The sequence below is a fragment of the Alphaproteobacteria bacterium genome, from assembly GCA_041396705.1.
Lineage (GTDB): Bacteria > Pseudomonadota > Alphaproteobacteria > CALKHQ01 > CALKHQ01 > CALKHQ01.
On the sequence record JAWKYB010000003.1, the window covers coordinates 397,767 to 454,058 of the forward strand.

At 70.4% G+C, this 56,292-nt stretch carries 53 protein-coding genes, 1 tRNA gene and 1 pseudogene (2 of these 55 running past the window's edge); 31 read left to right on the plus strand and 24 right to left on the minus strand.

Annotated features, from left to right (window positions below):
* The 3 genes from R3F55_05310 to R3F55_05320 all read right to left on the minus strand — a co-directional run.
* Positions 1-1,386, minus strand: partial view of a gamma-glutamyltransferase gene (locus R3F55_05310; protein ID MEZ5666843.1) — the 5' portion only. The gene continues 159 nt to the left of window position 1, outside the view; only the first 1,386 of its 1,545 coding nucleotides appear in the window; the start codon lies at positions 1,384-1,386; the stop codon falls past the left edge of the window.
* Positions 1,387-1,513: 127 nt separating this feature from the next.
* Positions 1,514-2,803: a nicotinate phosphoribosyltransferase gene (locus R3F55_05315; GenBank protein MEZ5666844.1), complete on the minus strand. Its 1,290-nt coding sequence runs from the start codon at positions 2,801-2,803 to the stop codon at positions 1,514-1,516.
* A gap of 226 nt (positions 2,804-3,029) precedes the next feature.
* Positions 3,030-4,055 carry a C-terminal binding protein gene (locus R3F55_05320; protein MEZ5666845.1) on the minus strand — a complete coding sequence of 342 codons (1,026 nt, stop codon included), beginning with the start codon at positions 4,053-4,055 and terminating at the stop codon, positions 3,030-3,032.
* A gap of 125 nt (positions 4,056-4,180) precedes the next feature.
* Between R3F55_05320 and R3F55_05325 the strand changes: the two genes are divergently transcribed.
* Together R3F55_05325 and R3F55_05330 are read left to right on the plus strand one after the other, a co-directional pair.
* Positions 4,181-5,203, plus strand: a complete 1,023-nt coding sequence (locus R3F55_05325; GenBank protein ID MEZ5666846.1) for an aldo/keto reductase — start codon at positions 4,181-4,183, stop codon at positions 5,201-5,203.
* 20 nt (positions 5,204-5,223) lie between these two features.
* Entirely contained in the window at positions 5,224-6,126 is a 903-nt protein-coding gene (locus tag R3F55_05330) for an amidohydrolase family protein (GenBank protein MEZ5666847.1), read from the plus strand.
* 809 nt (positions 6,127-6,935) lie between these two features.
* On the opposite strand, the gene R3F55_05335 is transcribed toward R3F55_05330, so the two are convergent.
* Positions 6,936-7,355: a hypothetical protein gene (locus R3F55_05335; GenBank protein ID MEZ5666848.1), complete on the minus strand. Its 420-nt coding sequence runs from the start codon at positions 7,353-7,355 to the stop codon at positions 6,936-6,938.
* Positions 7,356-7,467: 112 nt separating this feature from the next.
* Complete coding sequence (locus tag R3F55_05340) at positions 7,468-8,562, minus strand: amidohydrolase family protein (GenBank protein MEZ5666849.1); 1,095 nt, start codon at positions 8,560-8,562, stop codon at positions 7,468-7,470.
* 126 nt (positions 8,563-8,688) lie between these two features.
* Here R3F55_05340 and R3F55_05345 point away from each other — a divergent pair, with 126 nt between their 5' ends.
* From R3F55_05345 to R3F55_05380, 8 genes are all read left to right on the plus strand, one after another.
* Complete coding sequence (locus R3F55_05345; protein ID MEZ5666850.1) at positions 8,689-9,660, plus strand: aldo/keto reductase; 972 nt, start codon at positions 8,689-8,691, stop codon at positions 9,658-9,660.
* Positions 9,661-9,835: 175 nt separating this feature from the next.
* Positions 9,836-11,431, plus strand: a complete 1,596-nt coding sequence (locus R3F55_05350; protein MEZ5666851.1) for a peptide ABC transporter substrate-binding protein — start codon at positions 9,836-9,838, stop codon at positions 11,429-11,431.
* Between the two features lie 99 nt (positions 11,432-11,530).
* Positions 11,531-12,457 carry an ABC transporter permease subunit gene (locus R3F55_05355; protein ID MEZ5666852.1) on the plus strand — a complete coding sequence of 309 codons (927 nt, stop codon included), beginning with the start codon at positions 11,531-11,533 and terminating at the stop codon, positions 12,455-12,457.
* Between the two features lie 12 nt (positions 12,458-12,469).
* Complete coding sequence (locus tag R3F55_05360; GenBank protein ID MEZ5666853.1) at positions 12,470-13,606, plus strand: ABC transporter permease subunit; 1,137 nt, start codon at positions 12,470-12,472, stop codon at positions 13,604-13,606.
* Complete coding sequence (locus R3F55_05365; protein ID MEZ5666854.1) at positions 13,603-15,468, plus strand: ABC transporter ATP-binding protein; 1,866 nt, start codon at positions 13,603-13,605, stop codon at positions 15,466-15,468. The genes R3F55_05360 and R3F55_05365 overlap by 4 nt, the downstream gene beginning before the upstream one ends.
* A gap of 46 nt (positions 15,469-15,514) precedes the next feature.
* Positions 15,515-17,425 (plus strand): ABC transporter substrate-binding protein, encoded by a 1,911-nt coding sequence (locus R3F55_05370; protein MEZ5666855.1) that lies wholly within the window; start codon positions 15,515-15,517, stop codon positions 17,423-17,425.
* Between the two features lie 68 nt (positions 17,426-17,493).
* Complete coding sequence (locus R3F55_05375) at positions 17,494-18,489, plus strand: ABC transporter permease (protein MEZ5666856.1); 996 nt, start codon at positions 17,494-17,496, stop codon at positions 18,487-18,489.
* Between the two features lie 89 nt (positions 18,490-18,578).
* Entirely contained in the window at positions 18,579-19,676 is a 1,098-nt protein-coding gene (locus R3F55_05380; protein MEZ5666857.1) for an ABC transporter permease, read from the plus strand.
* A 21-nt stretch (positions 19,677-19,697) separates the two neighbouring features.
* On the opposite strand, the gene pspF is transcribed toward R3F55_05380, so the two are convergent.
* Positions 19,698-20,711, minus strand: coding sequence for a phage shock protein operon transcriptional activator (pspF, locus tag R3F55_05385; GenBank protein MEZ5666858.1), 1,014 nt, complete (start codon positions 20,709-20,711; stop codon positions 19,698-19,700).
* Between the two features lie 192 nt (positions 20,712-20,903).
* On the opposite strand from pspF, the gene pspA reads away from it, so the two are divergent.
* From pspA to R3F55_05400, 3 genes are all read left to right on the plus strand, one after another.
* Positions 20,904-21,623, plus strand: coding sequence for a phage shock protein PspA (pspA, locus tag R3F55_05390; GenBank protein ID MEZ5666859.1), 720 nt, complete (start codon positions 20,904-20,906; stop codon positions 21,621-21,623).
* Between the two features lie 199 nt (positions 21,624-21,822).
* Positions 21,823-22,170: a PspC domain-containing protein gene (locus R3F55_05395; protein ID MEZ5666860.1), complete on the plus strand. Its 348-nt coding sequence runs from the start codon at positions 21,823-21,825 to the stop codon at positions 22,168-22,170.
* Positions 22,171-22,326: 156 nt separating this feature from the next.
* Entirely contained in the window at positions 22,327-22,836 is a 510-nt protein-coding gene (locus R3F55_05400) for a PAS domain-containing protein (protein MEZ5666861.1), read from the plus strand.
* A gap of 12 nt (positions 22,837-22,848) precedes the next feature.
* Here R3F55_05400 and R3F55_05405 read toward each other — a convergent pair whose 3' ends face one another.
* Positions 22,849-23,574, minus strand: a complete 726-nt coding sequence (locus R3F55_05405; protein ID MEZ5666862.1) for an SAM-dependent chlorinase/fluorinase — start codon at positions 23,572-23,574, stop codon at positions 22,849-22,851.
* Positions 23,575-23,679: 105 nt separating this feature from the next.
* Positions 23,680-24,579, minus strand: a complete 900-nt coding sequence (locus tag R3F55_05410; protein MEZ5666863.1) for an MBL fold metallo-hydrolase — start codon at positions 24,577-24,579, stop codon at positions 23,680-23,682.
* 227 nt (positions 24,580-24,806) lie between these two features.
* Here R3F55_05410 and R3F55_05415 point away from each other — a divergent pair, with 227 nt between their 5' ends.
* The 8 genes and pseudogenes from R3F55_05415 to R3F55_05450 all read left to right on the plus strand — a co-directional run bounded on the left by R3F55_05415 (position 24,807) and on the right by R3F55_05450 (position 32,562).
* Positions 24,807-25,619, plus strand: coding sequence for a creatininase family protein (locus tag R3F55_05415; GenBank protein MEZ5666864.1), 813 nt, complete (start codon positions 24,807-24,809; stop codon positions 25,617-25,619).
* Positions 25,620-25,744: 125 nt separating this feature from the next.
* Positions 25,745-26,533: an ABC transporter substrate-binding protein gene (locus R3F55_05420; GenBank protein MEZ5666865.1), complete on the plus strand. Its 789-nt coding sequence runs from the start codon at positions 25,745-25,747 to the stop codon at positions 26,531-26,533.
* 124 nt (positions 26,534-26,657) lie between these two features.
* Positions 26,658-26,987 (plus strand): annotated as a pseudogene (locus tag R3F55_05425) (ABC transporter substrate-binding protein).
* 109 nt (positions 26,988-27,096) lie between these two features.
* Positions 27,097-27,690 carry an ABC transporter substrate-binding protein gene (locus tag R3F55_05430; protein ID MEZ5666866.1) on the plus strand — a complete coding sequence of 198 codons (594 nt, stop codon included), beginning with the start codon at positions 27,097-27,099 and terminating at the stop codon, positions 27,688-27,690.
* 101 nt (positions 27,691-27,791) lie between these two features.
* On the plus strand, positions 27,792-28,601 hold the full coding sequence (locus R3F55_05435) for an ABC transporter ATP-binding protein (protein MEZ5666867.1): 810 nt from the start codon (positions 27,792-27,794) through the stop codon (positions 28,599-28,601).
* Positions 28,601-29,476 carry an ABC transporter permease gene (locus R3F55_05440; GenBank protein ID MEZ5666868.1) on the plus strand — a complete coding sequence of 292 codons (876 nt, stop codon included), beginning with the start codon at positions 28,601-28,603 and terminating at the stop codon, positions 29,474-29,476. The genes R3F55_05435 and R3F55_05440 overlap by 1 nt, the downstream gene beginning before the upstream one ends.
* A gap of 178 nt (positions 29,477-29,654) precedes the next feature.
* On the plus strand, positions 29,655-31,007 hold the full coding sequence (locus R3F55_05445) for a cytosine deaminase (protein ID MEZ5666869.1): 1,353 nt from the start codon (positions 29,655-29,657) through the stop codon (positions 31,005-31,007).
* Positions 31,008-31,146: 139 nt separating this feature from the next.
* Positions 31,147-32,562 (plus strand): FAD-binding oxidoreductase, encoded by a 1,416-nt coding sequence (locus R3F55_05450; GenBank protein MEZ5666870.1) that lies wholly within the window; start codon positions 31,147-31,149, stop codon positions 32,560-32,562.
* A 51-nt stretch (positions 32,563-32,613) separates the two neighbouring features.
* On the opposite strand, the gene R3F55_05455 is transcribed toward R3F55_05450, so the two are convergent.
* Both R3F55_05455 and R3F55_05460 read right to left on the minus strand, forming a co-directional pair.
* Positions 32,614-33,261, minus strand: coding sequence for an NAD(P)H-dependent oxidoreductase (locus tag R3F55_05455; protein MEZ5666871.1), 648 nt, complete (start codon positions 33,259-33,261; stop codon positions 32,614-32,616).
* Between the two features lie 35 nt (positions 33,262-33,296).
* Entirely contained in the window at positions 33,297-33,881 is a 585-nt protein-coding gene (locus R3F55_05460) for an NAD(P)H-dependent oxidoreductase (GenBank protein MEZ5666872.1), read from the minus strand.
* A gap of 212 nt (positions 33,882-34,093) precedes the next feature.
* On the opposite strand from R3F55_05460, the gene R3F55_05465 reads away from it, so the two are divergent.
* Complete coding sequence (locus R3F55_05465) at positions 34,094-36,055, plus strand: hypothetical protein (GenBank protein MEZ5666873.1); 1,962 nt, start codon at positions 34,094-34,096, stop codon at positions 36,053-36,055.
* A gap of 74 nt (positions 36,056-36,129) precedes the next feature.
* On the opposite strand, the gene R3F55_05470 is transcribed toward R3F55_05465, so the two are convergent.
* The 4 genes from R3F55_05470 to R3F55_05485 all read right to left on the minus strand — a co-directional run bounded on the left by R3F55_05470 (position 36,130) and on the right by R3F55_05485 (position 39,458).
* The gene (locus R3F55_05470) at positions 36,130-36,645 is read right to left on the minus strand and encodes an adenine phosphoribosyltransferase (GenBank protein ID MEZ5666874.1); all 516 of its coding nucleotides are present in this window, start codon (positions 36,643-36,645) and stop codon (positions 36,130-36,132) included.
* A gap of 100 nt (positions 36,646-36,745) precedes the next feature.
* Positions 36,746-37,621 (minus strand): lytic transglycosylase domain-containing protein, encoded by an 876-nt coding sequence (locus tag R3F55_05475; protein MEZ5666875.1) that lies wholly within the window; start codon positions 37,619-37,621, stop codon positions 36,746-36,748.
* A gap of 344 nt (positions 37,622-37,965) precedes the next feature.
* Positions 37,966-38,547 (minus strand): N-acetyltransferase family protein, encoded by a 582-nt coding sequence (locus R3F55_05480; GenBank protein ID MEZ5666876.1) that lies wholly within the window; start codon positions 38,545-38,547, stop codon positions 37,966-37,968.
* 11 nt (positions 38,548-38,558) lie between these two features.
* A complete protein-coding gene (locus tag R3F55_05485; protein ID MEZ5666877.1) occupies positions 38,559-39,458 on the minus strand; it encodes an N-formylglutamate amidohydrolase in 900 nt (299 codons plus the stop codon).
* Between the two features lie 183 nt (positions 39,459-39,641).
* Between R3F55_05485 and R3F55_05490 the strand changes: the two genes are divergently transcribed.
* The 3 genes from R3F55_05490 (at position 39,642) to R3F55_05500 (ending at position 41,278) form a co-directional block, all read left to right on the plus strand.
* Complete coding sequence (locus R3F55_05490; protein MEZ5666878.1) at positions 39,642-40,001, plus strand: response regulator; 360 nt, start codon at positions 39,642-39,644, stop codon at positions 39,999-40,001.
* A gap of 88 nt (positions 40,002-40,089) precedes the next feature.
* A tRNA-Val gene (locus tag R3F55_05495) sits at positions 40,090-40,164 on the plus strand.
* 139 nt (positions 40,165-40,303) lie between these two features.
* A complete protein-coding gene (locus R3F55_05500; GenBank protein MEZ5666879.1) occupies positions 40,304-41,278 on the plus strand; it encodes a methyltransferase domain-containing protein in 975 nt (324 codons plus the stop codon).
* A gap of 24 nt (positions 41,279-41,302) precedes the next feature.
* On the opposite strand, the gene R3F55_05505 is transcribed toward R3F55_05500, so the two are convergent.
* Positions 41,303-42,436 (minus strand): Gfo/Idh/MocA family oxidoreductase, encoded by a 1,134-nt coding sequence (locus R3F55_05505; GenBank protein ID MEZ5666880.1) that lies wholly within the window; start codon positions 42,434-42,436, stop codon positions 41,303-41,305.
* An 11-nt stretch (positions 42,437-42,447) separates the two neighbouring features.
* On the minus strand, positions 42,448-43,656 hold the full coding sequence (locus tag R3F55_05510) for a Gfo/Idh/MocA family oxidoreductase (GenBank protein MEZ5666881.1): 1,209 nt from the start codon (positions 43,654-43,656) through the stop codon (positions 42,448-42,450).
* A 167-nt stretch (positions 43,657-43,823) separates the two neighbouring features.
* Between R3F55_05510 and R3F55_05515 the strand changes: the two genes are divergently transcribed.
* Both R3F55_05515 and R3F55_05520 read left to right on the plus strand, forming a co-directional pair.
* Positions 43,824-44,867, plus strand: coding sequence for a questin oxidase family protein (locus R3F55_05515; protein MEZ5666882.1), 1,044 nt, complete (start codon positions 43,824-43,826; stop codon positions 44,865-44,867).
* A gap of 8 nt (positions 44,868-44,875) precedes the next feature.
* Positions 44,876-46,069, plus strand: coding sequence for an amidohydrolase (locus R3F55_05520; GenBank protein MEZ5666883.1), 1,194 nt, complete (start codon positions 44,876-44,878; stop codon positions 46,067-46,069).
* Here the strand turns inward: R3F55_05520 and R3F55_05525 are convergent.
* From R3F55_05525 to R3F55_05545, 5 genes are all read right to left on the minus strand, one after another.
* Positions 46,066-46,584, minus strand: coding sequence for a GNAT family N-acetyltransferase (locus tag R3F55_05525; GenBank protein MEZ5666884.1), 519 nt, complete (start codon positions 46,582-46,584; stop codon positions 46,066-46,068). The genes R3F55_05520 and R3F55_05525 overlap by 4 nt on opposite strands.
* A 47-nt stretch (positions 46,585-46,631) precedes the next feature.
* Positions 46,632-47,456: a carbohydrate ABC transporter permease gene (locus tag R3F55_05530; protein ID MEZ5666885.1), complete on the minus strand. Its 825-nt coding sequence runs from the start codon at positions 47,454-47,456 to the stop codon at positions 46,632-46,634.
* Complete coding sequence (locus R3F55_05535; protein MEZ5666886.1) at positions 47,456-48,403, minus strand: sugar ABC transporter permease; 948 nt, start codon at positions 48,401-48,403, stop codon at positions 47,456-47,458. The genes R3F55_05530 and R3F55_05535 overlap by 1 nt, the downstream gene beginning before the upstream one ends.
* A gap of 22 nt (positions 48,404-48,425) precedes the next feature.
* A complete protein-coding gene (locus R3F55_05540) occupies positions 48,426-49,703 on the minus strand; it encodes a sugar ABC transporter substrate-binding protein (GenBank protein ID MEZ5666887.1) in 1,278 nt (425 codons plus the stop codon).
* Between the two features lie 132 nt (positions 49,704-49,835).
* Positions 49,836-50,021 (minus strand): hypothetical protein, encoded by a 186-nt coding sequence (locus R3F55_05545; protein ID MEZ5666888.1) that lies wholly within the window; start codon positions 50,019-50,021, stop codon positions 49,836-49,838.
* A gap of 163 nt (positions 50,022-50,184) precedes the next feature.
* Here R3F55_05545 and R3F55_05550 point away from each other — a divergent pair, with 163 nt between their 5' ends.
* Positions 50,185-51,171 (plus strand): NAD(P)-dependent oxidoreductase, encoded by a 987-nt coding sequence (locus R3F55_05550; protein ID MEZ5666889.1) that lies wholly within the window; start codon positions 50,185-50,187, stop codon positions 51,169-51,171.
* 182 nt (positions 51,172-51,353) lie between these two features.
* Entirely contained in the window at positions 51,354-52,505 is a 1,152-nt protein-coding gene (locus tag R3F55_05555; protein ID MEZ5666890.1) for an ATP-binding protein, read from the plus strand.
* A gap of 40 nt (positions 52,506-52,545) precedes the next feature.
* On the opposite strand, the gene R3F55_05560 is transcribed toward R3F55_05555, so the two are convergent.
* From R3F55_05560 to R3F55_05570, 3 genes are all read right to left on the minus strand, one after another.
* A complete protein-coding gene (locus tag R3F55_05560) occupies positions 52,546-52,722 on the minus strand; it encodes a YegP family protein (protein MEZ5666891.1) in 177 nt (58 codons plus the stop codon).
* A 207-nt stretch (positions 52,723-52,929) separates the two neighbouring features.
* Positions 52,930-53,874 (minus strand): RNA polymerase sigma factor RpoH, encoded by a 945-nt coding sequence (rpoH, locus tag R3F55_05565; protein MEZ5666892.1) that lies wholly within the window; start codon positions 53,872-53,874, stop codon positions 52,930-52,932.
* Positions 53,875-53,985: 111 nt separating this feature from the next.
* Positions 53,986-54,957, minus strand: coding sequence for an RluA family pseudouridine synthase (locus R3F55_05570; GenBank protein MEZ5666893.1), 972 nt, complete (start codon positions 54,955-54,957; stop codon positions 53,986-53,988).
* 156 nt (positions 54,958-55,113) lie between these two features.
* Between R3F55_05570 and R3F55_05575 the strand changes: the two genes are divergently transcribed.
* Together R3F55_05575 and R3F55_05580 are read left to right on the plus strand one after the other, a co-directional pair.
* On the plus strand, positions 55,114-55,473 hold the full coding sequence (locus R3F55_05575; protein ID MEZ5666894.1) for a DUF6476 family protein: 360 nt from the start codon (positions 55,114-55,116) through the stop codon (positions 55,471-55,473).
* Positions 55,470-56,292, plus strand: the 5' portion of a protein-coding gene (locus tag R3F55_05580; protein MEZ5666895.1) for a beta-eliminating lyase-related protein. Its footprint extends 218 nt past the window's final position; 823 of the gene's 1,041 nt are visible here — the first part of the coding sequence; its start codon is at positions 55,470-55,472; its stop codon lies off the right edge, out of view. The genes R3F55_05575 and R3F55_05580 overlap by 4 nt, the downstream gene beginning before the upstream one ends.

Genomic DNA, 56,292 nt, shown 5'->3' on the forward strand with positions numbered 1-56,292 from the left:
CGCCGCGCGCACCGCCTCCGGCATCGTCTTCTCGACGATCGGTCTGCCTTCCAGGTCGACCGACCAGCGCGGCGCGGCAAAGGCGGCGGACGGCTCCTGGCCGCAGGCCAGCAGGCGCGCCAGCAGCTGCGCCAGCACGCAGGTCTGGCCGGCCGTGCCCGGCGTGCCGATCGCCCATTCCGGCCGGCCGTCCCGCAGCACCAGCGCCGGCGTCAGCGTGTGCGCCGGCCGCCGCCCCGGCGCCAGCCGGTTGGCGCTGGCCGGGTCGAGCGCGAAGCCGCGCAGCCGGTTGTTCATCAGGATGCCGGTGCGCGGCGAGACCACGCAGGCGCCGAACGGCGCCGACACGCTCATCACCAGCGACACCGCGTTGCCGGCGGCATCGAGCACGACGACGTTGGTGGTGCCGCCCTCGGCCTCGGCCGGTTCGGGGCCGTCGGCCAGCCGCCCGGCGACGGCATCGGCCAGCACCGACCGCGCCAGCGCCTCGGCCTCGGCCGGATCGGCGACCGCGGCCGCCGCCGCGCGATCGGCGGCGCGGCGGGCGGCGAGCCCGCGCAGCGCGAAGGCCGGCCCGTCCGGGTCGACCGCCGCGATGTTGTCGCGGGAGAGCAACAGCAGCTGCAGCAGCAGGGTCAGGCCGTAGGAGTTCGGCGGCATCGTCAGCACGCTGCGGCCGTGGAACGGGGCGGCGAGCGGCGCCTGCCAGAGCGTGCGGTGGCCGGCGAGGTCGCCGGCCGACAGCGGCGCGCCGACCGCGGCCAGGTCGCCGGCCAGCGCCGCGCCGAGGTCGCCGCCATACAGCGCCGCGGCGCCGTCGCCGGCGATGCGCTCCAGGCTGGCGGCCAGGGCCGGCTGCGCCAGCCGGTCGCCTTCGGCGAGCGGGCTGCCGCCGGGCAGGAACAGGGCCGCCGCGGCCGGGTCGCCGGCCAACAGCTCGGCGCAGCGGGCGACGTTGGCGGCCAGATAGGCGCCGACGGCGAAGCCCTGGCGGGCATGGCCGATCGCCGGCGCCAGCAACCGCCCGAACGGCAGCCGGCCGAAGCGCCGGTGCGCCGCCTCCAGCCCGGCCACTAGCCCCGGAACCGTCGACACCAGCGGACCCGAACGCGGAATGCCGTCGGGAAACAACGCCGGCGCGATCGCCGCCGGCGCGGTGCCGGTGCCGTTGACGCCCGCGGTCTCGCCGCTGGCCGCGTCGTGGATCAGCAGGAAAACGTCGCCGCCCAGTGTCGCCGCGTGCGGACAGGCCACCGCCAGCACGAACGCCGCGGCGATGGCCGCATCCACCGTGCCGCCGCCTGCCGCCATCGCCTCGACCGCCGCCGCGCAGGCCAACGGATGGCCGGCCGCCACCACGGCGTGCGCGCCCCGCACCTCGACCACTTCGACCAACAGCCGCCCCTCCCCCGGGCGGCGGCATCCTGGGCCGGCCCGCGCCGGCCGGTCAACGCCCTTTCGCCCGTTCCGCGACCCAGCGGTCGACGCTGTCGGCCAGCGCGACCAGGCGATCCTACACGACGACGGGATAGCCGGCGCCGGGATCGAGCCGGCGCAGCGGCTCGGGCAGCGCGGCCAGGGTCTGCGCGGCCAGCGCGCGGCTCTCGGCCAGCGTCGGCTGCGGGCCGACGCGGCGGCCGTTGCGCATCGCCGGCCGCAGCAGCGGGCTGCCGGGGTGGGGCTCGTCGGCCAGGCCGAGCACGTCGCCGGCCATGCGTCCGTCGGCGTCGTGGCGGCGCCAGACCTGCTTGCGCCCCGGCCAGGTCGCCTTGCCGGCGGAGCGGTTGCGTCGGGGAATGCCGGCGTATTCCTGCAGCTTGTAGGCGCAGTCGAGCGCCGGGACGTCGCCGGAGGTGGTCAGGCTGGTGCCGATGCCGAAGCCGTCGATCGGCGCGCCCTTGGCGGCGAAGGCGGCGAGCGCGTCCTCGTCCAGGCCGCCGCTGGCGAAGATGGACACGTCGGGAAGGCTGCCCGCGTCGAGGATGCGGCGCACCGATACCGCCAGCGCCGCCATGTCGCCGCTGTCCAGGCGCACCCCGGCAAGGGCTGCGCCCATCGCGCGCAGCTTCGGCGCCAGTGCCACCACCGTGTGCGCCGCCGCCTCGGTGTCGTAGGTGTCGATCAGCAGGATCAGGCGGTCGGGCCGGGAGCGGGCGAAGGCCTCGAACGCCGCCGCCTCGCTGTCGTGCACCTGCACGAAGGCGTGCGCCATGGTGCCGAATGCCGGCACCCCGAAGGCGCGCTCGGCCTGCAGCGTGGCGCTGCCGGCGAAGCCGGCGAGCCAGCTTGCGCGCGCCGCCAGCAGCCCGGCTTCCGCGCCGTGCGCCCGGCGCAGGCCGAAATCGACCAGCAGCTTGCCCGGCGCGGCCAGCACCATCCGCGCCGCCTTCGAGGCGATCAGGGTCTGAAAATGCAGGAGGTTGATCAGCCGGGTCTCGACCAGCTGCGCCTGCGGCAACGGGGCGGTGACCCGCAGGATCGGCTCGTCGGCGAATATGGCCGTGCCCTCCGGCACGGCATCGACGTCGCCGGTGAAGCGCATGTCGGCCAGCCAGTCGAGCAGGTCGGGACGGAACCGGCCGCCGCCGCGCAGCCAGGCGATGCTGTCGGCATCGAAGCGCAGCGTCTCCAGATAGGCGAGCGCCTGCTCCAGGCCGGCGGCGATCAGGAAGCCGCGCCGCGCCGGCAGCCTGCGCACGAAGAACTCGAACACGGCGGTCTCGGTGCGGCCGTGGTCGAGATAGGCCTGCAGCATGTTGAGCTGGTAGAGGTCGGTCAGCAGCGGACTGCCGGACGGTTCCATCGGCTGCGATCCCGCGCGGTGGTTGCCCCGCCGCCAGACTCGCCCGGCGGACGTGCGCGGCCCTTGACGCCGGTCAAGCCGGTTGTCGGCCTCCACGCCTTGACGCGCGCCATCGAGGCTGAGAGTTCTGCCGGGCCGGACCACCTTCCATGAGCAAGATGAAGCAGAATGCGGCGGTCACAACCACACCGGCATCTCCAGGAAGAAGACGTGCATCATGCGGGCGTCAGCTCCGCAGCCACTGGGCGTTGACGCAGTTCCGCAGGATGCCCTGGCGCAGGTAAAGCATCGCGGTCTCCACCGCCAGCCGGCGGGCGTCGTGCGCGCTTTCGGGGCTGCCCCAGGCGGCGTGCGGGGTCAGGATCAGCCGATGGGCCAGGTCGGTGCCCTGGAACGCGCGCATCGCCTCGCCGATCGCCTCCTCGCGCGCCGGCGGCTCCACCGGCAGCACGTCGATGCCGGCCGCGGCGATGGTGCCGTCGCGCAGCGCGGCGATCAGCGCCGGGATGTCGACGATGGCGCCGCGCGCGGTGTTGACCAGGATCGCGTCGCGCTTCATCCGGCCGAGTGCCGCGGCATCGATCATGTTGCGGGTCTCCGCCGTCAGCGGGCAGTGGATGCTGACCACGTCGCTCTGCTGCAGCAGCGCCTCCAGGCTTTCGGTGCGCTCGACGCCGAGCGCGATCTCGGTGCCGCGCGAGACGTAGGGGTCGTAGGCGACGATGCGCATGCCCATGCCGCGGGCGCGCAGCGCGGCGGCGGTACCGATGCGGCCGAGCCCGATCACGCCGAAGGTGCGGCCGCGGATGCGCCGGACCAGCGGCGCCACGGTGCAGTCGAAGCCGGCGTGCACGTCATGGACCAGCGCGTTGTGATAGCTGACGATGCCGCGGGTGAAGGCCAGCATCAGCGCGATGGCGTGGTCGGCCACCTCCGACGTGCCGTAGTCCGGCGTGTTGGCGACCGGGATGCCCGCCCTGCCCGCTTCCTCCAGGTCGATGTGGTCGAAGCCGACCCCGGCGCGCACGATGATGCGGCAGGCCTTCAGCCGGCGGATGAAGTCGTGGTCGATCGGCATCTCGTGCCAGACCACGACCGCGTCGGCGGTGGCGATGGCGTCCTGGTCCAGCCGCTCCGGCCGGCGCTCGCGCTGGATGGTCCAGCGCACGCCCGGGCCGGCGGTCTCGCGCTCGACCACGGCATCGTCGGCGTACTGGGCGTCCGGCGTCAGCAGGTGCAGGGTCTGCGGCATTTGTCCTCCCGGCGGTTGCGCGGGCGCGTTAGCTGTTGAATCGTTTCGCGCGCCGGCCTTTGCTCTAGCCCGCGGCGCCAGCACAGACAATGCCGCAACGGCAAACGGATGGGGAGGCATGCCGCATGGACCCGATGGAGACCCGCCAGCTCGGCAAGACGTCCGCGCGCCTGCCGGTGTTCGGCTTCGGCGGGGCGCCGCTGGGCGAGCTGTTCACCAAGGTCAGCGACGAGGACGGCCAGGCCACGCTGGCCGCGGCCTGGGACGCCGGCGTCCGCTATTTCGACACCGCGCCGTGGTATGGCCGCGGCCAGAGCGAACATCGCATGGGCCGCTTCCTCTACCGGAAGCCGCGCACCGAGTTCGTGCTGTCGACCAAGGTCGGCCGCGTGCTGACCGCGCCGCGCGACCCGGCGGCGTTCGACACCGGCTTCTGGGCCGGCGGGCTGCACTTCGACATCCGCTTCGACTACGGCTACGACGGCATCATGCGGTCGTTCGAGGACAGCCTGCAGCGGCTGGGCATGAACCGCATCGACCTGCTGCTGATCCACGACCTCGACTGGTGGCACCACCGCACCGACGCGGCGGTGGACGCCCACCTCGCCCGGCTGGCGACCAGCGGCTGGCGCGCGCTCGACGAACTGAAGTCGGCCGGCCTGATCAAGGGCATCGGCGCCGGCATCAACGAGAACGGCATGATGAGCCGCTTCCTCGACATCGTCGACATCGACTTCTTCCTGGTCGCGCTGCGCTACACGCTGATGGAGCAGGACACGCTGGAGCGCGAGCTGCCGGCCTGCGAGGAGCGCAATGTCGGCATCGTCGTCGGCGGTGTGTTCTCGTCCGGCATCCTCGCCACCGGCGCGGTGCCCGGCGCCAAGTACAACTACGCCGACGCCGACGCGGCCGCGCTGGACAAGGTGCGGCGGATCGAGGCGATCTGCGCCCGCCACGGCGTGCCGCTGATCGCCGCCGCGCTGCAGTTCCCGCTGCACCACCCGGCGGTAGCCAGCGTGATTCCCGGCGCCGTCGCGCCCGGCCAGGTGCTGTCGAACCTGAAGCTGATGCGCCAAGACATCCCGCCCGACCTGTGGGCGGAGCTGAAGCACGAGAAGCTGCTGCGCGTCGACGCGCCGACCCCGTGAGGCCCGCCATGCCGCTCGACCTGCCGATCATCGACGCCCACCACCATCTATGGGACCTGGAGACCAACCGCTATCCCTGGCTGCAGCAGCCGGCGCCGGCGCCGGATGACGTGTTCACCGGCGACATCCGGCCGATCCGCAACAGCTATCTGCTCGCGGACTTCAAGGCGGACATCGGCGACCTGCCGGTGGTCAAGTCGGTGCACCTGCAGGCCGACCACGACGACGCCGACCCGGTCAACGAGACGCGGTGGCTGCAGGCGGTGGCCGACGCGCCCGGCTCCGGCGGCTTCCCGCACGCCATCGTCGCCTATGCCGACCTGGCCGACCCGCAGGTCGACGCGGTGCTGGCCGCCCATGCCGGCTTCGCCAACACCCGCGGCATCCGCCAGATCCTCAACACCCACCCGCAGGCCAAGTACAGCCATGCCGCCCGCGAATACATGGACGACCCGCAGTGGGAACGCGGCTATGCGCGGCTGGCCGCCCACGGCCTGTCGTTCGACCTGCAGCTCTACCCGCACCAGATGGCGCGGGCGGCGGCGATCCTGGTGCGCCATCCCGACGTGCCTGCGATCGTCAACCACACCGGCACGCCGATCGAGCGCAGCGAGGCCGGCCGCGCCGCCTGGCGGCAGGAACTCGGCCGGCTGGCCGCGCTGCCGCACGTCGCGATCAAGATCTCCGGGCTCGGCATGCACGACCATCGCTGGACCGAGGCGTCGATCCGCCCGTTCGTGCTGGAGACCATCGAGATGTTCGGCGTCGCCCGCTGCCTGTTCGCCAGCAACTTCCCGGTCGACAAGCTCTACAGCGGCTATGCGGCGATCTGGCAGGCCTTCGACGCGATCACCGCCGGCTTCTCCGCCGACGAGCGCCGCGCCCTGTTCCACGACAACGCCGCCCGGCTGTATCGGATCTGACACTCATAGCCCGGATGAAGCGAAGCGAAATCCGGGATCAGGCCGTGCCGCCACGCCGTTCCCGGATTGCGCTGCGCTCCATCCGGGCTACGAAGTCACAGCACATGTGTAGCCCGGATGAAGCGGGCGCAGTCCGGGTCGAGCACCCCCGGCAACGGCGTTTTCCGGTTGGCCCTCTGCACCGTTCCGCCTACCGGTCCGGCTTCGGTTCGCCGAATGCGAGGCCGCCGTCGTCCGGGTCGCCGCCCCAATCCCCGGCAACACGCCCTCGCGCACGCGATGAAAGGACGAGTGCGCCAATCCGCGACGCGAGCGACCAAGCCAGCTTCACCGGATTGAAATGCACATAGTCGACGTGTCGTTCGTAGTCGGCTTCGTCGCGTATCGTGTGCTCCCAGGATCGCGGTTGCCACGGCGACGCGGAACGCCCCTCGCCGCTCGCGAGACCGTGCGTGAATAGCGCTGATCTTGCGCCACCGGCCGGAATAGTCGGCGTCGCCAGGCGGCAGCGTCAGGACCGCGTGCAGATGATCCGGAAGGACCGCTATGGCCTCGGTAGCGAACGGCCTTTCCCACGCGCAGCGCTCAAGCGCGTCGCAGAGTACGGCCACATTGTCGACCAAGGCGGTCGACTGCCGGTCGCGCTGGGTCAGCGTGAAGAAATAGGTCCGCCGGAACCCGATTGCGGCGGTAGCGCACCATGGTTGTAACGAGCCATGACCAAAACCCGCATCGATTGTAGCCCGGATGGAGCGGAGCGCAATCCGGGATAGGGCCGCGCGGACGGAAATGCTGTCCCCCGGATTTCGCTACGCCCCATGCGGGCTACGAGGCTGCTTGTCGCGCATCGCCCGCGCGGCCATGCCGGTCAGGGTGGCGGCCATGTCGCGCTTGAACGCCTGCAGGCGCATGAGCGCCAGCGTCGTCAGCGTCAGCAGCGGCAACAGGATCAGGAACCTGGTCCCGATCGAGAAGTCGAACACGAACATCGACAGGAACACGGCGATCGCGAACGGCAGCGCCACCCAGTTCAGTCGGTCGTAGCCGGGCCTGAACGCCGCATAGCCGGTGCGAAACGCGTTGCCGATCTCCGCCTCGGACAAATGGCGCCGGCTGGCGTCGGGAACCTTGCTCATGATTCTGGCCAGCAGACGCCGCTCGCCGGCGGAGAGGTCCACCGGCCGCAGCCTCGGGGAAGACGCCGCATCAATCGTCATCGAGACCTCCACGAAAGCACACGGCGCATAGGTCGCCGGCGCGCGTCGGCCGGTTCAAGCCGGTGGCGAGAGCACGCCGCCGGCGGCAATGTCGTTCCCCGGATTGCGCCGCGCTCCATCCGGACTACGCGGGAATCGCTTTGCCGGCGACGATCACTTCGGTCACCTCAAGGGCGGCGTCGAGGGCGACGATGTCGGCGTGGGTGCCGGGGGCGAGGCGGCCGCGGTCGGGCTCGCCGAGCCAGGCGGCCGGGATCGCGGCGAGGCGCGCCGCCGCCTCGGCCAGCGGCAGGCCGATCGCCACCAGGTTGGCGAGCGCGCGGTCCATGGTCAGGGTCGAGCCGGCCAGCGTGCCGTCCGCCAGCCGCATCGCGCCGTTCTTCTTGATCACGGTGTGGCGGCCGAGCCGGTATTCGCCGTCGGCCATGCCGGCGCCGGCGGTGGAATCGGTCACGCCGTAGAGGTTGGGAATGGCCCGGCGCGCGGCCAGGATCGCGCCCTCGTCGACGTGGATCAGGTCGGGGATGATCTCGGCATAGTCGGCATGCGCCAACGCGGCGCCGACCGGCCCGCAGCCGCGGTGCGAGAAGGCGCCGGTGGCGTTGTAGAGGTGGGTGAAGCCCCAGCCGTCCTGCAGGCGGGCGCGGGCGCAGGCATAGTCGCACAGGCTGTGGCCGATCTGCAGGCGGGCGCCGGCGGCGCGCACCGCCTCCGCCAGCCGGCCGTCGGGGTCGCACTCCGGCGCGACGGTGACGACGCGGACCGGCGCCGCCGCCGCAAGCCGGGCGAACACCGCCGCATCGGCCGGCAGCGCGAAAGGCGGCTGCGCGCCGAGACGCCCCGGGTTGATGAACGGGCCCTCCAGGTGCAGGCCGAGGACGCGGGCCTCGCCCGGCATCGGCGCGTCCATCACCGCCGCGGCCGCACGGGTGGCGGCGACGGTCTCGTCGAGCGGCGCGGTGATTGTGGTGACCAGCAGCGCGGTGGTGCCGTGGCGGGCGTGCAGCCGCGCCGCACGGCGGATGGCATCCTCGCCGTCCATCATGTCGGCGCCGCCGCCGCCGTGGACGTGCAGATCGATGAAGCCGGGAACCAGATAGGGCGGCGTCGGTCGCTCGGTGCGCGTTCCCTCGACCGCGGTCACCCGCTCGGCGAAGGCGATGCGCCCGGCGACCCAGCCGTCTGGGGTGAGGATGCTGCCGCTGCGGGTCGTGGTCACGATGGCCTTTGCGTGCTATTGCGCCCCGGAAGCCGCAACAAGGGCTCGTCCGCGTCGCCGTCGGTCCGACGGCAGCGTCCCGTTTAGCACCCGGCGAGTCCCGAGGGAAAGGGAGGCGACAGCACGATGGATTACAAATGGCTCGGGCGCAGCGGGGTTCAGGTCTCCAGCCTGTGCTTCGGCACCATGTCGTTCGGCGGCGATGCCGACGAGGCGGAATCGGCCAGGATGTACAAGGCCTGCCGCGACATGGGCATCAACTTCTTCGACACCGCCGACCAGTATGGCGGCGGCCGCTCGGAGGAGATACTCGGCCGGCTGATGCAACACGAGCGCGACCAGCTGGTGGTCACCTCGAAATGCTTCAACCCGACCGGAAAGGACGTCAACGATCGCGGCTCCAGCCGGCGCCACATCGTGCGCGCGGTCGAGGCCAGCCTGAAGCGGCTGGGCACAGACCGGCTCGACGTGCTGTTCATGCACCGCTGGGACAAGGCGACCCCGCTGGAGGAGACGCTGCGCGCGCTGGAGGACCTGGCCCGCGCCGGCAAGGTGCTGTACCTCGGCGCCTCCAACTTCGCCGCCTGGCAGGTCGCCAAGGGCCTCGGCATCTCCGAGCGCCGCGGCTGGGCGCGGTTCGAGGTGATCCAGCCGATGTACAACCTGGTCAAGCGCCAGGTGGAGAGCGAGATCCTGCCGATGGCGCGGTCGGAGGGGCTGGGCGTCATCACCTACAGCCCGGTCGGCGGCGGCCTGCTCAGCGGCAAGTACGGCAAGGACAAGCGGCCGGACAGCGCGCGGATCGTCACCAACAAGGAATATGCCGTCCGCTATGGCGAGGACTGGGTCTACGACGTGGCGGAGGCGTTCACCGAGTTCGCCAAGGCCGGCGGCTGGCACCCGGTCAGCCTGTCGGTGGCCTGGGTGGCGGCGCACCCGGACGTGACCTGCCCGATCATCGGTGCGCGCAGCCTGGAGCAGCTGCAGCCGTCGCTGGATTCGCTGAAGATCGCGATGGACGCCGACCTGCGCGACCGCATCTCGGCGCTGTCGCGCGAGCCGGCGCTGGCCACCGACCGCCGCGGCGAGGCGCAGTAGCGCGCCTCACGCATTCGTGGCCGGGTCCTTCCCCCCGCAGCGGGCGGACCCGGCCGGATTTCGCTTGGCGGTCTTCCCGGGCGGTGCCTAACATCGGGCCAGCCGGCGCCCCGCCGGCGGGGCGCCCCCGCAACCGAATGACGCCGAACGGCGCATAGATGGGAGACCCGCCATGATGACCAGCCGTTCCCGCTGGGCCGCTGCCGCATTCGCCACCCTGCTCGCGTCCACCTCGCTCAGCTTCGCCCAGGCCGAGATGGTCTACCATCGCGGCAACACCGGCGAGCCGGAGACGCTGGACCAGCACCTGACGTCGACGGTGTACGAGGCGCACATCCTGCGCGACCTCTACGAGGGGCTGATGGCGCATTCGGCCAAGGCCGAGGTCATTCCGGGCGCGGCCGAAAGCTATGAGCTGAGCGCCGACGGGCTGGTCTACACCTTCCACCTGCGGCCCGACGGCAAGTGGTCGAACGGCGACCCGCTGGTCGCCGACGACTTCGTCTTCTCCTACCGGCGCATCCTGAACCCGGAGACCGGCGCCGAGTACGCCAACATCCTCTATCCGATCAAGAACGCCGAGGCGATCAACACCGGCGCGATCACCGACTTCGAGCAGCTCGGCGTGCGCGCGGTCGACCCGCTGACGGTGGAGATCACGCTGGAGGCGCCGACCCCCTATTTCCTCGAGCTGCTGACCCACCAGACCAGCCTGCCGGTGCACCCGGCCTCGGTCGCGCAGTACGGCGCCGAGTTCGTGCGGCCCGGCAACATGGTCAGCAACGGCGCCTACATGCTGGAGGAAGCCGCGGTCAACGACCACATCAAGCTGGTCCGCAACCCCAACTTCCACGATGCCGCCAACGTGGCGATCGACACGGTCTACTACTACCCGACCGAGGACCGGTCGTCGGCGCTGCGCCGATTCCAGGCCGGCGAGCTCGATTCAAACAACGACGTGCCGTTCGAGCAGATCCCCTGGATGCAGGAGAACATGCCGGACGAGTTCCATTCGGCACCCTATCTCGGCACCTACTACTACGCCGTCGACATGCGCCAGCCGCCGTTCGACGACATCCGCGTGCGGCGCGCGCTGTCGCTGGCCGTCGACCGCGAGTTCCTCGGCGCCGAGATCATGGGCGGCACCTTCCTGCCGGCCTACAGCTTCGTCCCGCCGGGCATCAACAACTACACCGAGCCGGCGACCGCCGACTTCATCGACATGTCGATGCTGGACCGCGAGGACGAGGCGGTGGCGCTGCTGGCCGAGGTCGGCTACGGCCCCGACCACCCGCTCGACCTCGAGATCCGCTACAACACGTCGGAGAACCACCAGAAGATCGCGGTGGCCATCGCGGACATGTGGAAACCGCTGGGCGTCAACGTCAGCCTGTTCAACTCCGACGTCGCCACGCACTACGCCTATATCCGCGACGGCGGCGCGTTCAACGTGGCCCGCGCGGCCTGGATCGCCGACTACAGCGACCCGCAGAACTTCCTGTTCATGGTCGAGAGCGACAACGACGGCTTCAACTACGCCCACTACGACAACCCCGACTACGACGCGCTGATGGACCAGGCCGCGGCGACGACGGACCTGAAGGCGCGCGCCGACATCCTCCACCAGGCGGAGGCGATCTTCATGCGCGACCTGCCGTTCATCCCGTTGATGCACTACGCCTCGTCCAACCTGGTCTCGACCCGGCTGCACGGCTGGGAGGACAACGTGCAGGACGTGCACCCGACCCGCTTCCTGAGCCTCGACCAGTAGGCCCGGCCGCGGTGCGCCGGCCCATCCGGGCCGGCGCACCGGCCTCGCCATGACGGGAAGGCCGATGCCAGGGCCGCGCGACGGCCGGTGCGGGGCACGATGTTCGCCTATCTGATCCGCCGCCTGCTGACCGCGATCCCGACGGTGTTCGTGATCGTCACGGTCGCCTTCTTCCTGATCCGGGTCGCCCCCGGCGGGCCGTTCGACCTGGAGCGCCCGCTGCAGGCGCAGGTGATGGCCAACCTGGAGCGGATGTTCCACCTGAACGAGCCGCTGCTGGCCCAATACTGGTACTACCTGCAGAACGTCGCCGTCGGCGACTTCGGCCCCAGCTTCATCTACCGCGACTTCTCCGTCGCCGAACTGATCCTCGACGGGCTGCCGGTGTCGGTCCAGCTCGGCGGCTTCGCGCCGCTGCTGGCGCTGGCCGTCGGCATCCCCGCCGGCACGGTGGCGGCGCTGAACTGCGTGAACCGGGCCACCGACTATGCGGTGATGGGCGTGGCCATGCTGGGCGTGACCATTCCGAACTTCGTGCTGGCGCCGGTGCTGTCGCTGGTGATCGGCGTCTATCTCGGCTGGCTGCCGGCCGGCGGCTGGGGCGACGGCGCCATCGCCAACAAGGTGCTGCCGATCGTGACGCTGGCGATGCTGCAGATCGCGATCATCGCCCGGCTGACCCGCGGCAGCATGCTGGAGGCGTTGCGCTCCAACCACGTCCGCACCGCGCGCGCCTACGGGCTGCGCCGGACGACCGTCGTCGTCGTGCATGCGCTGCGCGGCGCGCTGCTGCCGGTCGTCTCCTATCTCGGCCCGGCCGCCGCGGCGCTGCTGACCGGCTCGGTGGTGATCGAGGTGATCTTCGAGGTCCCCGGCGTCGGCCGCTATTTCGTGCAGGGCGCGCTGAACCGCGACTACACGCTGGTGATGGGCACGGTGGTGCTGATCGCCATCTTCATCATCGTGTTCAACCTGCTGGTCGACCTGGCCTACAGCCTGATCGACCCGCGCGTGCGCTATGACTGAGGCGGGGCGGCGATGACCACGCTGGACGCCGAGCCCGGCGTGGCACTGGCGGAGGCGCCGGCCGGGCGCAGCCTGTGGGCCGATGCCTGGGGCCGGCTGCGCGCCAACCGCGCGGCGATGACCAGCTTCGTCGTGCTCGGCCTGATCGCGCTGGCCTGCATCTTCGGGCCGATGCTGTCGCCGCACGCCTATGACCAAGTCTACCAGGAATACGTCAAGATCCCGCCCAGCCTCACCCCCTATCCGCGCGAGCAGGACCTGCTGGAGGAGTTGGACCGCACCCTGCGCCGCACCGGCGTCAGCGTGGCGGAGAGCCGGATCGAGGACCGGACCCTGGTGGTCGAACTGACCAGCGAAGCGCCGATCGACCCGCGCATCAGCCGCTATCTGGAGCGCTCGGACTCCTTTGCCAGCGCCGTCATCGACATCCCGGCCGAGGGCGCCACCACCGCCACCGCCACCGTGCAGATCAACCGCCAGCTGTTCCTGTTCGGCACCGAGAGCAACGGCCGCGACCTGATGACCCGCGTCTTCGTCGGCGGACGCATCTCGCTGATGATCGGCCTGCTCGCCACCGGCGTCAGCCTGCTGATCGGCGTCGCCTACGGCGCCATCGCCGGCTATCTGGGCGGGGCGGTCGACAACGCGATGATGCGGCTGGTCGACATCCTCTATTCGCTGCCGTTCATGTTCTTCGTCATCCTGCTGATGGTGTTCTTCGGCCGCAACGTCGTGCTGGTGTTCATCGCCATCGGCGCGATCGAGTGGCTGGACATGGCCCGGATCGTCCGCGGCCAGACCCTGAGCCTGAAGCGGCAGGAATATGTGCAGGCCGCCCACGCCATGGGAGTCGGCGCGCGCGGCATCCTGCGTCGCCACGTCATTCCCAACGCGCTGGGGCCGGTGGTGATCTACATGACGCTGATGGTGCCGAAGGTGATCCTGCTGGAAAGCTTCCTCAGCTTCCCCGGCCTCGGCGTGCAGGAGCCGCTGACCAGCTGGGGCACGCTGATCGCCGACGGCGCCAAGAACCTGCAGCAGGCGCTGTGGATGCTGGTGTTCCCGGCCGTGTTCCTGGTCGCCACCCTGATGTGCCTGAACTTCATCGGCGACGGCCTGCGCGACGCGCTGGACCCGAAGGACCGATGAGCGGCCCGCTGCTCGACATCCGCGGGCTGGACGTGCGCTTCGCCATGCCGCAGGGCGAGGTGCACGCGGTGCGCGGCGTCGACATGGCGGTCGGAGCGGGCGAGACCGTGGCGGTGGTCGGCGAATCCGGCTCCGGCAAGAGCCAGACCATGATGGCGGTGATGGGCCTGCTGGCGCAGAACGGCCGCGCCCGCGGTTCCGCCCTGTTCAAGGGCCGCGACCTGCTGGCGCTGCGCGGCGCGCAGCTCAACCGCATCCGCGGCGACCGCATCACCATGATCTTCCAGGAGCCGATGACCTCGCTGTCGCCGCTGCATACCGTCGGCAACCAGATCGGCGAGGCGGTGACCCTGCACTGCGGCGTCAATGGCCGCGCGGCGGAGGCGATGGTGATGGAGATGCTGGCCAAGGTCGGCTTCCCCGATCCGCGGCGCGCCCTGAAGACCTATCCGTTCGAGTTGTCCGGCGGGCTGCGCCAGCGCGCGATGATCGCGATGGCACTGGTCTGCCGGCCGGCCCTGCTGATCGCCGACGAGCCGACCACCGCGCTCGACGTCACCATCCAAGCCCAGATCCTCAAGCTGGTGAAGGATCTGCAGGCCGAGCTGGGCATGGCAGTGCTGATGATCACCCACGACCTCGGCGTCGTCGCCAACGTCGCCGACGAGGTGGCGGTGATGTACCGTGGCAAGATCGTCGAATCCGGCCCGCTGCAGCCGATCTTCAACGACCCGCAGCACCCCTATCTGAAGGCGCTGATGCACGCGGTGCCGCGGTTCGACATGCAGCCGGGCGAGCGGCTGACCCCGCTGCGCGAGATCAAGCCCAGCACCGGCCATCTGCTGGCGCCGACGGGCGAAGGTGCGCGGGCCGCGGCCGAGGCCGGCGCGCCGCTGCTCGAGGTCGCACACCTGTCGAAGACCTTCACCATCCGCAAGGCCGGTTTCGCATCCGCCGACAAGGTCTCGGTCAAGGCGGTCGACGACGTCAGCTTCGTGCTGCGCGCGCGCGAATGCCTGGGCCTGGTCGGCGAGAGCGGCTGCGGCAAGACCACCCTCAGCAAGATGATCATGCGGGCGCTGCATGCCGATTCCGGCAGCGTCACCTTCCACGATGGCGCCGGCGAGACCGCCCGCCCGGTCGACGTGCTGGCGCTGGGCGGCGACGCGCTGACCGATTTCCGCCGGCGCATCCAGTTCGTGTTCCAGGACCCGTTCAGCGCGCTGAACCCACGCATGACCGTGCTCGACATCGTCACCGAGCCGCTGGCCATCCACCGCATCGGCGATACGGCGTTCCGGCACGAGATGGCGCGCGAACTGATGGAGCTGGTCGGGCTCGATCCGCGCTGGCTCGGCCGCTATCCGCACAGCTTCTCCGGCGGCCAGCGCCAGCGCATCGGCATCGCCCGGGCCCTGGCGCTGAAACCGGACATCCTGATCTGCGACGAGCCGGTCTCGGCGCTCGACGTGTCGATCCAGGCCCAGATCCTCAACCTGCTGAAGGACCTGCAGGAGCGGCTGGGGCTGACCTACCTGTTCGTGTCGCACAACCTGGCCGTCGTCGACTATGTCGCCGACCGGATCGCGGTGATGTGCGCCGGCCGGCTGGTCGAGCTGGCGCCGGCGCGCGCATTGTTCCGCAGCCCGGTGCATCCCTACACCAAGGCGCTGCTGGCCGCGGTGCCGGAGCCGGACCCGGACAGCCGGCTCGATCTGGGCGCGCTGATGGACGGGCGGGCGTCGAATCCGGCCGACTGGCCTGAGCCGTTTCGGTTGACCGCCGGGACCAAGGCTGCCCTGATACCGGTGGGCGACGGACATTTCGTAAGGGCGGATGCGCAGGCGCGGCTGGCGGCCTGAGCGGCTGGTTGCGAGCCGAAGGCAAAAAGAAAACGTGGAGGCGGGAATGCGGGGGAACACTGGCGGACTGATCGGATGGAGTGCGGCCCTGCTCGCCGCCCTGGCATTGTCCGCGACCGCCCGCGCGCAGGAAGAACCGCCGCTGCTGGCCCCGCTGGTCGAGCAGGGCAGCCTGCCGCCGATGGCCGAGCGCCTGCCGGCGAACCCGCTGGTCTCCGACTTCGCGGCGCTGGGCAAGGAGATCGGCCAGTATGGCGGCGAGATGCGGCTGCTGTTCGGTCGGGCCCGCGATTCCCGCCTGATCTCGGTCTACGGCTACGCCCGGCTGGTCGGCTTCACGCCGGACCTGGAGCTGCGGCCCGACATCCTGGCCGACTTCACGGTCGAGGAGGGGCGCATCTTCACCTTCACGCTGCGCGAGGGCCATCGCTGGTCGGACGGCGCGCCGTTCACCAGCGAAGACTTCCGCTACTGGTGGGAGGAGGTGGCGCTGAACGAGGAGCTGTCGCCGGTCGGTCCGCCGATCGAGATGGTGGTCGACGGCGAGCTGCCGACGGTCGAGTTCCCGGACGCCACCACCGTGCGCTATACCTGGACCCACCCGAACCCCGGCTTCCTGCCGGCGCTGGCCGGCCCGACTCCGCTCTACATCTACATGCCCGCGCATTATGTGCAGCAGTTCCACCAGGACCATGGCGACACCGACCGGATCGCCGAACTGGTGGCGGCCGGCGAGCACCGCAACTGGGCGGCGCTGCACAACGCGATGGACAACATGGGCCGCGAGGACAACCCCGGCCTGCCGACGCTGGAGCCCTGGCACCTGGTCACCGAGGGCGCGTCCGACCGGCTGGTGTGGGAACGCAATCCCTATTTCCACCGGGTCGACCCGGACGGCCGCCAGCTGCCCTATGTCGACCGCATCGTGGTCAACATCGCCGCCAGCGACCTGATCGCGGCCAAGACCGCGACCGGCGACACCGACCTGCAGGCGCGCAACCTGTCGCTGGCCGACGCGCCTCTGTTGAAGCAGAACGAGGCCGCCCACGACTACACCATGGTGCTGTGGGGCACTGGCCAGGGTTCGCGCCACGCGCTGTTTCCCAACCTGAACGTGGCCGATCCGGTGTGGCGCGCGGTGATGCGCGACGTCCGCTTCCGGCGCGCGCTGTCGCTGGGTATCGACCGCGACGACATCAACCAGGCCTTGTATTTCGGGCTCGCCGTGCCGGGCGCCAACACCATCCTGCCGCAGAGCCCGCTGTACCAGGACGGCCTGACCACGATGTGGGCGACGCTGGACTACGACCAGGCCAATGCGCTGCTCGACGAGATGGGGCTCGACCAGCGCAACGGTTCCGGCATCCGCCTGCTGCCCGACGGCCGCCCGCTGGAGATCCTGGTCGAGACCACCGGCGAGGACAGCGAGGTCGCCGACGTGCTGCAGCTGATCGAGGAAAGCTGGAAGAATATCGGCGTGGCCATGTTCATCCGCCCGCAGCAGCGCGAGGCCCTGTACGAGCGCGTGTTCGCCGGCGAGACGGTGATGGCGGTGTTCAACGGCATCGACAATGGCATCCCGGTCGCCGACATGTCGCCCTGGGAGTTCGCCCCGACTGCGCAGGACCAGCTGCAGTGGCCGAAATGGGGACAGTACTACGAGACCAAGGGCGGCTCGGGCGAGCCGATCGACATCGCCGAGGCCGAGCGCCTGATGCAGCTGTACCACGACTGGCGCGGCACCCGGGTGACCGAGGAGCGACGGGCGATCTGGCAGGAGATTGTCCAGATCTACACCGACAGCGTCTTCACCATCGGTACCGTCGCCCAGGTGCCGCAGCCCGTGGTGTTCTCCAACCGCCTGCACAACGTCCCGACCGAGGCGGTGTACAACTGGGATCCAGGTGCGCAGTTCGGCATCTACCGGCCCGACACCTTCTGGTTCGCGGCGCAGTGACGGCGGCGACGGGCGGGGCGCGGGTCTGAGCCGCTGGATGCGAGGGTCGCCGGCATGACGAGGCGCCGATGATCCGCTATGTGGCGCATCGCCTGCTGGTGATGGTGCCGACGCTGCTGGTGATCAGCTTCCTGGTCTTCGTCATCATCCAGCTGCCGCCCGGCGACATCTTCTCCAACATCGTCAACGAGCTGCGCTCGCAGGGCGAGCGCGGCCAGGCCCAGCTCGAGTATCTGCGCCAGACCTACGGCTTCGACAAGCCGTTCGTGGAACAGTATTTCAACTGGCTGTGGAACCTGCTCAACGGCAACCTCGGCTACTCCTTCGACCTCGAGCAGCCGGTCAGCCAGGTCGTCGGCGAACGCTTCCTGTTCACCTTCATCCTGAACTTCTTCACCATCCTGTTCATCTGGGCGGTGGCGTTCCCGATCGGGGTTTATTCGGCGGTCTACCAGTACAGCGTCGGCGACTATCTGGCGACGTTCATCGGCTATCTCGGCTTGGCCGTGCCGAACTTCCTGCTTGCCATCGTCATGCTCTACCTGGCCAACGAATGGTTCGGCACCAGCATCGGCGGGCTGATGGACGACCAGTATCGCGACCAGCCCTGGAGCCTGGCCAAGGTCGGCTCGGTGCTTGAGCACCTGTGGGTGCCGGTGGTGATCATCGGCACGTCGGGCACGGCCGGCATGATCCGCCGGCTGCGCGCCAACGTGCTCGACGAGCTGCAGAAGCAATACGTGGTCACCGCGCGCGCCAAGGGGGTGCCGCGCGGCCGGCTGCTGATCAAGTACCCGCTGCGGATGGCGCTGAACCCGTTCATCGCCGACATCGGCAACCTGCTGCCGCAGGTGATCAGCGGCGCGGCGATCGTCTCGGTCGTGCTCGGCCTCGACACCTCCGGCGAGATGCTGGTGCGCGCCCTGCAGGTGCAGGACATGTATCTGGCCGGCGCCTTCCTGATGTTCCTGGCGGTGCTGACCGTGATCGGCACGCTGGTGTCCGATCTGCTGCTGGCGTGGCTCGACCCGCGCATCCGGCTCGGCGGGGGGACGGGCCGGTGAACGAGGGCACGCACCAGGACCGGCTCGCCGCCGAAACGTTGCCGCACACCGTCTCCGACGCGCCGTTCGCGCCGGAAACCGACACCGCGATGTCGCCGGAAATGCAGCGCTACTACATGGCGTCGCAGTGGACGATGATGTGGTGGAAGCTGCGCCGTCACAAGCTGGCGGTGATATCCGGCCTGTTCCTCGGCCTGCTCTACCTGTCGTGCCTGTTCAGCGAGATGCTGGCGCCCTATGCGCTGGAAAGCCGCGACAACGCCTATATCTATGCGCCGCCGATGGAGGTGCATTGGAGCCACGACGGCGAATTCGTCGGGCCGTTCGTCTACCCGGTCGAGAAGCGGATGGTGATCGACGCCACCACCTTCGAGGAACGCTGGGTCGAAGACACCTCCAGGCCGATGCCGCTGCGCTGGTTCTGCAGCGGCGACAGCTATGCCTGGCTCGGCCTGATCGAGATGGACTTCCACATCGTCTGCCCGCCGGAGGGCGGCGCCTTCCACTGGCTCGGCGCCGATTCGCTGGGCAAGGACATCTGGTCGCGCATGATCTACGGCGCGCGCATCTCGCTGACCGTCGGTCTGGTCGGCGTCGCGCTCAGCTTCATGCTCGGTATCGTCATCGGCGGGCTGGCCGGCTATTACGGCGGCTGGATCGACGCCGCGGTCCAGCGCGTGATCGAGATCCTGCGCTCGTTCCCCGAGCTGCCGCTGTGGATGGCGCTGTCGGCCGCCCTGCCGGCGACCTGGGACATGGTCTGGATCTATTTCGGCCTGACCCTGATCCTCGCGCTGCTCGACTGGCCGTCGCTGGCGCGCGCGGTGCGTTCGAAGCTGTTGGCCCTGCGCGAGGAGGATTTCGCCACCGCGGCCTATCTGATGGGCGCCAAGCCGAAGCGCATCATCGGCCGGCACCTGCTGCCCAGCTTCGCCAGCCACCTGATCGCCTCGGCCAGCCTGTCGGTCCCGGGCATGATCCTGGCGGAGACGGCGCTCAGCTATCTCGGCCTCGGCCTCGATTCGCCGGCGGTCAGCTGGGGCGTGCTGATGAAGGAGGCGACCGACTTCACCGAGGTGGTGCTGCACCCGTGGCTGATCTATCCGATGGTGCCGGTGGTGCTGGTGGTGCTGGCCTTCAACTTCCTCGGCGACGGCCTGCGCGACGCGGCCGACCCCTACAAGTAGCGCCGGCCGCCGGCGCGGCGGTCACAGCCCGAACTTGCGCATGCGGTTGCGCAGCTGGTCGTAGCTGAGGCCGAGGAAGCGGGCGGTCGCCCTGGCGTTGTGGCGGTTGGCGGCAAGCGCGTTGGCGATCAGCGCCGCCTCGAAGCGGTCGACCGTCTCGATCAACGCCAGCGGCGCGGAGCCGTCCGGCCAGGTCTGGCCGGCGGTCCGCTCCGGCGCCGCGGCGGTGGCCGGCCGGGTCGGCGGCGCCGGCCGCCACGGCGATTCGAACGGGTCGATCACCGCGACCGGGATCGGCCTGTCCAGCGCGGTAGCATGGAACACCGCCCGCTCGGCCACGTTCTTCAACTCGCGCACGTTGCCGGGCCAGTCGTGCGCCTGCAGCCGCGCGATGCCCTCGGCGCTGAAGCCGGGAAAGCGGCCGCGCTCCAGCTCCGCCGCCATCGCGCCGGCGAAATGCTCGGCCAACTCGACGATGTCCTCGGACCGGGCGCGCAGCGGCGGTACCGTCACCACGTCGAAGGCAAGCCGGTCGAGCAGGTCGGCGCGAAAGCGCCCGGCGCCGACCGCGGCCGGCAGGTCGATGTTGGTGGCCGCGACGATGCGCACGTCCACCTCCAGCGTCTCGTTGCCGCCGACCCGTTCGAGGGTGCCGTACTCGATCACCCGCAGCAGCTTCTCCTGTACCGCGCCGGACGCGTTGGCGACCTCGTCCAGGAACAGGGTGCCGCCGTCGGCTAGCTCGAAGCGGCCCGGCCGCCGGCGTGCCGCGCCGGTGAACGCGCCGGCCTCGTGGCCGAACAGCTCGCTCTCCAGCAGCGTCTCGCTGAGCGCGGCGCAGTTGACGCGCACCAGCGGGCGGTCCCAGCGCGGCGACAGGAAGTGCAGCCGCGCGGCGATGACCTCCTTGCCGGAGCCGCGCTCGCCGATCACCAGCACCGGCCGGTCCAGGGCGGCCAGCCGCGAGACCTGCGCCAGCATGTCGAGGAAGGCGGGCGCGCTGCCGATCGGGGTCTGGAGCGTATCGTGGTCCATTTTGCCAATATATGGGAAAAAATGACGAATAGCGGGAGAAGTTTCGCTGATCCAACCTGGGTCGATGCCGGCCATCTCGGATAAATCCTTTGCATTCAATAAATTATCTTCTCGCTCCCGGTTGGCACGGCATGTGCGAAGCAGGGTGCCGAGGACAGAGGCCAGGCCATCCAGGCGCAAGGGAACGGACCGATGGGCATATTTTCCAGGTTGGGCGACATCGTGAACGCCAACATCAACGCGATGCTCGACAGGGCGGAGGACCCCTACAAGGTGATCAGAATGATCGTGCAGGAAATGGAGGACACGCTGGTCGAGGTGCGCGCCACCGCGGCCAAGGCGATCGCCGAGCGCAAGGACCTGCAGCGCCGGATCGAGCGCTGCGTGGCCGAGGCGGAGGACTGGCGCGCCAAGGCCGAGTTCGCGCTGGAGCGCGACCGCGAGGACCTGGCACGGGGCGCGCTGGTCGCGCGGGCCCGCCTGAACGAGCGTACCGATCTGCTGAAGGAACAGATGCTGGTGCTGGAGCAGACGCTGAGCCAGACCAACGACGACATCGGCCAGCTCGAATCGAAGCTGACCGACGCCAAGAAGCGCGAGCGGGCGCTGGCGAGCCGGCGGATGGCGCATCGGCGGCGGCACGAGACGCGCCGGCACCGCATCGACGAACGCATCCACGACGCCTACGCCCGCTTCGACGAGATCGAGCGCGGGCTGGATTCCCTTGAAGGCGAGGCCGAGGCTGCCGACATGGGACAGAAGAAGACCTTGCGCGAGGAGTTCGCCGAACTGCAGGCGGAAGCGGTGGTCGAGCGCGAGCTGCAGGTGCTGAAGGAAAGCCTGAAGGCGCGTGCGGGTGTGCCGGCAGCGCGGGCGACGCCGGATGCGGGCGGGAGCAATGCGGCCGAATAGCCGCCGGACCGGCTGATCGGAACAACCAGAACGACGCGAGATCGGGAGAGACCAGGTGGCAATGACCTACGACGAGATCGACCAGGGCCGGTGCCGCGGCCGCCGGCATTGGCATCACCATCACCATCGCCATGGACATGACGGCCCGTGCCGGGCGTTCCGCCGCATGCGCGAATCGGCAAGGCGGCGCGGCCGCTTCGTGCGCGACGCCGACAACGGCATGATCGCGGGCGTGTGCGCGGGCATCGCGCGCCATCTCGGCGTGCGGCCGAAGCTGGTGCGAATCGTCACGATTCTCTCGCTGGTGATCTTCACCGTGCCGACGGTCGTGGCCTATGGGCTGATGGCCTGGCTGGCCCCGTCCGATGCCGACTCCGACCGGGTGGGCGAGGCATCCGGCGCACGCGACGGCGAGCCGGCGCCCGACGGATATCGCGGCGAAGGCGGCGCGGCCGAAGGACTCGCCCGGCTGAAGACCCGGTTTCGCCGGCTGGAGGAGAAGTTCGCCGATGTCGAGGCGCAAATGCTCAACGAAGCGACCGACTGAAGCGGCGTGGGTCTGTTAGGACTCTAACCAATATTGACAGTCGTTTTCTGCGGGGCGGTCCGAAAGGCCCGCCCCGTTTTGTTAAAAGATCGTCAGGCTAACCGGCCGTTAACCGCTGGTTAACCATCGCGGGCCAACCCTGGCAGCATGACGAACATGAGACCCGAACTGGCCGCATTGCACGCCACCTGGCAGTCGATTGCCGCGGGCGACTCGCTGCCGTCGCGCGCGCAGATCGGCCCGGAATCCCTGAAACCGTGGCTGCGCAATGTTGAGCTGGTCGACATCGAACGGTCGCCGCTGCGTTTCCGGCGCCGGCTGGTCGGCACCAAGATCGTGGACTACCAGGGCACGGACCACACCGGCCGCTATTTCGACGAGGACATGAGCAGCGTCGTCGACGGCGGCGAGCTCGACGACTATGCGGTCTGCGCCGAGCGCGGCGTGCCGGTGCACCGCACCGACCGCAGCTTCGACGAGGCCGGCGACCTGGTGCGCTGGGAGCGGCTGCTGCTGCCGCTGGCCCGCGACGGCCGCGTGCCCGACATGATCCTGGTCGGCCTGTTCGTCGATGTCGCCCGCCAGCGGCCGACATTGCCGCAGACCGACCCGATCCTCGCCCGCATGCGCGAGGCGCGCCAGCTGGCGGCGGCGGCCTCGGCCTGATCGCGGCGGCGCTCAGCCGAGCGTCACCACCGTGCCGATGGTCGCCTGTAGCGCGACCGAGGCGCTGCCCTGGTTCATCGCGATCTCGACCAGGCCGACCGAGTTGGCGTACCACAGCAGGGCGCCGGGCTCGACGTCGCCGAATGTGCGGGCGCGCAGCGGTCGCTCGCCGCAGACCGTCAGCGTGGCGTCGTCCGCCAGGGTCTTCGCCCGCAGGCCGGTGACCAGGTTGCCGAAGCCGTCGACATAGATCACCGCCGGCAGGTCGTCCGGCCAGTCGGGGAAGCGCTGCGCCGCGATCGGCTGGGGCGTGCCGCCATAGGTGGCGCCGCGGGCCAGCGCGGCGGCGACCGGCGCGAACAGGTCGCGGCCGTGGAACGTGTTCGACATGGTCTCCGGCCGGCATTCGATGGCGTGGCAGTCGACCTGGGCGGCGTTGCGCAACACCAGCTCGAACAGGCCGTTGTCGGGGCCGACGAACAGGCGCTCGTCCGCGCGCACCACGATCGGCCGCCTTGCGCCGCCGACGCCCGGATCCACCACCGCCACGATCACTGCGGCCGGCGGAAATGCCGGCGTCAGTGCGGCGAGCAGATAGGCCGAGGCGGCCGGGTCGAAGGCCGGCGCGTCGTGCATCAGATCGACGATCGGCACGCCCGGCGCGCCGCGCGCCAGCACGGTGCGCATCTGGCCGACATAGAAACCGTCGTAGCCGAAGTCGGTGAACAGCAGAATCATCGCCCGCCCCGGTAGCGCTCGAAGGCTGCAGGCTATCGCCTGCGCCCGGCGGCGCCAACTGCGGACGGCACCGGCCGCGGGCGCGTTGCCGTCCGCGGCGGTCGGTCAGTCGGCCAGGTCCGTGTAGACGATGCCGGCGAACTGGTCGGGCGTCAGCAGGCCGTCGGCCCACTCGGCGTCATAGGCGGCGGTGGGCGCCGCGGCGACGGCCTGTTCCAGCGTCATGCCCTCGTCGATACGCGCCTGCACCGCGGCGGCAACCGCGACCAGCATGTCGCGAAAGGCCTCCAGGTCGGCCTTGCTGCCCAGCGGACCGTGGCCGGGGATGATCCTGGTGTCGTCGTCGACCATCGTCAGGGCCAGGTTGGCGGCGTCGATCATGCCGGCGACGCTGCCGTCGGAACTGAGATCGATGAACGGATAGAACCCGTTGAAGAACAGGTCGCCGAGATGGACGACGTTGGCCCCTTCGAACACCACGATGGCGTCGCCGTCGGTGTGCGCCGGCGCGACGTGGGTGACCGCGACGTCCTCGCCGTTCAGGTGCAGCGTCAGCCCGTCGGCGAAGGTGATCACCGGCAGCGCCGCATGCGCCGAGGCCGGCACATGCATGTCGAAGGCCTCGAAATAATGCGGGTTGCTCATCCGGGTGCGCACGTTGTCGTGCGCGATGATCACCGCGCCGTCGCTGCCCAGCCGCTCGTTGCCGCCGGCATGGTCGAAATGCCAGTGGGTGTTGACCACGAACGAGACCGGGACGTCGGTCTGCGCGGCGACGGCGGCGATGACCTTCTCGGTCAGCGGCTGCAGCTCGTCGTCGACCAGGAAGGTGCCGTCCTCGCCGACCGACAGCGCGAGGTTGCCGCCGGCGCCGGACAGCATGAAGAGGCCGTTGCCCAGATCCGTCGTCACGATCTGGACGTCGGCCATGTCGTCCTGGGCGATGGCGGCGGTGGCACCGAACAGCAGGCAGGCGAAGGCAGCGGTCGCGGATGTGGGCTTCATCGGGCTTCTCCGGTCCGGGTTTGGTCCGTGTGGCCGGCTAGGACGAGGCCGGCGGCGCAGTGGGTGCGGTCGAGTTAGGGCACAGGGCCCGGGCTTGGCAACAGGCGCGCGCCGCGCGGGACAGCCATTGCTGTTGCGGCCGGTCGCTGCGCGCTATATCCGACGTTCGGCCCCGGCGGCGAACCGCGCGGGGATGGGACACAGCCGCGAAACGGAGGTTCGACCAGATGCCGGGCCAGCCACGCCGCCTCTGGCAGGACATGACGACGACGGAGTTCGCCGGGCTCGACCCGGAGCGGGTGGTCGCCGTGCTGCCGGTCGGCGCCATCGAACAGCACGGGCCGCACCTGCCGGTCTGCGTCGACGCCGCGCTGAACGCGGCGATCCTCGACCGCGCGATCGCCGCCCTGCCCGACGACTGCCCGGTCACGGTGCTGCCGCCGATGCCGGTGGGCAAGAGCAACGAGCACCTGGCCTATCCGGGCACCCTGTCGCTGTCGGCGGAAACGCTGATCCGGCTGTGGACCGAGATCGGCGAGTGCGTGCACCGGGCCGGCGTGCGCAAGCTGGTGCTGTTCAACAGCCATGGCGGCCAGCCGCAGATCATGGACATCGTCTCGCGCGACCTCCGGGTGCGCAAGCGCATGCTGGTGGTGCTGGCCAACTGGTACCAGATGGTCGATCCGGGCCAGTGGTTCGACGCCGACGAGCTGCGCTACGGCATTCACGGCGGCGGCATCGAGACCTCGATGATGCTGCACGTGCGCCCGGATCTCGTGCAGATGGACAGGGCGCGCGACTTCGCATCGGCGCCCAAGGCGATCCACGACGGTTTCCGCCACATGGAGCCGGGCGACCGGCTGAATTTCGCCTGGCAGTCGCAGGACCTGAATGCGGCCGGCGCGGTCGGCGACGCCCCCGATGCCGACGCCGACCGCGGCCGCGCGCTGGTCGAGGCGGCCGCCGCGAAGCTGGCGCTGCTGTTGCGCGAGGTGGTCGACCTGCCGCTGTCGGTCCTGCGCGACGGTCCGCTCGGCTAGGCCGGACCGGCGAGGCGGCGGCCGCCGCGATTCGCAGTGACACGAATTTTGCATTCCGATTAGTTTGTTCGCTGCCGGCCGGGCAACGGCAGGGCAATTCCGGAACTCAGGTCGGGGGACCAACGATGAAGCAGTTTCTCTTGCCAACGGCCGTCGCCGCGGCACTGGCCGCCGGCGCGCCGGCGCTGGCGCAGGACCACGTCACCTTCGGCACCAACTGGGTCGCTCAGGCCGAGCACGGCGGCTACTACCAGGCGCTGGCCACCGGCATCTACGAGGCCTTCGGCCTCGACGTCGAGATCCGTCCGGGCGGGCCGCAGATCAACCATCGCCAGATGCTGGTCGCCGGCAACATCGACTTCCTGATGGGCGGCAACAACTCGGAGAGCTACAACTTCGTGGTCGAGGGCCTGCCGTTCCTGTCGGTCGCGACCATCTTCCAGAAGGACCCGCAGGTCTGGATCGCCCACGAGAGCCAGGGCTGGCAGACCATCGAGGACCTGAAGAACGCCACCCAGATCCTAATCTCGGCCGACGCGCGCACGTCCTACTACCCGTTCATGGTCAAGCTGTACGGCTTCGGCCGGCGACATCACCACCGCGCCCGAACTGCTTGTCGGCCTCAGGGCCGGCGGCGTGATCGCCGACAAGGCCTACGACAGCAGGGCATTGCGCGACCTGATCGCCGACGCCGGAGCCCAGGCCGTCATCCCATCCAATCGCTCCAGGACGCTGCAAATCCCCCACGACGCAGTCGCCTACAAGCTGCGCAACCGTATCGAGCAATTCTTCAACAAGCTCAAACACTTCCGTCGCCTCGCCACCCGATACGATCGCCGCGCAATCTACTTCCTCGCCGCTCTCCACATCGCAAGCTCCATGATCTGGATGCGATGATTGTCGATTCGTCCTAGGCCGGACCGGCGAGGCGGCGGCCGCCGCGATCTGCAGTGACACGAATTTTGCATTCCGATTAGTTTGTTCGCTGCCGGCCGGGCAACGGCAGGGCAATTCCGGAACTCAGGTCGGGGACCAACGATGAAGCAGTTTCTCTTGCCAACGGCCGTCGCCGCGGCACCACTGGCCGCCGGCGCGCCGGCGCTGGCGCAGGACCACGTCACCTTCGGCACCAACTGGGTCGCTCAGGCCGAGCACGGCGGCTACTACCAGGCGCTGGCCACCGGCATCTACGAGGCCTTCGGCCTCGACGTCGAGATCCGTCCGGGCGGGCCGCAGATCAACCATCGCCAGATGCTGGTCGCCGGCAACATCGACTTCCTGATGGGCGGCAACAACTCGGAGAGCTACAACTTCGTGGTCGAGGGCCTGCCGTTCCTGTCGGTCGCGACCATCTTCCAGAAGGACCTGCAGGTCTGGATCGCCCACGAGAGCCAGGGCTGGCAGACCATCGAGGACCTGAAGAACGCCACCCAGATCCTGATCTCGGCCGACGCGCGCACGTCCCTACTACCCGTTCATGGTCAAGCTGTACGGCTTCGAGGACAGCCAGATCGGGCCGTACAACTACAGCGCCGCCCCGTTCCTGGCCGACGAGGGCATCGTCATGCAGGGCTATCTGACCAGCGAGCCCTTCGCGGTGGCGCAGGCCGGCGGCGACCCGCAGGTGTTCCTGCTGGCCGACTACGGCTACAACTCGTACTCGACGCTGATCACCACGTCGCAGGCGCTGGTCGACGGCAACCCCGATCTGGTGCAGCGCTTCGTCGATGCCAGCGTCCTCGGCTGGTACAGCTATCTGTACGGCGATCCCGCACCCGGCAATGCGCTGATCAAGGAAGCCAATCCGGACATGCCGGACGAGCAGATCGCCTTCTCCATCGACTCGATGAAGAAGTACGGCATCGTCGACAGCGGCGACACGCTGGCGCTCGGCATCGGCGCGATGACCGACGAGCGCTGGGGCGGCTTCTTCCAGGAGTCGGTCGAGGTCGGCCAGTACGACGCCGACCTGAACTATCAGGCCGCCTACACCACCCAGTTCGTCAACGACCTGGAGCGGTTGAAGGCAGAGGCCGCGGCGCGCGGCCTCGACATCCCGTTCGGCGAGTAAGGCGCTGCGCGCGGACGCAATTTCTACCCGGCGCCCGGCTCCCTCTCCCGCGGATGGCGCGGGAGAGGGACGGCGCAGCGCACCGGACCGCGCGATTTCCGATGGCTGAACCGGCCCTGTCGTCCGCCGTCGCGCCGCCGCTGCTCTCGCTGCGCGGGGTGGAGAAGCGCTTCGCCAACGGCACGCTCGCGGTCACCGGCCTCGACCTCGACGTCGGCCGGCACGAATTCGTCAGCCTGCTGGGGCCGTCGGGCTGCGGCAAGTCCACCGCGCTGCGTATGATCGCCGGCCTGGGGGCGCCCAGTGCCGGCTGGATCGAATGGCCGGGCCATGGCGACGGCGGCAAGCCCACGCCCGGCGAGGTCAGCTTCGTGTTCCAGGAGCCGACGCTGATGCCCTGGGCCCGGGTCGCCGACAACATCCGCCGGCCGCTGGGCCTGATCGGCGTGACCGGGGCCGAGGCCGGCCGCCGCGCCGCCGAGGCGCTGGCGATGGTCGGCCTGACCGATTTCGCCCGCGCCTTCCCGCGCGAGCTGTCCGGCGGCATGCGCATGCGGGTGTCGATCGCGCGGGCGCTGGCGACCGGGCCGCAGGTGTTGCTGATGGACGAGCCCTTCGCCGCGCTGGACGAAATCACCCGCTTCCGGCTGAACGAGGATCTGCTGACGCTGTGGCGCGAACACAGCTGGACCGTGATCTTCGTGACCCATTCCGTGTTCGAATCGGTCTATCTGTCCAACCGCATCGTGGTGATGAAGGCGCGGCCCGGTCGGGTGCATGCCGACATCGCCATCGACGCGCCCTATCCGCGTACCCAGGCGTTCCGCATGACCGAGGACTACAACCGCTATTGCCGCACCGTCTCGGCCGCGCTGGCCGAGGCGATGGCCGGCGGCGAGGGCGAGGCGTGATGGCCCAGGCGGTCTACGACGAGGGCGGCGTCGAGTCCCCGGTGGCGGCCGCGCGGCGGGCGCAGGCGGCGGCCGCGCGCCGCGCCACCCTGCTGCGCTGGGGGCTGCCGGTCCTGTTCGGCGCGCTGATCCTCGGCGGCTGGGAACTGTTCGTCTGGTACAAGATCAACATCGTCGGCATCGGCCACTACAACCACATCCTGCCGGCCCCGTCGGTGGTGGTGCAGGCGCTGGTCGAGGACTGGCACATCCTGTGGCCCGGCTGGCTGGTCACCTTGTGGATCACGGCCAAGGCGCTGTTCTGGGCGGTGCTGCTGGGCGTCGGGCTGGCGATCGCGTTCAGCCTGTCGAAGTGGATCGAATACAGCTTCTTCCCCTATGCGGTGGTGCTGCAGGTCACGCCCATCGTCGCCATCGCGCCGCTGATCATCACCCTGCTGGACGACCTCGACACCGCGCTGCTGGTCTGCGCCTGGATCGTCGCCTTCTTCCCGATCCTGTCCAACACCATCATCGGGTTGCGCAGCGTCGACCACGGGCTGCTCGACCTGTACCAGATGTACGGCGCCAGCCGCTGGCGGGTGATGCTGGACCTGCGCCTGCCGTCGGCGCTGCCCTTCTTTCTCGCCGCGCTGAAGATCAGCGCCGGCCTGTCGCTGATCGGCGCCGTGGTCGGCGAGTTCGTCGCCTACGGCCAGAGCCCCGGACTGGCGGCGCGGATCGTCGAAGCGAGCTATCTGCTGAAGGTGCCGCGCATGTTCGCCGCGCTGACCCTGATCTCGCTCACCGGCATCGTGCTGTTCCTGCTGTTCTCGCTGATCTCGAACCTGGCCCTGCGCAGCTGGCACGAGAGCGCGCTGAAACGGGAGCGGTGACGATGGGCCTTGTTGACCGCGAGACCGCCCTGGCTGTCCCTGGCGTCGCCGGCATGCATCCATGCCCGTCATGGTGGGGCCTGTCGCGACCAACCACGTCTTCCCCTTGCCGCCGCAAAGGCGTGGATGGTCGGGACAGGCCCGACCATGACGGTGAAGGGTTCGCGGGCATCGGGGCATGACCGCCCTCAGCGACATCGCGCTGCCGTCGTGGCTGGCCTTGCCGCCTGCGGATGCATTGCGGCTGGCCAACGCGCATGTGCCGCGCTGCCTGGTCTACGGTCCGCCGGCGGACGCGCCCGCCGACGCGGACGGGCTGATCGCGGTCGACCTCGACATCGCGGACGGACGCGTTGCCGCCGTCGCCCCGGCCGGACGGACCGAGGGGCCGGCGACGGCGGTCGACCTCGACGGCGGGCAGGTCTGGCCCGGCTTCGTCGACCTGCACACCCACCTGGACAAGGGCCATATCTGGCCGCGCACGCGCAACCCCGACGGCACCTTCGAAAGCGCGCTGCTGCATGTCGGCCGCGACCGTGCGGCGCACTGGCGGGCCGAGGATGTGGCGGCCCGCATGGACTTCGCCCTCGAATGCGCCTACGCGCACGGCACCACGGCGGTCCGCACCCATCTGGACTCGATCCCGCCGCAGCAGCGCATCTCCTGGCCGGTGTTCGACGCCGTCCGCCGTCGCTGGGCCGGGCGGATCGACCTGCAGGCGGTGACCATCGTCGGCATCGACGCCTTCCGCGACGCGGCGTTCGGCACCGACCTCGCCGACCTGGTGGCACGCACCGGCGGGCTGCTCGGCGCGGTCACCTATCCGCTGCCGGACATCGCCGACCTGGTCGACCGGGTGTTCGCGCTGGCGCAGGACCGCGGTCTCGATCTCGACTTCCATGTCGACGAGCATGGCGACCCCGGCCCCGGCACGCTGAAGCTGATCGCCGACACCCGCCTGCGCCGCGATTTCGCCGGCACGGTCACCTGCGGCCATTGCTGCTCGCTGTCGGTCCAGCCCGACGCGGTGGCCGCCGCGGCGATCGCGCGCGCGGCCGAGGCGGAGCTGGCGGTGGTCAGCCTGCCGATGTGCAACATGTACCTGCAGGATCGTACCGGCGGCCGCACGCCGCGCTGGCGCGGGGTGACGCTGGTGCACGAACTGGCCGCGGCCGGCGTGCCGGTGGCGCTGGCCAGCGACAACACCCGCGACCCGTTCCATGCCGGCGGCGACCTGGACATGGTCGAGGTGTTCGCCCAGGGCGTGCGCATCGGCCATCTCGACCACCCGTTCGGCGACTGGGCGGCGGCGGTGGCGCGCACGCCGGCCGACGTGATGGGCCTCGGCAGCCGCGGCCGCATCCGCGCGGGCGCCCCGGCCGACCTGGTGCTGTTCCGCGCCCGCAGCATGAACGAGCTGATCGCCAGGCCGCAGGTCGACCGGGTGGTGCTGCGCGGCGGCCGGCCGATCGCCCGGCGGTTGCCGGACTACCGGCGGCTGGACCGCCTGTTCGACCGCGTGCCGCGATAAGGGCCGCGATGCAGGGCGCATGTCCACAATCCCGTCATTGCGGGCTGTGCGACGCGGCCATGCGGAGCCGCCGCACCGCGTGGGTGGCCTGGATTGCCGCGCCGGCCGCACCGGCTCGCACTGACAAAGGGAACGGCAGATGACAGATGCACCCAGGCCCGTGGATCGCGCGACCGTCGACTGGGCGGCGTTCGCCGCGTCGCTCGGCGACATCCCGGTGATCGACGAGCCGGCGCTGGTCAGGCAGAAGAGCCGCGATTTCTACTGGTACAGCCCGATCCTGAAGCAGCAGCTGCGCAAGGTGGCGGGCGACCTGGTGGTGCGGCCGCGCGACGAGGCCGACGTCATCGCCTTCGCCCGCGAGGCGGTGCGCCGCCGGCTGCCGGTCACGGTGCGCGGCGCCGGCACCGGCAACTACGGCCAGGCCATGCCGCTGGCCGGCGGCGTGGTGCTGGAGATGACGGGGCTGAACAAGGTGCTGGCGGTCGGGCCGGGCACCGCGCGGGTGCAGGCCGGCATCAAGCTGATCGACCTGGACGCGGCGCTGAAGCCGCACGGCTGGGAGATGCGGTTCCACCCGTCGACCCGGCGCACGGCCACCATCGGCGGCTTCATCGCCGGCGGCAGCTCCGGCATCGGCTCGATCAACTACGGCATCCTGCGCGAGCGCGGCAACGTGCTCGCCGCCCGCGTGGTGACCTTCGAGGACGAGCCGCGGGTGCTGGAGTTCACCGGCGATGCGGTCGACAAGGTCAACCACGCCTACGGCACCAACGGCATCATCACCGAGCTGACCATCGCCACCGCGCCGGCCTATGACTGGCACGACATCGTCGTCAGCTTCCACGACTACCGGCGCGCGCTCGACTTCGCCCAGGCGCTGGGCCGCTCCGACGGCATCCTGAAGAAGCTGGTCTCGGTGATCCCGGCGCCGATCGGCCAGGACCACTTCAAGACGCTCGCCGACGCGCTGCCCGCCGGCGACACCGCCGTGCTGACCATGATCGGCGCGCCGTCGCTGACCCCGTTCGACGACCTGGTGCGCGAGTCCGGCGGCAACGCGGTCTACCGGGCGACGCCCGACGAGGCGGCGCAGACCGTGCCGCTGTACGAATATTCCTGGAACCACACCACGCTGCAGGTGCTGAAGACCGACAAGACCGTCACCTATCTGCAGATCCTGTTTCCGCCGCCGCACCACGTCGACCTGGCCGCGCGGATGCAGGCCGAGTTCGGCGACGAGGTGCTGCTGCACGTCGAGTTCGTGCGTTTCGGCGGCGAGGTCAACTGCATGGGGCTGCCGGTGGTGCGCTACACCACCGCGGAGCGGCTGAACGCGATCATGGCGCGGTTCGAGGCCGCCGGCGCGCCGATCTTCAACCCGCACGACTACACGCTGGAGGGCGGCGGCATGAAGAAGGTCGACGCCGTCCAGCTCGGCTTCAAGCGCGAGGCCGACCCCCACGGCCTGCTCAACCCCGGCAAGATGATCGCCTGGGACGACCCCGACTACGACAAGCGCGACCGGCAGACCCGGTATCTTTACGAGCGCTGAGCGGACCGACGCAGCCGCGTCAGCCCCGCGGCGGGCCGGGCGGCGACGCCCTCATTGCCGCGACGTCCGATGTCTCCTGCCGGACCGGCGGGCCTGCCGGACCGCCGCGGTCACCCGGTCCTCCACACGCTCCAGGAAGCGGCTTCGCTGCAGCGCGCTCGCCGTGTCCATGCCGTAGAGCGCCAGCCAGACCGGCCGGCCGGCGTTGGGGCAGATCAGCTGCAGCCCGCGCGCGATGATGCGGCGGCCGGCGTCGCCGACATAGCGGATCAGCCACCAGGGCGAGCCGTAGGTGGTGACCACGACGATGCGGCGCACCCGGGTCAGCATCGGCTCGATCACGTCGGCGCCGGGCGGCAGCCGGAAGGCGACGCCGGCACGCATCGTCCGGTCGATCCAGCCCTTCAGCATCGCCGGCGGGCCGTACCACCAGGTCGGGTAGACGAACACCAGCAGGTCGGCCCGCTCCAGCGCTGCGAAGTGGGCGGCGAGGTCGGCCGGTCGCAGGTCGTGGTCGAGATGGGCCAGCCGCTCGTCGCGGCCCAGCACCGGGTCGAAGCCCTCGGCATAGAGGTCGAGCACCGTGCAGTTGGCGCCGGCGCGCCGGAACGCGCCGGCGACGCGGTCGCGCAGCGCCGCGGCAAAGCTGTCCTCGACCGGGTGGCAGTAAACGATCAGGGCCGACAGGGCAGCGGGCATGCGGGCGCTCGGCGTGGTCGCGGTCGCACCCCGGACTACAGATGGCGATAGGTGCTGTCCAGCCGCTCGAGGAACAGCCGCCGCTCGGCGTCGCCGATCCGGTTCATGTCGTACAGCGGCAGCCAGCGGGTCCGGGCGCGCGGATGCATGCAGCGGCGCAGCGAGCGCATGAACTGCTTGCGCAGCGGGTCGCCGATCACCCAGCGCACGATCCAGCCGCGCTGGCCATAGCTGGTGACGACGGAGAAGTGGCGGATGTTGGTCAGCGCCGGCCTGATGTTGCCGTCGTCGAGCCGGAAGGCGACGCCGGGCAGCAGCACCCGGTCCATCCAGCCCTTCAGGATCGCCGGCGGCCCGAAGTTCCAGGTCGGGAACACCAGCACCAGCCCTTCGGCGGCGCGCAGGCGCTGCACATGCGAGGCGACGCCGTCGGCATTGTCCGGCGCTTCGTGATAGCGCGCCCGCTCCTGCGCGCTCAACCGCGGCTCGAAATCCTCCTGGTAGAGGTCGAGCAGGTCGACCTCGTGCCCGGCCCCGACCAGCGCCTTGTAGACCGCGCTGCAGGCCGACGCCGCGAAGCTGGTTGGCAGAGGATGGGCATAAACAAGGTGGATTCGCATCGGCTGAGACATATCACACACACAATTGCCACAAGATCGGGCGTTGTTGCCGCAGACCCGGGAAACGCTCGGCGCTCCGGCGCGTTCCGGTCGAAAGGGCCGACGCAGCGTCGCGTTCCCGCCGGCACGATTGGCGTCGGGGGCGGGGCTGTGCTGTAATCCGGGGCGAGGGCCCGCTGGTGGGGCGGATTGGCAGAGAGGAGACGACCAAGGTGACAGGCATGCGTATCTTCGCCGCGGCAGCGCTGGCGGTGTCGTTGGGCGGCGCCGCCGCGCTGGCGCAGGAAACCCCGGCCAGGATCCAGGGTGCGTTCGCGATCGGCAGCTGCACCGCGCCCGACGTGAACGTCACCATCGACGGCTATGGCATGCAGGTGACCGCGCCGGACGGCAGCGTGATCACCTCGGTCGAATTCTCCAACGTGGTGGATGCCGGCGGCCAGATCACCGCGGACGTCTCCGGCGGCGAAAGCGGCACCATCATCCTCAGCGATGCCGGCGACGGCGCGCTCGACGTGATCTTCGTCGACGTCAACGGCAACGAGGAGCCGGCGCAGCGTCTGAACCTGTGCCAGGCCGCCGTGGTGTCGACCACCCCGTCCGGCGTCGCCGTGCCGGACGAGCTGATCGGCGAGTTCGCCACCGGCAGCTGCTCCGCACCGGACAACCGGCTGGTGGTCGGCGCCGACCGGATCGAGGCCTTCAGCGGCCAGTCCGGCCAGTCGCAAGGCGTCTATACGGTGCTGGATGTCGGGGAAATCCCCGGCGGCTACCTCATCGCGATCGACTACGAGGGCACGCAGGCCCAGCTCGAGATGGTGGTGATCAACCAGGACATCGTCGAGGCCGCGTTCATCGATCCGTCGGGCGGCCGCGAAGAGGAGACGTTGTATCGCTGCAGCGCGCCGGTGGTCATCTCCGAGACGCCGGAGACCGGCGAATCGATCGGCGCCTTCCCCGACGGCTTCCTCGGTCGCTACGTGATCGGCGACGACGCCACCTGCGACGCCTTCGACGCCGAGGTCTATTTCGAGGCGCAGCGGCTGGTCGTCTACGAGAACAACCAGGTCGAGCTCGAGATCGACGTGCTCGACGTGATGCTGCCGCCGCCGGGCGCCATCGAGCCGGCGATCGATTTCGTCATCATGTCGGACGGCCGCGAGGGCGTGGTCGAGATGCGCTCGGCCGGCGGCGACCGCTATGCGCTGACCTTCCGCAACCGCGACACCGGCGAGGTCGAGCAGACCGAGACCATCACCCTGTGCGAGAGCTTCGTGCCGGAAGGGCCGGAAATCGGGCCGGACGTTTCGCTGGGCAGCACCATCCCCGACGCCTATCTCGGCCTCTACGCCGTCGGTAGCGAGGCGTCGTGCGCCGACCTCAGCGGCGACACGGTGCGGATCGAGCCGTCCCGCATCGTCGCGATCGACAACGGGCAGGAGAACTTCGTCGTCGACGTGCTGGAGGTGCTGGCGGTCGATCCGGCGCTGGAAGTCCGGGTGGTGGCGCGCGGCGACGAGGGCGTGGTCAGGATGACGCCGCTCGGCGCCGACCGCTACGAGGTCGTGTTCACCGAGTCGGGCGGCGGCTCGGAGCGGCCCGACATCTTCACCCGCTGCTCGGCGCCCGAGGCGCAGACGCCGGAGATCCCGCAGATCAACCTGCCGACCGGCGACGCCTCGGACATGACCGGTTTCCTGATCGACAGCGCGGTCGCCCGGTTCGCCGCACTGCAGGACGAACTGGCGCAGGTGTGCCAGGCCGGCAGCGAACAGGCCTGCCTCGACACCTTCTGGGCCTTTGCCGACGTCACTGGCGACGGCCTGCTGACCCAGGCGGAGCTGGCGCGGGTCACCCGCTTCGGCGCCAAGTGGGCGGTCTATTACTTCCTCGGCACCGAGCAGGCGGGGGCCGCCGAATTGACCGCGCCGCAGCTCGAGCTCGGCCAGGCGCTGGCGATTCAGATCGGCACGATGGTGACCGGGCCGATCGTGGCCGACGGGCTGATCTACAACTACGACTACGACGGCAACCACGCGCTCAGCCAGGTCGAGCTGTTCCCGGACGGCGTCGAGACCGCGCCGATCGCGATGCCGGCGCTGATGCAGCTGTTCACCGAGAACACGCTGCGCACGCTGTTCGAGTCGCTCGAGCAGCTCGACGACCTGATGTGATCGTCGCGCGGCGTGCCTGACCGGATGGCGGCGGCCGGCGAACCGGCCGCCGCTTTCCCGTCAAGAGCCGCGGATCAGGAGTCGTACTGGACCAGGCTGTGGAACGGCTTGGCGATCGACCGGCGCCCGTTCAGGAAGGTCAGCTCGATGATGGTGGCCACCGCCTCGACGCGGCCGCCGATCTTTTCGATCAGCGTGACCGAGGCGGCCAGCGTGCCGCCCGTCGCGATCAGGTCGTCGAGCACGATCACCCGCTGTCCGGGTTTGACCGCGTCCTGCTGCACCTCGATGGTATCGGTGCCGTATTCCAGGTCGTAGTCGTGGGCGACCACGTCGCCCGGCAGCTTGCCGCGCTTGCGCACCATCAGGAAGCCGCAGCCGAGCTGGAGCGCGAGCGGTGCGGCGACCAGGAAGCCGCGGGACTCGATGCCCGCCAGCATGTCAGGCCGGTACGGCGCCAGCAGTCCCGCCAGCCGGTCGACCGCGGCATGCCAGGCCTGCGGGTGGGCCAGCAGGGTCGAGATGTCGTAGAAGCCGATGCCCTTCTTCGGGAAGTCGGGAATGCAGCGGATATGCGCCTTCAGATCGATCGCCTGCTCCGCCACCATGCCCCTCCGCCTCGGCACAAAAACGCCGCATCCTAGTGGCCGCGACGGCGCCCCGCAACGGCGGCGCGCGGTCGCTGGCGGATCAGCGCGGCGGCAGCGGGAAGAAGCGCAACGGTGTCGCATCCGCGCCGGCGGCACCGCCCACGCCCAGCGCCCGGGCCTGCTGCACCAGGGCCGCGGAAGGTCCGCCGCGGGCCGCTTCGGCGATGACCGGGGATGGCGAGGCCGACAGGCCGCCGATGGCGCCGGCGCCGCTGCCCGGCCCGCCGGCGGCAACCAGCCCGCCGAACAGCGTCGGACCGGACGGGGCCGCCGGCACCGCGGCGGCGGCGACGGTCGCTGCCATGTTGCCGCCGAGCGCAGACCAGGCGTCGGCGACCTTGGCCTGGTAGTCGGCCTGCCGCCAGTCGGTCGGCGAGTGGTAGTAGCCGATGGCGGTCGGCCAGTCGCCGTGCTGGGCCAGCAGCCGCGTCAGCAGCCGGGCGGCATAGTCGGCGTTCAGCGCGGGGTCGAAGGCGTCGTCCAGGTCGACGAAGGCGTCGGGATGCCAGTGCAGGTTGATCTGCATGCAGCCGACGTCGATGCTGGTCTTGCCGGCCGCCCGTTCCGCTTCGACCGCGGCGATCGCCTCGGCCTTGCTGTCGAAGTGCGCGCCCGCGCCCTCGGCATTGATGGTCCAGGGCCAGGCAAGATTTGCCTGCAGGGCCGGGTCGTATCGGCCGCTCTCGACGGTCGCGATGGCGGTCAGCAACCCGCCGGGCAGGCCGTAGCGCGCCTCTGCCTCGGCCGCCGCCTGTGCGCAGGTCTCGGGTCCGGCCGGCGCGCCGGAGGCCAGGGAAATGGCGCCGAATCCGGTGATTCCGCCGGCGGACTGGGCCAGCGCCGGCAGTGTCGGCGCACCCGCAGCCAGTGCCCACAATGCCGCGCCGGCAACCGCCCGAGCCTTCGAATCCGCCATGACCGATCCCTATCGTCGTGAGAACACCGGCCGATCGGTGCATCGGTCGTGCCAGCCGGCGCCCGGGGCGGGCGAATCGATGTTGCCGGCATGTCACAGTGCCGCGCGCTCATATTTTTTGCAGTGCAGCAAATTCGGGCAGATTAACTGGCCGTAAAAAAACTTTTCGTGCCATTTCAACGCTGTAACAAAAAAATCTCGATTTCTGTTGAATCCGGCGGGCACAGGGAGCATATTGTGCATCGCGGTATGCCGACTGCGGTCGGATGCCCAAACATACCGCTTCTACCCTTTGGGCGTTTCCTCCCTAGACTCGGGCCGCATCAGCGGCCCTTTTTTTTGGCCTAGTCCGGCCCCGGGGCGGAATCCTCGCCGGCGCCCAGCGACCGCTGCATCATCACGCAGTCGACCCAGTGGCCGGCCTTGAAGCCGACCGCATACAGCAGGCCGGACAGCCGGAACCCCATCCGCCGGTGCAGCATCACCGACGCGGTGTTGCCGGAATCGCCGACCACCGCGATCATCTGCCGCTTGCCGATGGCGGTGCAGGCGTCGATCAGCCCGCCCAGCAACTGGCTGCCGACGCCGCGCCCGCGCACGTCGGACAGCACGTAGATGCTGTCCTCGACCGTGTGCCGATAGGCGCTGCGCGGGCGGAACGGCCCGGCATAGGTGAAGCCGGCGATCCGCCCGTCGATCTCGGCGACCAGATAGGGCAGGCCCAGCGCCGTCAGCGCCTGGTAGCGCTGGCTCATCTCCGCCAGGTCGGGCGGGATCTCCTCGAACGAGCCCAGGCCGCGCACCACGCTGTCGGCGTAGATCGCGGTGATCGCGCTCAGATCGCGCGCCTCGGCGGGCCGCACGACGACGCCGGCGATCTGGTCGGCGCGCGCGGGCGACTCGTCCTCCGGCAGCGGGCCGGCCATTGCCGTCCGGCTCAGCGCCGGTCGGCGGCGATCTGTCGGCTGGCGGCGGCCAGGGCAGCGACCAGACGCGACATGTCGTCGGCGACGGCCTTGAACCGGGCGCTGCGCGCGATCCGGTTCTCGTCCATGTAGAGCGCGCGATTGAGCTCGATTTGCAGCGCATGCAGGCGCTCCGCCGGCCGGCCGTAGTGGCGGGTGGTGAAGCCGCCGGCGTAGGGCACGTTGCGGTAGACCCGGTAGCCGAGCTCGGTCAGCGTCTGCTCGGCGCAAGCGACCAGGTCCTGGCTGCACGAGGTGCCGTGCGCGTCGCCCAGCACCACGTCGACGCTGGGCACCGGCTTGCCGCCCCGGCGCACCGCTTCCATGCTGTTCGACGGCATCGAATGGCAGTCGACCAGCAGGCATGTGCCGAACCGGGCCCGGGTTTCCTCCACCAGGCCGCGCAGCGCGTCGTGATAGGGCCGGTAGCAGGCCTCGATCCGGCTCAGCGCCTCGTGCACTTTCAGGCGCCGGCGATAGATCGGCTGGCCGTTGGCGACGGTGCGGGCGATCGTGCCCAGCCCGGCCGCCACACGGGGCGAGCGGGCGTTGGCATAGCCCGGCAGCTCGTCGTCGTACATTTCCGGGTCCAGCTCGAACGGCTCCCGGTTGGCATCGACGAAGGCGCGGGCGAACAGCGCGTTGATCAGCGGCACGCCCAGGTCCGGGCCGCCGGCGAACAGCTCGTCGACGAAGCTGTCCTCCGACCGGCGCAGGCTGATCGGGTCGAGCCGCGTCACCGCTAGGAAGGACGGGGGATACCATTGGCCGCTATGGGGCGAGGCGAGCACGACGGGCGCAATCTGGCGCCTGGGCAATGCCACCCCGTACGGCGCCTGGGTCGCCGTGTATTCGCGGCTCAACACATTCATGATGGATGTTTTAGTGTTCCATCCGTGTAAACTCAACGGGCGGTGTGGGTCGTTGCCGGCGCCGGGGCGGCGATGGGGGCGACCGCGGGGCGGCCGGGCGCGGGGGCGACGGCGCCGACGCACGGGATAAGCGTAATTTAACCGGCGCGGCATAGGGTTGCCGCAGACCGAAGCGGATGGACGATGGCCGACATTCTCCTAGCCGAAGACGACGATGGTTTGCGCCGGTTCCTGGCCAAGGCACTGGCGCAGGCCGGGCACCAGGTGGTCACCGCCGAGAACGGCGCCGTCGCCAAGCGGCTGCTCGACGCGCATCATTTCAACCTGCTGATCACCGACATCGTCATGCCGGAGATGGACGGAATCCAGCTGGCCCGCCATGCCACGCGCGAGGTGCCGAACATCCGCGTGCTGTTCATCACCGGCTTTGCCGCGGTCGCGCTGCGCGACCGGCCGCCGGAGCTGAGCGAGGCTTCGGCCCTGTCCAAGCCGTTCCACCTGCGCGACCTCGTCCGCCAGGTCGACCTGATCCTGGCGGCCTGAACCGCACCGCGGGCGGCGGCGGGACGGGCGACTTGCGCCGCGCCGCGGCCGGCGCTATACGACACCTCCGGTCCGAACGGGCCGGCATGGGCGGTTAGCTCAGCGGGAGAGCACTACGTTGACATCGTAGGGGTCACTGGTTCAATCCCAGTACCGCCCACCATCGCCTCCGGGCCCGCCAGGCGCCCGCACCCGCGGCGGCCGCAGTGGCCGGAATGGCCACAAAAGTCCGATTTAAGCGTCTCTTAGGGCCGGGCGGCTAGGCTGCCCGATCGGAGAGAACATTTGGCAGGAGGCCACGGGTGGCTGTCGCCGCGACTGCGGAGGGCGAGGCTGGTTCGGCGCGTACACCGCTGAAGCTGCGCTTGAGGGCGTGGTGGGAAGGCGTGGACGTGGCCGACCTGCGCGTCGATTCCGACGGCGAGGCGACGCAGCGGGACGACGCCGCCAACGAGGACGCTCCCGGCAGCGAGGCCGAAGCAGAGCCGGCGTCCGAGCCGGACTGGTCCGAGGAGCGCATCGCCGCGGTCGAGGCGCTGTGGGGCCACGGCCATGTCAGGCCCGGCGGCGACACCTTCACACTGAATTTCATCCGGCCGATGGCGCCGACGCCCGCCATGTCGATCATCGACCTGCGCGCGGGCCTGGGCGGCCCGGCCCGCGCCCTGGTCGATACCTTCGGCCTGTGGATTGCCGGCTACGAGCCCTGCGCCTCGCTGGCGGCCGCCGGCCACGAGCGCTCGATCTACGGCGGCATGGCGCGCAAGGCGCCGATCCAGGCCTACGAGCCGGCGTCGCTGGAGCTGAAAGCGAACCGCTACGACGCCGCCTTCGCTTTCGAGCTGTTCAGCCGGATCCGCGACAAGACCGGCCTGTTCGAGCGGGTGGTCGCGGCGCTGAAGGAGCCCGGCCAGCTCATGTTCACCGAATTCGCGCTGAAGGAGCGCGGCGAGCCCAACGACGCGATCGTCGCCTGGCGGGAAGCGGAGCCGGAGATCGCCGATTTGTGGACTCTCGACGAGTACCGGGCGATGTGCGAGGACGCGGGCCTCGACCTGCGCATCTGCGACGACTTCAGCGACGACTACCGCGCGGTGGCGCTGACCGGCTGGCTGGAGGCCGTCGAGCAGTTCCGCCCCGGCACGCACGAGCCGCCGGTGGTCGCGTTCATGCTCGACGAGGCCGAGCGCTGGGTGAAGCGGCTCGCCGCGATCGACAGCGGCGACCTGCGCGTGATCCGCGTTCACGCGTTCAAGAAGGCGCCGCCGCCGAAATAGGCGGCGCGCGTCCTCGGCGGGCCTCTATCGCAGGCCGCGGTGGCGCACCGCCTCGCGCGCCCCGCCGTCCGCCGAGCGCAGGATGGCGTCGACGATCTCGGCCACCCGATAGCCGTCCTCGAACGTCGCCGCCATCGGGTCCAGCGGCCGTTTCTCCGCCATCGCCGTCAGCATCTGGTGCGCCTGGAACACGAAGCAGTCGTTCCAGCCGACCGCGTGCGATCCCTGGATGCCGCCGGGCAGCCAGAACTCGGCATAGGGATGGCCCGGCGCCAGCGCCTTTATGATGCGCGGGCTCTTCCCCGGCTCGCGCCACTGCAGCTCGTTCAGCCGCTCCACGTCGAACAGCACCGAGCCCTTGTTGCCGTCGACCTCGATGCGCCCGGTCAGGCTGTGCGGCTCGTCGGAACGCGTGGCCTCGAACACCGCGGTGGCATCGTTGTCGAGCCTGGCGATGGCGGCGACCCAGTCGTCGTTGACCGCGGCGACGCGGCCCGCCGAGTCCTTCCGCCAGCTCTTGGCCGATGCCTGCACCTCGACCGGCTCGCCGGCCAGGAAACGGCAGACGTCGATATGGTGCGAGCCGAGGTCGGACGAGGCGCCGCCGCCGGCCGCCTTGCGGTCGAAGCGCCAGGTCAGCACCTCGCCCGGCTGCACCATGTCCATCAGGAAGTTGGACCGGAAGTGGCGGAGGGTGCCCAGCTCGCCGGCCTCGATCATCTGGCGCGCGAGCCTGAGCGCCGGGATCGACCGGTGCAGGAAGGCGCACATGTGCAGTACCTGCGCATCGGCCGCCGCCTGCCAGATCCGGTGCGCCTCGTCGGCGTCGCGGGCAAGCGGCTTTTCGCTGAACAGCGCCTTGCCGGCGGCGGCGGCGGCGATGGTGGGCTCCGCGTGCCGGTCGTTGGGGCCGGCGTTGATGAACAGGTCGATCCCCGGGTCGGCGACGACATCGTGCCAGTCCGGCGTCGTCCGCTGCCAGTCGTAGCGGGCGGCGACCTCGCGGGCCAAAGCCGCGTCGCTTTCGGCCAGCGCGACCAGCGCGACAGGAACCCGGTCCGGGAACCGGCTGTAGCGCACCGTGGAGAAAGTCAGCGCATGCATCTGGCCGATGAAGCCGGCGCCGAGCATGCCGATCCTGACGGGTTGTGGGCTCATGGGACTCTCCGTCACGGGCCGTGCGGTCGGTCGACGTCGGCGAGCGCGACCCAGCGCCCGTCGCCGTCGCTGGAGGCGACGGCCGCCTCGTGGAAGCGCATGGTGGCGACGCCGTCGTCGATCGTCGGCAGGTCGGTCCACAGCGGGTCGACCGGCTCGCCGAGCCGTCGGGCGATCAGGATGTGGGCGAAATCCCGGTAGAGATTGGCGAAGGCCATCAGGTAGCCCTCCGGGTGGCCGCCGCGGATCCGGCTGGCGTGACGGCCGGCGGGCAGCAGCCAGTCGTGGCCCGGCGTGATGTCGCGGCGCGCGCCGCCGGCCGGCAGGTGGACAAGCAGTTCCGGCCGCTCCTGGTCCCAGTGCAGGCTGCCGGTCTCGCCGAAGATGCGGAAGCGCAGGCCGTGCTCGGCGCCGGCGGCGACGAAGCTGACCCACATCCGGCCGACCGCGCCGCCGGAAAGCCGCAGGTTGAAGCGGCCGTCGTCGTAGGTCTCGCGCCCGGGCACGAAGGTGCGCAGCTCGCCCGACACCGCTGCGACCGACAGGCCGGAGACGAAAGCGGCCATGTTGACGGCGTGGCTGGCGATCTCGCCCAGCATCGAGGCCTTGCCCATCACCTGCGGCCGGAAGCGCCAGTGCTTGCGCGCCGGGTCCGCTTCCTCGGTCAGGAAGGCGCCGTTGACGAAATCGGACTCGACAAGCCGCACCGCGCCGATCGCACCGTCTCGCACCATCGCGCGGGCCTGCCGCACCATCGGATAGCCGGTGTAGCAGTGGGTCAGCAGGAAGGCGCGCCAGCTGTCCGCGACCGCATGCTGCAGCGCGACCGCCTGGGCCAGGGTCGCCGTCATCGGCTTCTCGCAGATCACATCGAGTCCGGCGGCCCGGAACGCCGCGGCCCCGTCGGCATGGATGTCCGGCGGGGTGCAGACGGTGACCACGTCGACGCCGTCGTCGCGGGCGGCCTCGGCCCGCGCCATTTCGCGCCAGTCCGTGTAACTGCGCTCGACCGGCAGCAGCTCCGCGGCCGCCGACGCCCGCGCGATCGCCGGGTCGACCGACAGGCAGCCGGCGACGAGGTCGTAAAGCCCATCGGCGCGCAGCGCATGGCGGTGGGTGGACCCGATGATGGAATCGCTGCCGCCGCCGACCATGCCGATGCGCAGGCGGCGGCCGAAACGTTGCAGCAGCGAACCCGGCGCCTCGGCCCGGTCCGGCATGGTCTCCTCCCCTGGCGGCACGGTTCGCCCGCGCCTTGGCCGGCAGTATCGCCGAAACGGTGCCGTCCGGTCGATGCCGATCTGATTCGGCGTCGCGTCGCGGCCGCGATCTTGCAAGGGCGGCGGCGCGGTGCTGTTGTGGTGCTGCACAGGGGGAGGCCGGCAGGATGATGATGGCGGCTGTACCGAAAGCGCGGACTGACGACGGGCTCGACCGGCAGGTGGCCGCTGCGGCCGCGTGCAGCGTCGAGTTCCCGCATGTCCTGGCCAACCACCTGCCGATGGTGCTGGTGGCGCTGCACAGGCTGGGCGCGAGCGAAGCACGGATGCGGCAGTTCGCCGAGCGCTACCGGGCGGCAAGCGGACTGGTGCCGGTGCCGGCGTCTGTGGCGCCGATCGGCGCCGCGGACTGGCGCGACCATCTCGGCGACCGCACCCGCGAGGCCGACTACCGCGCGTTCTTCCACCGGGAGGTGCGGCGCCTCGGCGGCCGGCGTGCGGTCGAGGCGTATCTGCCCGAGCTGGTGCCGGGCATCGCCGCCAGCGCGCTGCATGCGCTGATGCGGCTGGCCTATGCGACGCTGCGCGACGACGCCGACGAGACCGCGATCGGGCTCGCCTATCTTTGCGGCAGCTACCTGCCGTTGCGCACCGCAGGCGGCCATGCGCCCGACACCGACGACCCGGCGGCGGTGCTGCTGGCGATGCGCCCGGAGCCGGCCTTCGCCCATGTCGAGAGTGAGACCGACCTGCTCTGGCACTGGATGCGGGCGACGGCGCGGCTGCCGGCGTTCGAAGGCCTGGTCGACCGGCTGCGGATCGGTCACGACACGCTGGCGCGCGTCGCGGCGGTGTCGATCCGGCTGATGGCGGCGACCATGACCTTCGAGGCGCTGCACGCGGTCACCGGGGCGCACTGGGTGAGGCTGCTGCGCGGCCTTGGCTGCGACGCGATGCTGCTGCGCTATTTCTGGCAGGCGATCGCGGCGGTCTATCCCAAGATCGGGATGCCGCTGCTGCCCGACGAGCCGGCCTTCGCGGCGATGCGGCGTGCGCCCTGTCCGGACTGGCCGGAGATCGCCGCGGCGGCGTGCGCGTCCGACGACGAGCACGACGTCAGCTTCGCCTTCTCCGCACGCGAGGAGCAGGCGGTTTACGGCGACCGGCTGTACCAGGTGACCGCGGCCCGGCGTGTCGGCCTGATCCCGTGACGGACCCCGTGACGGCGGCCCTGGTCCTGCGCGATGCGCTGCTGCCCGACGGCCGCAGCGCCGACCTCCGCCTCGCCGAGGGCCGGATCGCGGCGATCGAGCCGGCCGGCGGGCCGCCGGCGCCCGGTGAGAACGCGATCGCGCTCGGCGGCCAGTTGCTGCTGCCCGGCTTCGTCGACGGCCACATCCACCTCGACAAGACCTTCGCCGGCCTGCCGTGGCGGCCGCATGTGGCCGGCGGCGGCGTGCCGGCCCGGGTGGCGGCCGAGAAGGCCGCGCTCGCCGGCCTGACGGTGCCGATCGCGGAGCGGGCGACGGCTTTGGTGCGCCAGGCCGCCGCGTTCGGCACCACCCGGATGCGCAGCCACGTCGACATCGACACTGGCGTGGGCCTGGCGGGGCTGGAGGCGCTGCTGGACGTGCGCGCCCGCTGCGCCGATCTGATGGACATCCAGCTGGTCGCGTTCCCGCAGAGCGGCGTGCTGGCCGGTCCCGGCACCGCCGACCTGCTCGACCGGGCGGTCGCGGCCGGGGCGGAAGCGGTCGGCGGGCTCGATCCGGCCGGCTTCGACGGCGACATCGAGGGCCAGCTCGAGGTGGTGTTCGGCATCGCCGAGCGGCGCGGCGCGTGGGTCGACATCCACCTGCACGACCCGGGCGAGATGGGCGCCTTCGAGCTACGCCGGATCGCGGCGCGAACCCGCGCGCTCGGCCTGCAGGGCCGGGTCGCGGTCAGCCATGCCTATGCGCTGGGCGCCGTCGACGACGCCACCTTCGGTGCCACGGCCGACGCGCTCGCCGCCGCCGGGGTCGCGATCATGACCAACGGCCCCGGCCCGGACCCGATCCCGCCGGTGAAGCGGCTGCGCGCGGCCGGGGTGACGGTGTTCGCCGGCTCCGACAACATCCGCGACAGCTGGTCGCCCTACGGCAGCGGCGACATGCTGGAGCGGGCCCGGCTGATCGGCTACCGCAACGGGCTCGCCACCGACGACGAGCTGGCGCTGGCGCTGGCGCTGGCCACCGATGCCGCCGCCGGCGTGCTCGGCGTCGACGGCTACGGCATCGCCGTCGGCGCACGCGCCGACCTGGTTGCCGTGTCGGCCTCCTGCGTCGCCGAGGCGGTGGCGACCTTCCCGCCGCGCTCGCTGGTCATCCGCGCCGGCCGCGTCGTTGCGCGCGGGGGCGCCACGGTCGCCTAGACTAGCGCCTTGCGCATCGCGCCGCGCGGCCAGCGGGCGAAGCCCCAGGCGGCCTCGTCGGCCTGGATCTGGCGCAGCTCCGGCCGGTCCGGGCCGGGCTCGAAGCGGACGAAGCCGAGCGATTCGTACAGCGGCGCGTTCCAGGACACCTCGAGATAGGTGGTCAGCGTGACCTCGTCGTAGCCGGCGCCGCGCGCCCAGGCCTCGGCGGCCGCGAACAGCGCGCGGCCGATGCCGCGGCCCTGGTGGCTGCGCCTGACCGAGACCTCGACGATGTGGGCGCGGCCGTCGGCCGGCCAGGCCAGCAGGAAGCCGACCAGGGCGCCGTCGGCCGCGGCGACCAGCACGGTGCCTTCGCCGAAGGCGCGCGCATGCTCCTCCGGGTCGCGCAGCGGCCCGTCGGCGCAATAGTCGTAGCCGACGCTGCGATAGCGCTGCTGGGCGTCGCGCTCGATCGCCGGCAGCAGCGCCAGTTCGTCGGCGCGCGCCGGGCGGATGGCATGGGTCCCGGTCATCGCCCGAGCCTTTTCGGCCACAGCGGCGCCGGACGCAAGGGCCGCCATCAGTGGAAGCCGCGGGTCAGGCCCTGGACGAAGTAGCGGTTGAGAACAAGGGCGAGTGCGACGATCGGCAGGGTGGAGAAATGGGCGAGCGCGCCCATGGTGCCCCAGGTGATCTCCTTGGTGCCGTAGGCGGTGAGCAGCGCGACCGACAGGGTCTTGGTGTCGGCGGTGGTCAGGAAGGCCGGGAACAGGAAGCTGTTCCACGACAGCATGAAGCACAGCAGCGCGCTGGCGACGATGCCGGGCACCACCATCGGCACCGCGATGCGCCAGAAGGCGCCGAACTGGGTGGCGCCGTCGGCCATCGCCGCCTGCTCGATCTCCGGCGGCACGCTGCGGAACCAGGAGAACATCATCCAGACCACGAAGGCGGTGTTCAGGGTGGTGTCGAGCAGGATGACGGCGCCGTAGCTGCCGAGCAGCCCGAGGTCGCGCATCAGCAGGTAGAACGGGATCAGCGTCGCCACCGGCGGCACCATGCGCACGGCGAGGAAGAAATAGGCCAGCCCGGCGGCCCAGCGCACCCGCGCCCGCGCCAGCGCATAGCCGCAGGGCACGCCCAGTACCAGCGACAACAGCGTGGTGCCGCCGCTGATGATCACGCTGTTCTGCAGCAGCTGCGGCACGTCGAAGAAGGCGAAGATCGTGCGGAAGTTGTCCCAGGTCGGCGTGAACGCCAGCGACGGCGGGAACGAGAAGATGTCGCGCGCCGGTTTCCAGGCGGTGGAGAACAGCCAGGCCACCGGCGCCAGGAACAGCGCCAGCGCCAACGCCACGGCGGTGCGCTGGGCGGCGACCACGCGCGGCGGCTGGGCGCGCCCCATCAGCCGTTCATCCGCCGGTCGGCGCGGCGGATCACCAGCACGAAGCCGGCGGCGATCACGCCGATGCAGACCAGCATCAGGTTGGACAGCCCGGAGGCATAGCCGACGTCGAAGAACTCCAGCCCCTGCTTGACCGCATGGAACATCATCATGTTGGTGGCGTCGTCGGGGCCGCCCTTGGTGGTGACGAACACGCTGTCGAAGATGCGGAACGCATCCATGGTGCGCAGGACCAGCGCCAGGAAGATCGCCGGCAGCAGCATCGGCAGGATGACCAGCCGCAGCTTCTGCCAACCGCTGGCACCGGCCACCTCCGCCGCCTCGATCGCCTCGTCGGGCAGCGACTTCAGCCCGGCCAGCAGAATCAGCGTCACCAGCGGCGTCCACTGCCAGACGTCGATGAACACCAGCGCCCCCATCGCGCTGGCCGGATAGCCGAAGAAGCCGCGCTCGCCGCTGAGACCCCATTCGGCGGCGTAGTAGCCGATCAGGCCGAAATCGGCGGCCAGCAGCGCGCGGAACACCAGCCCGACCACCAGCGGGGTCAGCGCCACCGGCACCAGCATCAGTGCCAGGGCCACCCGGTTGAACCGGCTGTCGCGCCACAGCAGCAGCGCCAGCCCCAGCGCCAGCACGAACTCCACCGTCACCGCGCAGACGGTGAAGATCGCAGTGTTGGCCAGCGCCTGCAGCGTGACCGGGTCGCCCAGCATCTCGAGGTAGTTGTCGATGCCGACGAACTCGCGCCGGGCCGGCCGCCGCAGGTTGTAGTCGAACAGGCTGAGCCAGAAGCCCTGCGCCAGCGGCCCGCCGGCGACCACCAGCACATAGGCCAGCGAGGGCAGCCCCAGCGCCAGCAGGAACAGCCGCCGACGCTGGCCGAAGCTGATGGGCCGGGCGCCCGCCCTGGGCCGACGGGCGGCCGTGGACGACGCGACGGCGGTCATCGCGCCGCCCGATCCGCCGGGGTCAGAACAGCCCCATCGCCTGGTCCTGGGCCTCGTCGAGCGCCGCCTGCGGGTCCTCGCCGCCGGCCAGCACCGCGTTGACAGCGGAACCCAGGATGTCCTGGATCTCCGGATATTCCGGGATGCGCGGCCGGAAGTCGCCGTCGCCGTTGACGAAGCACTGGTCGATCACCGGCAGGAACGGGTATTTCGCCTGCAGTTCCGGATCGGCGGTGGTGCTGGCGCGGATGTAGCCGCCGCCGCCGAGCAGCGACATCTCCTTCTGGATCGCCGGGCTGGTGATCCACTTGATGAATTCCCAGGCGGCCGCCTGCTCGGTGTCGTCGATATCGGCATTGATGGCCAGCCCCCAGCCGCCGACGCCGCAGCGCGGCGGCAGGCCTTCGCCGGTCGGTGCGAACACCACCCGGTTCAGCCCGACCACCTTCGACATGTCCGGGTTGTCGTAGCCGGCGGCACCGACCGACCAGGTCTGCATGTTGGCGACCAGGCCCTGGCGGAACGATTCCTCGCGGCCGCCCCAGTCGTAGTCCACCGCCCCGGGCGGTGCCGCTTCGTCGAACAGCTGCTTGTAGACGGCAAGGCTGGCCACGTTCGCGGGCGCGTTGATCGCCGGCAGGCCGTCCGCGCCCATGATCGAGCCGCCCATCTGCGAATTGTACTGCATCCAGTCCTGCGCCACAGCCGGGCCGCGCTGGCCGTTGGCCACCCAGCCATACTGGTTGGCGTCGCGGTCGGTCAGTGCCTTCGCCGCCGCCACCAGCTCCTCCATCGTCGACGGCGGCTGCAGCCCGGCCTTGTCGTACAGGTCGGTGCGGTAGGCCAGCACGTTGGCATAGCCGGAGAAGGGGAAGGCGACCTGCGCGCCCTGGTAGTTGCCGAGCGCGGTCATGATCACCGGATAGATGTCGTCGAGGCCGATCTCGGCGGCGTCGCGCGCCATCCAGTCGTTCAGCACGACGCTGTGCCCGGCCTCGGCGAACTGCCCGGCCCAGACGTTGTCCATGGTGACGATGTGATAGCCGCCGGTGTCGCCGATGAAGTCGGCGGTGACCTTGGTCAGCAGCTCGGGATAGCTGAGGATGTCGACCTTGACCGTGATCCCGGTCTCGGCGCCGAACCGTTCGGCGAGCGTGACCAGCGGCCCGGAGAACGGATCGTTCATCGAGGCCAGGTTCAGGGTGACGCCGTCATAGGGCCGGTCCTGGGCGGCCGCCGCCGCCCACGCCAGGCAAGTCGCCGCAAACACCGATGCGGCCGATCCGAATCGCCGTGCCATCGCTGAGGTTCCCCTTCATGTCGGCTGCGCCGCGCGCAACGACGACGGGCGACCCCCGCCGCCGCCGGCGACTCTATACCAACGCCCTGGCGCTGCAAGGTGCGCGCCAGCGGCACGGGGCGGGGCGGCCGGTCAGCAGCGCAGGCAGTGCACCTGGCCGAAGATCGCGTCGCGGTCGCCTGCGGCGATGGCATAGTCGATCAGCACGCGCAGCGCCTTGCCGGCGTCGGGCAGGTCGTGGGCCGCCGCCATCGCCTCCAGGAATGCCATCTGGTCGTCGACCAGGTCGAAGCTGTGGGCGCTCTTGTCTCCGGCCATCGTGTTCCCCTCCGTTTGCCAGGCTCACGCGCTTGTGTAGCGCAAGTCCGCGCCGGCCAGAAAGCGCGGTCGCTCGCAGCCGCTTGCGCCGCGCCGCGAGAATGGCGACAGTGGCCGGCGATATTCATCATACAAATGTCATCGCTCCGGGGGAGGAACGAACATGCCAGACGATCGGCTGATACTGGTCACCGGCGCGACCGGCAAGGTCGGGCGCCACTTCATCGGCAGGCTGCTGGCCGACCCCGACGGCGGCCGCGTGCGCGCGCTGTGCCACAACCGCGTGTTGGACGAGAGCGCCCGGTTGGAGGTGGTGCGCGGGTCGATCGCCGACCGCGAGGTCGCCCGGCGCGCCATGACCGGGGTCAGCCATGTGGTGCATCTCGCCACCTGCAAGGAAACGCCCGAGGACGTCATGGACGTGACCGTCCGCGGCCTGTTCTGGCTGCTGGAGGAAGCGCGGACCGCGCCGTCGTTCAGTCGCTTCCTGCTGATCGGCGGCGACGCCGGCATCGGCCACTTCTTCTATCGCCGCGAGGCGCCGGTGACCGAGGACGGGCCGTTCATGGCCTATCCCGGCTGCTATGCCCTGTCGAAGGTGCTGGAGGAGGTGATGCTGGAGCAGTTCGGCATCCAGTACGACCTCGACCACTGCTGCCTGAGGGCGCCGTGGATCATGGAGAAGGACGACCTGCGCTTCGCGCACAGCTTCGGCGCCGACCAGTTCGGCGGGCCGCTGTACCGCGAGATGGTGCCGGCCGACGAGGCGGCGCGCCATGCCGCGGCCGGCGCGGTGCCGATCCTGCTCGATGCCGACGGCGCGCCGCTGAAGCGCAACTTCGTCCATGTCGACGACCTCGCCTCCGCCATCCTGGTCGCGCTCGACCACCCCGCGGCGCGCCGGCAGACCTTCCACGTCTGCATGGACGAGCCGCTCGATTATGGCGCCATGGCCGCCTATCTGGCGGAAAGCCGCGGCGTGCCGTCGGTCCCGGTCGCCTCGCCCTTCCACAGCGTCTGGCTCGACAACGCCAAGGCCCGGCTCAGGCTCGGCTGGCGCCCGGCCTACGACCTGAAACGGATGGTCGATTCGGCCTGGGACCATGTGCGCGCCGCCGGCGACCCGCGCCGGGTGTGGTATCCCGGCTGACCGGCGGCGATTCCGCCGGCCATACTGTCACATGCGAGTGTGCGGTCCGCAGCGGCCGGGCTAGAATGCCCTCCGAAGTGGGGGATTAACCGGATTTTTCGACCGGCGGGCGACGCTGGGCGCTCCGGCCGTGCCGTGTTGCGGGCCAGCGGCCGGGCGAGCCGGCGGGGACTGAGCCCAGCATGAAGATCGATGCAGATGACGCGCTGACCGTGGTCGAGGCGCTGGACGCGACGTCCGACGCCGTCGTCATCTACGACGCCGACGGCCGGCTGGTCGCATGCAACGCGAACTTCAAGGCGCTCTACGGCTATTCCGACGACGAGGCGCGGCCCGGCGTGCATTTCCGCGACCTGGGCGCGCTGGATGTGGGGCGCGGCAACGTCGTCGTCGGCGACGAGCGCGGCGGCGCCGACTACCTCGAGCGCAAGGCGGAATACCGGCGCCGGCTGGAAGGCTCATTCGTGGTCCGGCTGGCCGACGGCCGCTGGATCAGGACCACCGACCGCCGCACCAGGGCCGGCGGCTTCGTCAGCATCCAGACCGACATCACCGAGCTGAAGTCCACCGAACGGGCGCTGCGCGTCGCGAAGGAGGCGGCGGAGGCAGCAAGCCGCACCAAGACCGAGTTCCTCGCCAGCATGAGCCACGAGCTGCGTACGCCGCTGAACGCGATCATCGGTTTCGCGTCGGTGCTGGAGCAGGAGCTGTACGGCCGGCACGCGACGCCGAAGTACAGGGAATACGCCCACGATATCGTCGCGGCCGGCCAGCACCTGATGCAGCTGATCGACGACATCCTCGACGTCGCCAAGATCGAGAACAGCACGATCAAGCTGGCGGAGGAGGCGATCGACCTCGCCGAACTCAACGCTTGGTGCACGCACCTGTTCGACGACCTGACCCTGCGCTCCGGCATCGTTCTCACCGCAACCCTGCCGGCCGGCGCCGTCGCGCTGAACGGCGACGCGCAGCGCGTGCGTCAGATCGTCGTGAACCTGGTCTCGAACGCCATCCGCTTCACGCCGCCCGGCGGCACGGTGGCGATCTCCTGGACGGTGGAGGACGGCGGCATCGTACTGACGGTGACCGACACCGGCAGCGGCATCGATCCCGCCTTCCTGCCGCATGTGTTCGAGCCGTTCCGCCAGGGCGAGCCGCGGGCCGGCACGCGCAACGAGGGCACCGGCCTTGGCCTGGCTCTGGTCAAGCGCTTCGCCGAACTGCATGGCGGCGGGGTGACGCTGGACAGCGCACCCGGCCGCGGCACCACCGTGCGCGTCCGGTTCCCGCCCGAACGCACGCTGCGGCAGGCGCGGCGGGCGCGGGCCTGAACGGACGGCGGCCCCGGCGCGTACGCCGGCGGGCCGAGGGTCAGCTGTTGTCTTCGATCGGCGCGTCGGGCCCGTTCTTCTTGATCGAGGCGATCGCGTTCTGCGCCGACGACTTGCTGGAATAGCCCTCGGTCGCGAACATCACTTCGTTGTTGTACTTGAAGCGGACGCGGAACTCGCCCTTCTTGTCCTTGTATATCTCGAACTTGTGGGCCATGGGGAACCTCCCTTGCTGGTCGTCGCGTCGACGCCGGGACGCGTTCGGCGCACCCTCGGGCGAGGGGCATGGCTGGCGGCGCCGCGGCGGGGCTGGACATTGCGCCGCACCCTGTATCCCCCGGTCCGGCGACGACGGCAAGAGCTAATGGCACGCGCAGCGGCGCCCCGCCGCGGCATCGCCGCGCCGGGGCCGGTCCGGCTTCGCTCAGAAGCTCGCGTCCGGCAGCGTCGCCTTCGAAGCCTCGAGCTGCTGCTTGATCGCCAGGTTGCGCACGGCGCGCTGCAGCTTGTCGAAGGCGCGCACCTCGATCTGGCGCACCCGTTCGCGGCTGATGCCGTATTCGCGCGACAGGTCCTCCAGCGTGACCGGATTGTCGCTCAGCCGCCGCTGCACGATGATATGGCGCTCGCGCTCGGTCAGGTTGTCCAGCGCGGCATTCAGCATCTCGCGGCGCTGCTGCAGCTCCTCGCGATGGGCCAGCTCGGTTTCCTGGTCGTCGCTGTCGTCCACCAGCCAGTCCTGCCACTCGCCCTCGGCGTCGGCGCGCAGCGGCGCGTTCAGCGAGTGGTCGGGGCTGGCCAGCCGCCGGTTCATGTTGACGACCTCTTCCTCCGACACGTTCAGCTTGTCGGCGATCTTCTTCACCCGCTCGGGGCTGAGGTCGCCCTCCTCATAGGCCCGCATCTGGCCCTTCAGCTTGCGCAGGTTGAAGAACAGCTTCTTCTGCGCCGCCGTGGTGCCCATCTTCACCAGCGACCAGCTGTGCAGGATGTATTCCTGGATCGCGGCGCGGATCCACCACATCGCGTAGGTCGCCAGGCGGAAGCCGCGCTCGGGCTCGAACCGCTTGACCGCCTGCATCATGCCGACATTGCCTTCCGAGATCAGCTCGGCCACCGGCAGGCCGTAGCCGCGATAGCCCATGGCGATCTTGGCGACCAGGCGCAGGTGACTGTTGACCAGCCGCGCGGCGGCTTCGGTGTCGCCCTGCTCGCGCCACTGCCTGGCCAGCATGTATTCCTCGTCCGCCTCCAGCATCGGGAACTGGCGGATCTCGTGCAGATAGCGGCTGAGGCTGCCCTCCGCGGTCAGCGCCGGCAGGTTCGACGTCGCCTGCGCGAACCGGTCTTCCCTATCCTCATCGGCCATGGTGCGGCCTCCTCTTCCCTCCGCGACGCCATGGCGCCGCGCTTCCGCATGCCTCGTCCACGCCTCCACCGCCGATCATAGCCGATCGCGGCGGACGACGGGTAAATGCCGTCAACCGGCTTCGCCCAGTACTTCGACCAGGCGAACGAAATCGTCCGGCGCCTCGCGCACGAACGCCATGCGCGCGCCGCCGACCGGGTGGTCGAAGCCCAGCGTGCGCGCGTGCAGCGCCTGGCGCGCGAAGCCGTCGACCGCGACCCGCGCCGCCTCGTCCAGTTCCGCCCGGCGCCGGCGGTCGGCGCGGCCGTAGACCGGGTCGCCGACCAGCGGGTGGCCGATCGCGGTCAGGTGCACCCGGATCTGGTGGGTGCGCCCGGTGTCGAGCCGGCAGTCGACCAGCGCCATAGCCGGCCCGGCCGGCGTCGGCGCCAGCAGTTGCGCCACCGCGTAGTGGGTTGTCGCCGGCTTGCCGCCCCGCGCCACGACCGCCATCTTCTGGCGGTTGCGCGGGCTGCGTCCGATCGCGCCCTCCACCGTGCCGCGGCGCGGGTTCGGCACCCCCCACACCACCGCGCGATAGGCCCGCTCGATGCTGTGCGCCGCGAACTGCGCCGCCAGCCCCTGGTGGGCCGCATCCGTCTTCGCCGCCACCATCAGGCCGGAAGTGTCCTTGTCGAGCCGGTGGACGATGCCGGGCCGCCGCACGCCGCCGATTCCCGACAGGCTGTCGCCGCAATGGGCCAGCAACGCGTTGACCAGCGTGTTGTCGCGGTTGCCGGGCGCAGGGTGGACCACCATGCCGGCCGGCTTGTTGACCACGATCAACGCCGCATCCTCATATACGACGTCGAGCGCGATTTCCTGCGCCAGCGGCCGGTCGTCGGCCGGTGCCGGCGGCACGATGCGAAAGGCCTCGCCGACACGGACACGGTAGGATACGTCGCACAGCGGCGCGTGCGCAGTGACCGGCGTCACCGCGCCCGCCGCGATCAGCGCCTGGATGCGGGTGCGCGACAGTCCGCCCGCCGCCTCCGCCAGCGCGCGGTCCAGCCGCTGGCCGGCCTGCGCCTGCCCGATCGTCACCAGGATGGGCTGGCCGTCCCGGTGCGCGGCGGGCACCCCCGCGACGCTGTGCTCATTCGTGGCCGACAGTCCGAACTCCATCCTGCCGCGCATATGTGGTAACGCTGGCCCCCGATTGCCACAACAGCGGCCCCGGCCGCAACGAAGCGGAGCCGCATGAGCCAGCCGAAACGCATGTCGCCGGCCGGCCTGCGTGCGATCAAGTTCGCGGTCTATGCCATGGCCGCACTGATCGTCGCCGGCATGGTCACCATCATCGTGACCCTGTTCAACCGCGCGTCGCGGTGGGGCGAATCCGACGAGCCGGAGAGCCCGCCGGCGGTGGAGACCGTGCGCCAGCGGCTGGAACTGGCCGAGGGCGACCGGATCGCCAGCGCCAGCCTGGACGGCGACCGCCTGCTGCTGGTGATCGACCGCGCCGGCGGCCATCAGGACGTGCTGGTGATCGACGCGCGCAGCGGCATCGTCGCCCTGGATCTGACCGGCGGCGGCCTGGACCAGGGGGAACAGCCATGAACTTCTGCAGCGACAACGTCACGCCGGCGGCCCCGGAGGTGATGCAGGCGCTGATCGATGCCAACAGCGGCCCGTCGATGCCCTACGGCAACGACCCGCGCACGCAGGAGGCGGCGGACATGCTGCGCGCGGCGCTGGAGGCGCCGGCCGGCACGGCGGTGCACCTGCTCGGCACCGGCACCGCGGCCAACAGCCTGTCGCTCGGCCACATCGCGCCGGCCTATTCCGCCGTCATCTGCCATCAGAGCGCGCACGCCAACGTCAACGAATGCGGCGGGCCGGAGTTCTACAGCGGCGGCGCCAAGCTGCTCGGCCTGCCCGGGCCCGGCGGCAAGCTCGATGCCGAGGCAGTGGCGCGGGTGATCGCGCAGTTCGCCGACGGCGATCCCCACCACAGCCCGCCGCGGGCGCTGACCCTGACCAACGCCACCGAATACGGCGCGGTCTACACGCCGGACGAGGTCGCCGCGCTGGCTCGGGTCGCCCGCGCCGGCGGGCTGCGGGTGCACATGGACGGCGCCCGCTTCGCCAACGCGCTGGCGGCGCTGAACTGCGCGCCGGCCGACCTGACCTGGCGCGCCGGGGTGGACATCCTGTCGTTCGGCGCCACCAAGAACGGCTGCTTCGCCGCCGAGGCGGTGGTGATCTTCGACCCGGCCGCGGCGCGCGATTTCGAATTCCGCATCAAGCGCGCCGGCCATGTCTGGTCGAAGTCGCGCTTCGTCGCCGCCCAGCTCAAGGGCTATCTCGCCGACGGCAACTGGCTGCGCTATGCCGGCCACGCCAACGCCATGGCGGCGCGGCTGGCCGACGGCCTGC

Excerpts from the sequence above, each read along its gene's own strand:
- R3F55_05560 (MEZ5666891.1), bottom strand. The coding sequence starts at position 52,722 with ATGGCCCACAAGTTCGAGATATACAAGGACAAGAAGGGCGAGTTCCGC.
- R3F55_05380 (MEZ5666857.1), top strand. The coding sequence starts at position 18,579 with ATGTCGCCGGAAATGCAGCGCTACTACATGGCGTCGCAGTGGACGATG.
- R3F55_05405 (MEZ5666862.1), bottom strand. The coding sequence starts at position 23,574 with ATGATTCTGCTGTTCACCGACTTCGGCTACGACGGTTTCTATGTCGGC.
- R3F55_05540 (MEZ5666887.1), bottom strand. The coding sequence starts at position 49,703 with ATGGCACGGCGATTCGGATCGGCCGCATCGGTGTTTGCGGCGACTTGC.
- R3F55_05575 (MEZ5666894.1), top strand. The coding sequence starts at position 55,114 with ATGAGCCAGCCGAAACGCATGTCGCCGGCCGGCCTGCGTGCGATCAAG.
- R3F55_05415 (MEZ5666864.1), top strand. The coding sequence starts at position 24,807 with ATGCCGGGCCAGCCACGCCGCCTCTGGCAGGACATGACGACGACGGAG.
- R3F55_05345 (MEZ5666850.1), top strand. The coding sequence starts at position 8,689 with ATGGATTACAAATGGCTCGGGCGCAGCGGGGTTCAGGTCTCCAGCCTG.
- R3F55_05430 (MEZ5666866.1), top strand. The coding sequence starts at position 27,097 with ATGGTCAAGCTGTACGGCTTCGAGGACAGCCAGATCGGGCCGTACAAC.
- R3F55_05320 (MEZ5666845.1), bottom strand. The coding sequence starts at position 4,055 with ATGCCGCAGACCCTGCACCTGCTGACGCCGGACGCCCAGTACGCCGAC.
- R3F55_05490 (MEZ5666878.1), top strand. The coding sequence starts at position 39,642 with ATGGCCGACATTCTCCTAGCCGAAGACGACGATGGTTTGCGCCGGTTC.
- R3F55_05535 (MEZ5666886.1), bottom strand. The coding sequence starts at position 48,403 with ATGACCGCCGTCGCGTCGTCCACGGCCGCCCGTCGGCCCAGGGCGGGC.
- R3F55_05455 (MEZ5666871.1), bottom strand. The coding sequence starts at position 33,261 with ATGCCCGCTGCCCTGTCGGCCCTGATCGTTTACTGCCACCCGGTCGAG.
- R3F55_05440 (MEZ5666868.1), top strand. The coding sequence starts at position 28,601 with ATGGCCCAGGCGGTCTACGACGAGGGCGGCGTCGAGTCCCCGGTGGCG.
- R3F55_05555 (MEZ5666890.1), top strand. The coding sequence starts at position 51,354 with ATGAAGATCGATGCAGATGACGCGCTGACCGTGGTCGAGGCGCTGGAC.
- R3F55_05545 (MEZ5666888.1), bottom strand. The coding sequence starts at position 50,021 with ATGGCCGGAGACAAGAGCGCCCACAGCTTCGACCTGGTCGACGACCAG.
- R3F55_05530 (MEZ5666885.1), bottom strand. The coding sequence starts at position 47,456 with ATGGGGCGCGCCCAGCCGCCGCGCGTGGTCGCCGCCCAGCGCACCGCC.
- R3F55_05435 (MEZ5666867.1), top strand. The coding sequence starts at position 27,792 with ATGGCTGAACCGGCCCTGTCGTCCGCCGTCGCGCCGCCGCTGCTCTCG.
- R3F55_05485 (MEZ5666877.1), bottom strand. The coding sequence starts at position 39,458 with ATGAATGTGTTGAGCCGCGAATACACGGCGACCCAGGCGCCGTACGGG.
- R3F55_05410 (MEZ5666863.1), bottom strand. The coding sequence starts at position 24,579 with ATGAAGCCCACATCCGCGACCGCTGCCTTCGCCTGCCTGCTGTTCGGT.
- R3F55_05400 (MEZ5666861.1), top strand. The coding sequence starts at position 22,327 with ATGAGACCCGAACTGGCCGCATTGCACGCCACCTGGCAGTCGATTGCC.
- R3F55_05360 (MEZ5666853.1), top strand. The coding sequence starts at position 12,470 with ATGACCACGCTGGACGCCGAGCCCGGCGTGGCACTGGCGGAGGCGCCG.
- R3F55_05370 (MEZ5666855.1), top strand. The coding sequence starts at position 15,515 with ATGCGGGGGAACACTGGCGGACTGATCGGATGGAGTGCGGCCCTGCTC.
- R3F55_05365 (MEZ5666854.1), top strand. The coding sequence starts at position 13,603 with ATGAGCGGCCCGCTGCTCGACATCCGCGGGCTGGACGTGCGCTTCGCC.
- rpoH (MEZ5666892.1), bottom strand. The coding sequence starts at position 53,874 with ATGGCCGATGAGGATAGGGAAGACCGGTTCGCGCAGGCGACGTCGAAC.
- pspF (MEZ5666858.1), bottom strand. The coding sequence starts at position 20,711 with ATGGACCACGATACGCTCCAGACCCCGATCGGCAGCGCGCCCGCCTTC.
- R3F55_05315 (MEZ5666844.1), bottom strand. The coding sequence starts at position 2,803 with ATGGAACCGTCCGGCAGTCCGCTGCTGACCGACCTCTACCAGCTCAAC.
- pspA (MEZ5666859.1), top strand. The coding sequence starts at position 20,904 with ATGGGCATATTTTCCAGGTTGGGCGACATCGTGAACGCCAACATCAAC.
- R3F55_05325 (MEZ5666846.1), top strand. The coding sequence starts at position 4,181 with ATGGACCCGATGGAGACCCGCCAGCTCGGCAAGACGTCCGCGCGCCTG.
- R3F55_05350 (MEZ5666851.1), top strand. The coding sequence starts at position 9,836 with ATGACCAGCCGTTCCCGCTGGGCCGCTGCCGCATTCGCCACCCTGCTC.
- R3F55_05450 (MEZ5666870.1), top strand. The coding sequence starts at position 31,147 with ATGACAGATGCACCCAGGCCCGTGGATCGCGCGACCGTCGACTGGGCG.
- R3F55_05460 (MEZ5666872.1), bottom strand. The coding sequence starts at position 33,881 with ATGCGAATCCACCTTGTTTATGCCCATCCTCTGCCAACCAGCTTCGCG.
- R3F55_05525 (MEZ5666884.1), bottom strand. The coding sequence starts at position 46,584 with ATGACCGGGACCCATGCCATCCGCCCGGCGCGCGCCGACGAACTGGCG.
- R3F55_05375 (MEZ5666856.1), top strand. The coding sequence starts at position 17,494 with ATGATCCGCTATGTGGCGCATCGCCTGCTGGTGATGGTGCCGACGCTG.
- R3F55_05355 (MEZ5666852.1), top strand. The coding sequence starts at position 11,531 with ATGTTCGCCTATCTGATCCGCCGCCTGCTGACCGCGATCCCGACGGTG.
- R3F55_05420 (MEZ5666865.1), top strand. The coding sequence starts at position 25,745 with ATGAAGCAGTTTCTCTTGCCAACGGCCGTCGCCGCGGCACTGGCCGCC.
- R3F55_05505 (MEZ5666880.1), bottom strand. The coding sequence starts at position 42,436 with ATGAGCCCACAACCCGTCAGGATCGGCATGCTCGGCGCCGGCTTCATC.
- R3F55_05480 (MEZ5666876.1), bottom strand. The coding sequence starts at position 38,547 with ATGGCCGGCCCGCTGCCGGAGGACGAGTCGCCCGCGCGCGCCGACCAG.
- R3F55_05550 (MEZ5666889.1), top strand. The coding sequence starts at position 50,185 with ATGCCAGACGATCGGCTGATACTGGTCACCGGCGCGACCGGCAAGGTC.
- R3F55_05445 (MEZ5666869.1), top strand. The coding sequence starts at position 29,655 with ATGACCGCCCTCAGCGACATCGCGCTGCCGTCGTGGCTGGCCTTGCCG.
- R3F55_05510 (MEZ5666881.1), bottom strand. The coding sequence starts at position 43,656 with ATGCCGGACCGGGCCGAGGCGCCGGGTTCGCTGCTGCAACGTTTCGGC.
- R3F55_05515 (MEZ5666882.1), top strand. The coding sequence starts at position 43,824 with ATGATGATGGCGGCTGTACCGAAAGCGCGGACTGACGACGGGCTCGAC.
- R3F55_05475 (MEZ5666875.1), bottom strand. The coding sequence starts at position 37,621 with ATGGCGGATTCGAAGGCTCGGGCGGTTGCCGGCGCGGCATTGTGGGCA.